The organism is Kitasatospora atroaurantiaca, from assembly GCF_007828955.1.
GTDB classification, from domain to species: domain Bacteria; phylum Actinomycetota; class Actinomycetes; order Streptomycetales; family Streptomycetaceae; genus Kitasatospora; species Kitasatospora atroaurantiaca.
In genome coordinates this window covers 7,374,402-7,431,892 of record NZ_VIVR01000001.1, presented here as the reverse complement: position 1 = coordinate 7,431,892, position 57,491 = coordinate 7,374,402, and the positions used below count along the sequence as shown (strand labels likewise).

44 protein-coding genes and 8 pseudogenes (2 of these 52 cut by a window edge) are annotated in these 57,491 nt (G+C 70.7%); 31 read left to right on the top strand and 21 right to left on the bottom strand.

Annotated elements, in window-relative coordinates:
• On the bottom strand, positions 1-1,243 hold the 5' portion of the coding sequence (locus FB465_RS33290; RefSeq protein WP_145796574.1) for an FMN-binding glutamate synthase family protein. It extends 302 nt beyond the left edge of the window; 1,243 of the gene's 1,545 nt are visible here — the first part of the coding sequence; its start codon is at positions 1,241-1,243; its stop codon lies beyond the left edge, outside the window.
• Positions 1,244-1,690: 447 nt separating this feature from the next.
• On the opposite strand from FB465_RS33290, the gene FB465_RS33285 reads away from it, so the two are divergent.
• Positions 1,691-2,596, top strand: coding sequence for an arginase family protein (locus FB465_RS33285; RefSeq protein ID WP_170290749.1), 906 nt, complete (start codon positions 1,691-1,693; stop codon positions 2,594-2,596).
• A 333-nt stretch (positions 2,597-2,929) separates the two neighbouring features.
• Here FB465_RS33285 and FB465_RS33280 read toward each other — a convergent pair.
• Positions 2,930-3,103 (bottom strand): annotated as a pseudogene (locus tag FB465_RS33280) (flavodoxin family protein); the annotation flags it as partial.
• On the opposite strand from FB465_RS33280, the pseudogene FB465_RS33275 reads away from it, so the two are divergent.
• A pseudogene (locus tag FB465_RS33275) lies at positions 3,095-4,350 on the top strand (hypothetical protein); the annotation flags it as partial. The pseudogenes FB465_RS33280 and FB465_RS33275 sit on opposite strands and share 9 nt — an antisense overlap.
• 194 nt (positions 4,351-4,544) lie before the next feature.
• Here the strand turns inward: FB465_RS33275 and FB465_RS33270 are convergent.
• Together FB465_RS33270 and FB465_RS33265 are read right to left on the bottom strand one after the other, a co-directional pair.
• Entirely contained in the window at positions 4,545-5,201 is a 657-nt protein-coding gene (locus tag FB465_RS33270; RefSeq protein WP_145796572.1) for a dihydrofolate reductase family protein, read from the bottom strand.
• Between the two features lie 357 nt (positions 5,202-5,558).
• Positions 5,559-5,828 carry a hypothetical protein gene (locus tag FB465_RS33265; RefSeq protein WP_145796571.1) on the bottom strand — a complete coding sequence of 90 codons (270 nt, stop codon included), beginning with the start codon at positions 5,826-5,828 and terminating at the stop codon, positions 5,559-5,561.
• 61 nt (positions 5,829-5,889) lie between these two features.
• Here FB465_RS33265 and FB465_RS33260 point away from each other — a divergent pair, with 61 nt between their 5' ends.
• From FB465_RS33260 to FB465_RS37270, 3 genes are all read left to right on the top strand, one after another.
• On the top strand, positions 5,890-6,282 hold the full coding sequence (locus FB465_RS33260) for a hypothetical protein (RefSeq protein WP_145796569.1): 393 nt from the start codon (positions 5,890-5,892) through the stop codon (positions 6,280-6,282).
• A gap of 245 nt (positions 6,283-6,527) precedes the next feature.
• Positions 6,528-7,532, top strand: a complete 1,005-nt coding sequence (locus tag FB465_RS33255; RefSeq protein ID WP_246193030.1) for a LacI family DNA-binding transcriptional regulator — start codon at positions 6,528-6,530, stop codon at positions 7,530-7,532.
• Positions 7,533-7,670: 138 nt separating this feature from the next.
• Positions 7,671-7,862, top strand: a complete 192-nt coding sequence (locus FB465_RS37270; RefSeq protein ID WP_246193029.1) for a zinc-binding dehydrogenase — start codon at positions 7,671-7,673, stop codon at positions 7,860-7,862.
• Between the two features lie 571 nt (positions 7,863-8,433).
• Here FB465_RS37270 and FB465_RS33245 read toward each other — a convergent pair.
• The 4 genes from FB465_RS33245 to FB465_RS33230 form a co-directional block, all read right to left on the bottom strand.
• The gene (locus FB465_RS33245) at positions 8,434-10,806 is read right to left on the bottom strand and encodes a beta-xylosidase/alpha-l-arabinosidase (RefSeq protein ID WP_425461230.1); all 2,373 of its coding nucleotides are present in this window, start codon (positions 10,804-10,806) and stop codon (positions 8,434-8,436) included.
• Complete coding sequence (locus FB465_RS33240) at positions 10,803-11,621, bottom strand: carbohydrate ABC transporter permease (protein WP_145796564.1); 819 nt, start codon at positions 11,619-11,621, stop codon at positions 10,803-10,805. Before FB465_RS33240 ends, FB465_RS33245 begins: the two co-directional genes overlap by 4 nt.
• A complete protein-coding gene (locus FB465_RS33235) occupies positions 11,621-12,436 on the bottom strand; it encodes a carbohydrate ABC transporter permease (RefSeq protein ID WP_246193377.1) in 816 nt (271 codons plus the stop codon). The genes FB465_RS33240 and FB465_RS33235 overlap by 1 nt, the downstream gene beginning before the upstream one ends.
• A gap of 131 nt (positions 12,437-12,567) precedes the next feature.
• A complete protein-coding gene (locus tag FB465_RS33230) occupies positions 12,568-13,818 on the bottom strand; it encodes an ABC transporter substrate-binding protein (RefSeq protein WP_425461271.1) in 1,251 nt (416 codons plus the stop codon).
• A gap of 306 nt (positions 13,819-14,124) precedes the next feature.
• Here FB465_RS33230 and FB465_RS33225 point away from each other — a divergent pair, with 306 nt between their 5' ends.
• The 7 genes and pseudogenes from FB465_RS33225 to FB465_RS33200 all read left to right on the top strand — a co-directional run bounded on the left by FB465_RS33225 (position 14,125) and on the right by FB465_RS33200 (position 23,768).
• Entirely contained in the window at positions 14,125-15,357 is a 1,233-nt protein-coding gene (locus FB465_RS33225; RefSeq protein WP_145796560.1) for an FAD-binding protein, read from the top strand.
• A gap of 396 nt (positions 15,358-15,753) precedes the next feature.
• On the top strand, positions 15,754-16,728 hold the full coding sequence (locus tag FB465_RS33220) for a glycoside hydrolase family 11 protein (protein ID WP_246193028.1): 975 nt from the start codon (positions 15,754-15,756) through the stop codon (positions 16,726-16,728).
• A 144-nt stretch (positions 16,729-16,872) separates the two neighbouring features.
• Positions 16,873-18,342: pseudogene (locus FB465_RS33215) on the top strand (glycoside hydrolase family 10 protein); the annotation flags it as partial.
• A 112-nt stretch (positions 18,343-18,454) separates the two neighbouring features.
• Positions 18,455-19,870: a non-reducing end alpha-L-arabinofuranosidase family hydrolase gene (locus FB465_RS33210; RefSeq protein ID WP_145796557.1), complete on the top strand. Its 1,416-nt coding sequence runs from the start codon at positions 18,455-18,457 to the stop codon at positions 19,868-19,870.
• Positions 19,871-20,227: 357 nt separating this feature from the next.
• Complete coding sequence (locus tag FB465_RS33205; RefSeq protein ID WP_145796555.1) at positions 20,228-22,705, top strand: glycoside hydrolase family 9 protein; 2,478 nt, start codon at positions 20,228-20,230, stop codon at positions 22,703-22,705.
• Between the two features lie 227 nt (positions 22,706-22,932).
• A pseudogene (locus tag FB465_RS38030) lies at positions 22,933-23,190 on the top strand (endo-1,4-beta-xylanase); the annotation flags it as partial.
• Positions 23,148-23,768: an endo-1,4-beta-xylanase gene (locus FB465_RS33200; protein ID WP_211785915.1), complete on the top strand. Its 621-nt coding sequence runs from the start codon at positions 23,148-23,150 to the stop codon at positions 23,766-23,768. The pseudogene FB465_RS38030 and the gene FB465_RS33200, both read left to right, overlap by 43 nt.
• Positions 23,769-23,812: 44 nt before the next feature.
• Here FB465_RS33200 and FB465_RS33195 read toward each other — a convergent pair whose 3' ends face one another.
• The 3 genes and pseudogenes from FB465_RS33195 to FB465_RS37265 all read right to left on the bottom strand — a co-directional run.
• A complete protein-coding gene (locus tag FB465_RS33195) occupies positions 23,813-25,165 on the bottom strand; it encodes an extracellular catalytic domain type 1 short-chain-length polyhydroxyalkanoate depolymerase (protein ID WP_145796553.1) in 1,353 nt (450 codons plus the stop codon).
• Between the two features lie 215 nt (positions 25,166-25,380).
• Positions 25,381-25,743 carry a DUF1304 domain-containing protein gene (locus tag FB465_RS33190; protein ID WP_145796551.1) on the bottom strand — a complete coding sequence of 121 codons (363 nt, stop codon included), beginning with the start codon at positions 25,741-25,743 and terminating at the stop codon, positions 25,381-25,383.
• A 155-nt stretch (positions 25,744-25,898) separates the two neighbouring features.
• Positions 25,899-26,213 (bottom strand): annotated as a pseudogene (locus tag FB465_RS37265) (LacI family DNA-binding transcriptional regulator); the annotation flags it as partial.
• 419 nt (positions 26,214-26,632) lie between these two features.
• Between FB465_RS37265 and FB465_RS33180 the strand changes: the two are divergent.
• The 3 genes and pseudogenes from FB465_RS33180 to FB465_RS33170 form a co-directional block, all read left to right on the top strand.
• A pseudogene (locus tag FB465_RS33180) lies at positions 26,633-27,301 on the top strand (extracellular solute-binding protein); the annotation flags it as partial.
• Positions 27,298-28,779, top strand: a pseudogene (locus FB465_RS33175) (GH1 family beta-glucosidase). The pseudogenes FB465_RS33180 and FB465_RS33175, both read left to right, overlap by 4 nt.
• Before the next feature lie 121 nt (positions 28,780-28,900).
• A complete protein-coding gene (locus FB465_RS33170) occupies positions 28,901-29,908 on the top strand; it encodes a LacI family DNA-binding transcriptional regulator (protein WP_211785913.1) in 1,008 nt (335 codons plus the stop codon).
• 83 nt (positions 29,909-29,991) lie between these two features.
• Here FB465_RS33170 and FB465_RS33165 read toward each other — a convergent pair whose 3' ends face one another.
• Entirely contained in the window at positions 29,992-30,678 is a 687-nt protein-coding gene (locus FB465_RS33165; RefSeq protein WP_281292394.1) for a FadR/GntR family transcriptional regulator, read from the bottom strand.
• Between the two features lie 130 nt (positions 30,679-30,808).
• On the opposite strand from FB465_RS33165, the gene FB465_RS33160 reads away from it, so the two are divergent.
• The 6 genes from FB465_RS33160 to FB465_RS33135 all read left to right on the top strand — a co-directional run bounded on the left by FB465_RS33160 (position 30,809) and on the right by FB465_RS33135 (position 39,246).
• Positions 30,809-32,176, top strand: a complete 1,368-nt coding sequence (locus FB465_RS33160) for an enolase C-terminal domain-like protein (protein WP_246193027.1) — start codon at positions 30,809-30,811, stop codon at positions 32,174-32,176.
• On the top strand, positions 32,173-32,976 hold the full coding sequence (locus tag FB465_RS33155; RefSeq protein ID WP_145796542.1) for an SDR family NAD(P)-dependent oxidoreductase: 804 nt from the start codon (positions 32,173-32,175) through the stop codon (positions 32,974-32,976). The genes FB465_RS33160 and FB465_RS33155 overlap by 4 nt, the downstream gene beginning before the upstream one ends.
• A gap of 52 nt (positions 32,977-33,028) precedes the next feature.
• The gene (locus tag FB465_RS33150; protein WP_145796541.1) at positions 33,029-34,060 is read left to right on the top strand and encodes a sugar ABC transporter substrate-binding protein; all 1,032 of its coding nucleotides are present in this window, start codon (positions 33,029-33,031) and stop codon (positions 34,058-34,060) included.
• Positions 34,061-34,082: 22 nt separating this feature from the next.
• The gene (locus tag FB465_RS33145; RefSeq protein WP_145796539.1) at positions 34,083-35,630 is read left to right on the top strand and encodes a sugar ABC transporter ATP-binding protein; all 1,548 of its coding nucleotides are present in this window, start codon (positions 34,083-34,085) and stop codon (positions 35,628-35,630) included.
• Entirely contained in the window at positions 35,623-36,675 is a 1,053-nt protein-coding gene (locus FB465_RS33140; RefSeq protein WP_145796537.1) for an ABC transporter permease, read from the top strand. The genes FB465_RS33145 and FB465_RS33140 overlap by 8 nt, the downstream gene beginning before the upstream one ends.
• A gap of 78 nt (positions 36,676-36,753) precedes the next feature.
• Complete coding sequence (locus FB465_RS33135) at positions 36,754-39,246, top strand: SpoIIE family protein phosphatase (RefSeq protein ID WP_425461229.1); 2,493 nt, start codon at positions 36,754-36,756, stop codon at positions 39,244-39,246.
• Between the two features lie 150 nt (positions 39,247-39,396).
• On the opposite strand, the pseudogene FB465_RS33130 reads toward FB465_RS33135, so the two are convergent.
• Positions 39,397-39,836: pseudogene (locus tag FB465_RS33130) on the bottom strand (flavodoxin family protein); the annotation flags it as partial.
• A gap of 559 nt (positions 39,837-40,395) precedes the next feature.
• Here FB465_RS33130 and FB465_RS33125 point away from each other — a divergent pair.
• From FB465_RS33125 to FB465_RS33115, 3 genes are all read left to right on the top strand, one after another.
• Positions 40,396-41,682 (top strand): MFS transporter, encoded by a 1,287-nt coding sequence (locus FB465_RS33125; RefSeq protein ID WP_246193026.1) that lies wholly within the window; start codon positions 40,396-40,398, stop codon positions 41,680-41,682.
• 261 nt (positions 41,683-41,943) lie between these two features.
• A complete protein-coding gene (locus FB465_RS33120; RefSeq protein WP_145791507.1) occupies positions 41,944-43,140 on the top strand; it encodes an IS110 family RNA-guided transposase in 1,197 nt (398 codons plus the stop codon).
• 175 nt (positions 43,141-43,315) lie between these two features.
• A complete protein-coding gene (locus FB465_RS33115; RefSeq protein WP_145796536.1) occupies positions 43,316-44,056 on the top strand; it encodes an alpha/beta hydrolase in 741 nt (246 codons plus the stop codon).
• A gap of 10 nt (positions 44,057-44,066) precedes the next feature.
• Here the strand turns inward: FB465_RS33115 and FB465_RS33110 are convergent, their stop codons facing one another.
• Together FB465_RS33110 and FB465_RS33105 are read right to left on the bottom strand one after the other, a co-directional pair.
• Entirely contained in the window at positions 44,067-44,339 is a 273-nt protein-coding gene (locus FB465_RS33110; protein WP_145796534.1) for a hypothetical protein, read from the bottom strand.
• 303 nt (positions 44,340-44,642) lie between these two features.
• On the bottom strand, positions 44,643-45,359 hold the full coding sequence (locus FB465_RS33105; protein WP_145796532.1) for a flavodoxin family protein: 717 nt from the start codon (positions 45,357-45,359) through the stop codon (positions 44,643-44,645).
• A gap of 594 nt (positions 45,360-45,953) precedes the next feature.
• Here FB465_RS33105 and FB465_RS33100 point away from each other — a divergent pair.
• Entirely contained in the window at positions 45,954-46,442 is a 489-nt protein-coding gene (locus FB465_RS33100; RefSeq protein ID WP_145796530.1) for a glutathione peroxidase, read from the top strand.
• Between the two features lie 103 nt (positions 46,443-46,545).
• On the opposite strand, the gene FB465_RS33095 is transcribed toward FB465_RS33100, so the two are convergent.
• On the bottom strand, positions 46,546-47,190 hold the full coding sequence (locus tag FB465_RS33095; protein ID WP_145796528.1) for an HNH endonuclease family protein: 645 nt from the start codon (positions 47,188-47,190) through the stop codon (positions 46,546-46,548).
• A 329-nt stretch (positions 47,191-47,519) separates the two neighbouring features.
• Here FB465_RS33095 and FB465_RS33090 point away from each other — a divergent pair, with 329 nt between their 5' ends.
• Positions 47,520-49,622: an amino acid adenylation domain-containing protein gene (locus FB465_RS33090; protein ID WP_170290748.1), complete on the top strand. Its 2,103-nt coding sequence runs from the start codon at positions 47,520-47,522 to the stop codon at positions 49,620-49,622.
• On the opposite strand, the gene FB465_RS33085 is transcribed toward FB465_RS33090, so the two are convergent.
• Positions 49,609-51,015, bottom strand: a complete 1,407-nt coding sequence (locus FB465_RS33085; protein ID WP_145796525.1) for an ATP-grasp domain-containing protein — start codon at positions 51,013-51,015, stop codon at positions 49,609-49,611. The two genes, FB465_RS33090 and FB465_RS33085, sit on opposite strands and share 14 nt — an antisense overlap.
• A gap of 72 nt (positions 51,016-51,087) precedes the next feature.
• A complete protein-coding gene (locus FB465_RS33080; protein WP_145796523.1) occupies positions 51,088-51,684 on the bottom strand; it encodes a TetR/AcrR family transcriptional regulator in 597 nt (198 codons plus the stop codon).
• Positions 51,685-51,788: 104 nt separating this feature from the next.
• Here FB465_RS33080 and FB465_RS33075 point away from each other — a divergent pair, with 104 nt between their 5' ends.
• The gene (locus FB465_RS33075; protein ID WP_145796521.1) at positions 51,789-52,880 is read left to right on the top strand and encodes an NAD(P)H-dependent flavin oxidoreductase; all 1,092 of its coding nucleotides are present in this window, start codon (positions 51,789-51,791) and stop codon (positions 52,878-52,880) included.
• Between the two features lie 87 nt (positions 52,881-52,967).
• Here FB465_RS33075 and FB465_RS33070 read toward each other — a convergent pair whose 3' ends face one another.
• On the bottom strand, positions 52,968-53,210 hold the full coding sequence (locus tag FB465_RS33070) for a hypothetical protein (RefSeq protein WP_170290747.1): 243 nt from the start codon (positions 53,208-53,210) through the stop codon (positions 52,968-52,970).
• A 136-nt stretch (positions 53,211-53,346) separates the two neighbouring features.
• On the opposite strand from FB465_RS33070, the gene FB465_RS33065 reads away from it, so the two are divergent.
• From FB465_RS33065 to FB465_RS33050, 4 genes are all read left to right on the top strand, one after another.
• Positions 53,347-53,886: a hypothetical protein gene (locus FB465_RS33065; protein ID WP_145796519.1), complete on the top strand. Its 540-nt coding sequence runs from the start codon at positions 53,347-53,349 to the stop codon at positions 53,884-53,886.
• A 159-nt stretch (positions 53,887-54,045) separates the two neighbouring features.
• Positions 54,046-54,438 (top strand): YkvA family protein, encoded by a 393-nt coding sequence (locus tag FB465_RS33060; RefSeq protein WP_145796518.1) that lies wholly within the window; start codon positions 54,046-54,048, stop codon positions 54,436-54,438.
• A 434-nt stretch (positions 54,439-54,872) separates the two neighbouring features.
• Entirely contained in the window at positions 54,873-55,718 is an 846-nt protein-coding gene (locus FB465_RS33055) for a CmcI family methyltransferase (protein ID WP_145796516.1), read from the top strand.
• Positions 55,715-56,719 carry a polysaccharide deacetylase family protein gene (locus FB465_RS33050; protein ID WP_246193025.1) on the top strand — a complete coding sequence of 335 codons (1,005 nt, stop codon included), beginning with the start codon at positions 55,715-55,717 and terminating at the stop codon, positions 56,717-56,719. The genes FB465_RS33055 and FB465_RS33050 overlap by 4 nt, the downstream gene beginning before the upstream one ends.
• Here the strand turns inward: FB465_RS33050 and FB465_RS33045 are convergent.
• Both FB465_RS33045 and FB465_RS33040 read right to left on the bottom strand, forming a co-directional pair.
• Positions 56,695-57,261, bottom strand: coding sequence for an arsenate reductase/protein-tyrosine-phosphatase family protein (locus tag FB465_RS33045; protein ID WP_145796515.1), 567 nt, complete (start codon positions 57,259-57,261; stop codon positions 56,695-56,697). The genes FB465_RS33050 and FB465_RS33045 overlap by 25 nt on opposite strands.
• Positions 57,258-57,491 carry the 3' portion of a polysaccharide biosynthesis tyrosine autokinase gene (locus FB465_RS33040; protein ID WP_170290746.1) on the bottom strand. The gene runs 2,565 nt beyond the window's last position, so only the last 234 of its 2,799 coding nucleotides appear in the window; its start codon lies off the right edge, out of view; its stop codon occupies positions 57,258-57,260. The genes FB465_RS33045 and FB465_RS33040 overlap by 4 nt, the downstream gene beginning before the upstream one ends.

The window sequence follows — 57,491 nt, the reverse complement described above, 5'->3', positions numbered from 1 at the left end:
CGATGCCGGTGGGGCACTTGTCGGTGTGGCACTTCTGCGCCTGGATGCATCCGATCGACAGCATCGCCTCACGGGCCACGTTGATCATGTCGGCACCCAGGGCGAAGGCGACCGCGGCGTTCTCGGGCAAGCCGAGCTTGCCGGAGCCGATGAAGGTCAGGTCGTCGGTCAGCCCCAGCTCCGCGAAGGTGCCGTAGACCCGGGAGAAGCCCATCCGGAAGGGCAGCGACACCGAGTCGGCGAAGATCCGCGGCGCTGCCCCGGTGCCGCCCTCGCCGCCGTCGACAGTCACGAAGTCGACTCCACGGTCACCACGCACCATCAGCGTGGCCAGCTCCTGCCAGAAGCCCATCTCTCCGACCGCACTCTTGACCCCGACCGGCAGACCGGTCTCGGTGGCGAGCAACTCGACGAAGTCGAGCATCGAGTCCACGTCGCTGAACGCGGTGTGCCGCGACGGGGAGGCGCAGTCCTTGCCGACCGGGATGCCCCGAATCCCGGCGATCTCCGAGGTCACCTTCGCGCCCGGCAGCATCCCGCCCAACCCGGGCTTGGCGCCCTGGGAGAGCTTGATCTCTATCGCCTTGACCGGAGCACTGGCGACGACGTCCTTGAGCCTGTCAAGGTTGAAACTGCCGTCCTCGTTGCGGCAGCCGAAGTACGCCGTACCGAGCTGAAGGACGAGGTCACCGCCGTTCCGGTGGTACGGCGAGAGGCCGCCCTCACCCGTGTTGTGCATCGTGCCGGCCAGCGCCGCCCCCTTGTTGAGCGCCGTGATGGCCGCGCCGGAGAGCGATCCGAAGCTCATCGCCGAGATGTTCACCACGCTCGTCGGCCGGAACGCCTTGGCGCGCCCGCGCGGCCCGCCCAGCACCTTGGCCGAGGGCAGCGGAGCCTGCGGATCGTGCGCGTCGGGCAGAGTGCCGGCGAACGTGCGCTGCTTCAGATAGGCGTGCCCCTGTACGTGCTCGACGTCGACCTCGGTCCCGAACCCGAAGTAGTTGTTCTCCTCCTTCGCCGACGCATAGATCCAAGTGCGCTGGTCACGACTGAACGGGCGCTCCTCCTCGTTGGAGGTCACGATGTACTGCCGCAGCTCCGGCCCGATCGTCTCCAACAGGTACCGGGCGTGCCCGATCACCGGGAAGTTCCGCAGCAGTGCGTGCCTCTTCTGCATGAGGTCGCGGGCAGCCAGAAGCGCCACCGCTGTTGCGGCGGCCGCGCCGATCTTCCGGGCTTGCATGGACGTTCCTCCTCGATGCACGGCTCCATCGCGATGCGGCGGAGTCGTTGTGTCCTGTTGGGTGTTGGACGGCGGGCACCCGGCCGGGTAGGCAGCAGCGTCCGTCGAAGAATCCGAAATGATGTTAAGAGGCCACGCGCACAGGACTGCGGTCAGGGGCTGGTCAAGGGTTCGGCTTCGCGCCAACGGGGGCGATGGTGCGGAACGCCCGTGCACAGCGACAGGCAGCCGGCTGCCCGGCCATGGGGAAGCCGTCGACGGGGACGACAAGCGAATGCCCCTGCCGACGGCGCGGCGGACTCGGGTGCCGACCGGCTACGCCGCATGGGGCGATGGACCGTTGCATCGGACGGTGCAGGCCGGGCCGGTGTTCCTGGCCGACTCCCCCTGCCGACCCGCGGGGCAGCCCCGCTCGCGCCCATCCGGGCGGACGGCGATGATGAGTGGATGCCACGGGATCTCGTTTTGGTGGGCGCGCCGACCAGCGCGGGCAGCTACGCACCCGGCCAGGAGGCCGCACCACGCGTGTTGCGCGAGCTGGGCCTGATCGATCGCCTGAGAGCGGCGGGCCGCCGGGTACGGGATGCAGGGGACGGGCCGCTGCACGTGTGGGCCCCAGACCCGCAGCACCCGCGGGCCCAGAACCTCGCGGCAGTGGTCCAGGCCGTCAAGGCGGTCGCCGACCACGTCGCCGGAGCGCTGGAGGAGGACGCGGACGTCCTGGTCATTGGCGGGAACTGCACCGTCGCACTGGGTGTGATGGCAGCTCTCACGGCAGGCGACCCGGACGCCGGCCTGCTCTACATCGACCGGCACTTCGATCTCAACACACCCGAGAGCACCTGCGATGGCGCCCTCGACTGGATGGGGCTCGCCCACGGACTGGACCTGCCCGGAGCCGCGGAGCCGCTGGCGGCCGCCTTCGCCCGCCGCCCGCTGCTCACCCCGGACCGGCTCCACCTCCTCGGCATCGACCCCGAGGCCGCCACCTCCTGGGAACGCGAGCAGGCAAGTCGACTGGGCCTGCGATGGGGCTCGCACATCGATCTCGCCACCACGCCGGGAACCGAGGTGGCACGGGCCCTCAGTACGCTCCCGGCCGGTCCCCTGGCCGTGCACCTCGATGTCGACGTCCTGGACTTCACCGACGCGCCTCTCGCCGAAAGCACGGACGGCCGCAACAGCGGCCCCACTCTCGACGCCGTGTCCGAGGCGCTGGACACCGCCTGCCGGGACCCGCGCTTCCGAGCACTCTCGATCTGCGAGCTCAACCCTTCCCGCGCCGCCGGACACCCCGCCGTCCTCCACCGGTTCATTGCGAGCCTTCAACACGCCCTGCGCGCAACCCCGTGAACTGCGTACCGGACCTCGGGTACCTCCTCCGAACCCTCGCCGCCCCTCCGGAGGGTGGCTGACCGTCAAGTCGGCGCCCTCGACATCGGCACCCGGGGCAAACCAGGTCGTCTGCCAGAGCGCCCTCTTCACCGTCGGTCCGGCAACGCACAGCCGCCTCAGCACCTGCTACTTCACCCTCCGGTTCCTGGCATCGCCCTCGGCTCCTTTACCGGCTCCTCGCCCGGGAGGACGGCGGCCGGCCCGCCGTAGCCGGCCTCGATGGGTCACCTTCACCAGGCGCCTCAGCGGGCGTCGCTTCAGCGCACCCGTCGGCTCAGGCCGTTTGTGTCCTCAGCGGTGTTCGGGGTTCTCGAAGTCGAAGCGGCAGCCGGCGTCCCATTCGGAACGCTGGTTGCCGTGGGCGGGGATGCCGCCGGCGTCCTTGAGCATCCTCGCCAGGTGGAGCTGGTTCCAAGTCATGAAGGTGGTGTTGCGGTTGGTGAGGTCGTTCTCCGGGCCGCCCGATTTCCTGCCACAACACTCAAGAGCGACCGGGAGCGCGAGGTTCGGGCGACCTCCGTGCTGCTGCCGGTCATGGCGCAGGTGCCGGAATTCGGCCGCAGGCTGACCGCCCCGTTCGGAGCACCGGCCGGGCGGATGGAGACGTTCACCGACGTCTCGCTCCCCCACGGCGAGTCCCCTGAGCGGCCCGACGGGGTCGTTCGGATCGAACGTGCCGGGTGGCTGTGGACGGCCTGGTGGAGAGCAAGACCAACGGCAATCCACTGAAGGCCGAACAGGTCCAGGATTACATGGACATCGCGGCCCGACGTGGATACGAGGCGGTGATCACGCTGTCCAACGACGTGGCCCTGGAGGGCAGCCCGCTCGTCCCGGTCAAGATCGATGGGCGCCGAAAGCACAAAGTGACGCTCTGGCACCTGTCGTGGGCCGAAGTCTCCTACCAGGCGGATGTGCTGATCCGTCACGAGGGCGTCGGCAACCCGGCCCACGCCTGGTTGCTGCAGGAACTCCTGCATTACCTCCAGCACGAGAACTCCGGCTGCCACGGCTTCCAGAACATGGGGCCAGCCTGGGTCCCGGTGCGAAACGGCATCGAGGACGAGACCCTTTGCCAGGGGGACGCGCGCGCCACCCAGGTCATCGAGAGCTGGGAGCGGCTGATTCGGCAGGTCTGCCTCCAGCTCGGAGGCGAACTGGGTACGAAGGTCCTGCCCGTTCAACGGGCGCGCCGCGGCGACGATCCGCAGGCGCGGCGCGCCGCACTCGCCGACCATCTGTGCGAGAGCGGCCGCCTGAGCGCTGAGATCAGGGTTGATGAGACCCTCGGAAACATCGCGATCGACGCCGACCTCCGCGTCTGAAAACTGCGGACCTCCATCGCGATCCCGGCTCCAGAGCAGGGATATCCGCTGAGCTGGGTCAAGCGCCTGGTCCGGCAACTCGCCGAGGCACCGGCGGACCTGCACATCGAGACCCTGACGGACGGCTCCGGCCTCGGCCCGCGGGGAACCTTGGAGAGGCTCCGCCCCGAGCCGGGCGACCTGCTGCCGAAGGATGCTTCCAAGATCACTGGCTTCCGGCTGTCCCTGTCCAAGAGCGTGGGAAGCACCCGCGGCAACGCCGAGTCCAGCTTCATCCGCAGTGTCGACGCCGTAGAGCGATTCCACCACGGTGTGGTCGCATGTCTCGATCATCGCTCGATCCGCCGACCGCAGTCGGCCGGCGTGGCGGCAGCCGCAGTGCGCTGACAGCAGCGGAGCGGGCGTGGCGGCCTTGCGGCAACGCCCGGTGCCTTTGAGGGCGCTGAGGCCTTCCCCGGCACACCCCGGTGCGGCAGCCGGTATCGGACGACCCTCCCAGCTCGAGGCCGCGGACTGGACGGCAGGACCTGCCGGCCACCGGCCACCGGCCCAGCCTCCGGAGCTCTCCCCGACCCGTCCGGTCATCCGCCTGACTCCGCCCGGCGCATGGTGATGTGCGTGACGCCGCTGGGGGTGGTCACGGACTCGATCCCGAAACGCTTATCAACACCTTCGAGGCCGTCCCACAGCCGCACGCCCCGGCCCAGGACCATGGGGACGACGACGATGTGCAGATGGTCGATCAGGTCCGCGGCCAGGAACTCCCGGACGGTGCTCGGCCCGCCGCCGATCCGCACGTCCAGGCCGCCCGCGGCCTCACGCGCCTGACGGAGCGCCTCCTCGGGCGTGGCGTCGATGAAGTGGAAGGTGGTACCCCCTTCCATCTCGACCGAGGGGCGAGGGTAGTGGGTCAGGACGAACACCGGCGTGTGGAACGGCGGATTGGGCCCCCACCACCCGGTCCACTCATGGTTCTCCCACGGGCCGCGCTGGGGCCCGAACTTGTTCCGCCCCATGATCTCCGCGCCGATGCCTGTAGCCCAGGTGTTCGCCACCGCGTCGTCGACCCCGGCGCCGCCCCCGCTCTCCCCGCGCATCTCATGGAAACTCCGCGTCTGGAAGAACCACTCGTGCAGTCGCCCGCCCGCATGCCCGAACGGCGCGTCGAGACTCTGCCCTTCACCGGTCGCGAAGCCGTCCAGGGATACCGAGAAGTTGTGCACTCTCACACGCGACATGACGCGCCCTCCTACTGCCTCGCACCCATGTGAACCGACAGACCCCACCCATCGAAGCCCTTCGCACCGATGCCGTCACGCACCATCACCCACTAGTGGTCATGTCAGGACCCATGGTGACCCCGCGGCCCGAGGCCGCTTCCGGCGTTCGAGCTGCGGCCGATCAGCATCAGCGCTGCGTCGGCCGGTGCCAGATCCTTCAACGGCGACGTGAGACGTTCGGCAGCCAGAGCGGGACACCTCCCAGGTGGGCTCGAACATCGCCCGTAGGTGCCGCTGGATGCGCTCGACCATCCACTCGCCGAAGCCGAAGACCCGCACCTCCATGCTGGGGCCGACGGCGGTGAGCGCCTCCTCTCAGGCCGCGGCGCGCAGTCCGTGCTCGACGCCCTTGCGCCACACCGCCGTGAAGCCGTTCGCCTGACGGTTGCGCAGGTACTGGTTGACCGCTCCGGGCACCAGCAGGACCGGCACGGCCCACCACACGTACTGCGCCAGCACCGCACAGGCGCCGGCCAGGCCGAGGAGCGAGGCGCGGCGGCGCAGGCGTCCCAGGGCGCCGTCGGCCGGGGTGCGCTCGGTCCAGTTGGCCGGTTGGGCGCGGGCGCGGCGGATCAGCTGCTGCACCTCCGGCGTCTCGAGCGCCTCGATCGTGGGGCCCGCCGTGGTGAGCCCCAGGACCCTCGCGGTGCGCCCCGTCGATGCGGAGGGCGGCGAGCTGCCCCAGCGGGGCCGTCAGCGCCTCGATCACGTGCCCGAGCAACAGGACGGAACCGAAGGCGACGAGGGGCGCGAGGGCGGCGTCGAACAGGTCCGCACCTGGACGGCTCTGCACCCTGGCCACCAGGGCCGCGGTGGCCAGCGCGGTGGCAGCCGGCAGCGCCGCCTGAACGAGAAGGAGCCCGACCAGGGCGGCCAGGAGCGGTGGTCGCGCGTCCTGCAGCGGGCGCAGCAGCAGGGTCAGGTGATCCACCCTCGACCGAACGGCACTGTCGAAGCGCTTCGACCCGAACATTCGGCAAATCTGTCAGGTCTTCTGATCTCATGTCAACTCATAATCCCTGCTTGTGAGTTACGTTGAAATTCATCGAATCAGCATCGAATATCCGATGACTCGAAGCTGGGCGAGCAGAACTCCCTTCACTTCGAATCTTTCGAGTAGCATTCCGACTACGATGGGTCGTAGGGCCGCCCTCGCCACCCCGTCGGGAGCCAGGGCGGGATCTGCTCCGGCCCGTCGGCGGTCTAGCATCCAGTCCGTACGGTGCGGTCGCATCCCTGCCGTACTGCCATCCACGCCCAGCAGGGGCATTGCAGGAGGACCTCGTGACCAGAGCGGCGACACTCGCCGAGATCGCGCAGGAGGCAGGGGTTTCCGCGCCGACTGTTTCGAAAGTCCTGAACGGGCGCGCCGATGTCGCTCCCGCCACCCGCGAGCGGGTGGAGGAGCTTCTCCAACGCCACGGCTACCGGCGGCGCGGAGGCCGCCAGGTGAGCCCCCTGCTGGAGCTGGTCTTCCACCAGCTGGAGAGCGCGTGGGCGATGGAGGTGATCCGCGGCGTCGAGAACGCGGTGCGCGAGGAGGGGTTGAGCATCGTGCTCTCCGAATCCGCCGGACGCCTCAGCCCCGGTCAGTCCTGGATGGACGGCGTGCTCGCCCGCCGCCCGACCGGCGTGGTGCTGGTGCTGTCCGATCTGGACCGCGCGCTGGGCGAGCAGCTGACCAGCCGGAACATCCCGTTCGTGGTGCTGGACCCGGCCGGCGACCCGGGCCGGGGGATACCCGCTGTCGGCACCACCAACTGGGACGGCGGTCTGGCCGCCACCCGGCACCTGCTCGACCTCGGCCACCGGCGGATCGGCCTGATCGGCGGCCCCGCCCGGATGATGTGCAGCCGCGCCAGGGCCGACGGCTACCGCGCGGCGCTCGACATGGCGGGCATCCCGTACGCGAGCGAGCTGGTCAAGGAGGGCGACTTCCAGCACGAGTCCGGACGGCGGCTCGGTATGGAGCTGCTGGGCTTGGCCGACCGGCCGACCGCCGTGTTCGCCGGGAACGACCTGCAGGCGTTCGGGCTGTACGAGGCCGCCCGCGAGCTGGGGCTGCGCATTCCGGAGGACCTCAGCGTGGTGGGCTTCGACGACCTCCCGCCGGCCCGCTGGGTGGGCCCACCCCTGACCACCGTCCGTCAGCCACTGACCGAGATGGCCGAGGTGGCGACCCGTCTGGTGATCGACCTGGCCCGCGGGGTGCAGCCCGGGACTGTACGAGTGGACCTCGCCACCACCCTGGTCGAGCGCGGCAGCACCGCCCCGCCGCGAAGGGGTTGACGGAGCCTCGGACTCCCCGACCGAGTGCGGAGCAATGCGGGTGCCGGGGAGCCGCCCCCGGCACAGCGTGGCGACGGCGCCCGCCCACCCGGTGGCGGTGCGCAAGGCTGCAACCCCGGCTCCCTGGGCGACCCCGGAGTGTCGCAGCACGGCAGCCACTGGATCTGGGCCCGCCCGCATGGGGCCAAGCTCGCCGAACCGGCGGCAGCGGCCGACCGCGGCGCGCTGACCGTGGAGGTCGCCCGGACCTTTCCCCTGGAGCAGACGGGCGAGGCCTTCGACGCAAGCCGCACCGCCCACACCCGCGGGAAGCTGGTCATCGTGCCGTGATGTCCTGGCCGCTCGTCGCACGGAGCGCACGCAGCGGGAGCCGGACCCAGCCTGAAGCCAGGCGCCGGAATCACGTTCCGGGGCGCACGGCTGCCCGGAAGAGCCCGTGGAGACGGCCGGCGAGCAGGACGCACCCACTGCCGTGGTCGTGGTCGACCCGGACAGCGTGGTGAGCGGTTGGAGCGAGGGGGCCGGCTGTTGCTGGGCCGGGCGGCGGCGGAGACCATCGGCCGCCCCGTGAGCGACCTCGCCCTCGGTCCCCCGCCCGGTTTCGCCGGGAGCGGCGGCACCGACCTCACCGGTTTGGTCGCCTTGCGCCACCGGGACGGCTCAACGGTGAACGCCGTGGTGACGGCGCATCCCCTGGACGGCGACGACGGCCGGCGGCTGGGCCGCATCCCCTCCTCGGCTGCGGACCGCAGTACGCACACGGGGCGGGGCGGGTGCCTCCGGAGCGGCGCCGGACCGAGCCCCGGCCGGGCGGGTGCTTCCCGAGGACCCACGTCCGGCCGTCGCCGTTGCACGGCCGGGTCACCACCGTGGTGCCGTCGGCCGTCCCGACTACGCGTCGTCAGGCGGAGTGGAAGTCCGCGTGCAGGCGCCGGGTGTGGTCCAGAACGCGGACCGGCCCGTCCAGCCGGACGGTGGCGGTGAGCCGGAGGTCGGTGCTGGAGGCGGCGAGGCGCAGCTCCAGCTCCCCCGGCTCCACGATGCGCCGGCCGTCGCGCCCGGTGAAGGACGCGAGGTCGGCCGGGACGCTGACCCGGACGCGGGTCTCCTCGCCCGCGTCGAGGGTGATCCGCCGGTAGCCGATCAGCCGCTGCACCGGCTGGACCACGCTGGCGACGGGGTCGTGCAGGTAGAGCTGGACGGTCTCGCTGCCGCTGCGGTCACCGGTGTTGCGCAGGGTGAACGCGAGGTCGACCGCCCCGTCGGTCGTGGCGTCGGCCCGCTCCACCGCCAGGTCGGTCCAGGCGAAGGTCGTGTAACCGATGCCGTGCCCGAATCCGAACGCAGGGGTGGGGTCGGTGCTGGACACCTCGCTGGGTCCGGCCAGGCGGGCGGCGAGGTAGGTGGAGGGCTGCACGCCCGGCCGGGCCGGGATGCTGACGGGCAGCCGGCCCGAGGGGTTGGTCCGGCCGCTGAGCACGGCGGCGACGGCCTCCGTCCCGGCCTCGCCGGGGAAGAAGGTCTGCACGAGGGCCGCCGCCTCGGTCACCGCGCGCCCCAGGGCGTAGGGCCGGCCGGCCAGTAGTACCGGGACGACCGGCTTGCCGGTGTCCAGCAGGGCGTCGAGCAACTGCCGCTGCACGCCGGGCAGTTCGAGGGTCTCGACATCGCAGCCCTCGCCGCTAGTACCGCGCCCGAACAGGCCGGCCCGGTCGCCGAGGGCGACGATCACGACGTCGGCCTGCCGGGCCGCCTCGACGGCCTCGGGGAAGCCGGACGTGTCGAGCCCGTCGACGCTCGCCCCGGTGGCGGTCCGGATCTCGCTGTAGGGGAACTCGGCCGCCAGCGCATGGCGCAGGGTGGGCAGTTCGATGCCGACCGGTACCTCGGGGTGCTGGCTGCCGACGTGCACGGGGAAGGCATAGCAGCCCAGCACCGAGGTCGGGGTGTCGGCGTTGGGGCCGATCAGCGCGATCCGGCGGGGGCCGCGCAGCGGCAGGGTACCGTCGTTGCGCAGCAGCACCACGGCCCGCTCGGCGATCTCCCGGGCCAGGGCGCGGTTCTCCGGGCGGTCCAGGTCGACCGAGCCGCGCAGCTCGCGCGGGTCGTCGAGGCGGCGGCCGGCGAGTGCCGCCGGGACGGCGTCCCAGTCCGGGTCCAGCAGGCCGAGCTGGGCCTTCTGCGCCAGGACCCGGCGCAGCGCCCGGTCCACCAGCGCCTCGGGCACGGTCCCGTCCTCGACGGCGCGCAGCAGCGGCTCCCCGAAGGTCTTGACCGTCGGCAGCTCCACGTCCACGCCGCTGGCCAGGGCGAGGGCGGCGGCCTCGGCCCAGTCACCGGCGACACCGTGCAGCACCTTGAGGAAGGCGATGCCGAAGTAGTCGGCCACCACCGTCCCCTCGAAGCCCCAGGTGTCGCGCAGCAGCCCGGTCAGCAGGGCCTCGTCGGCGGCCGAGGGGATGCCGTCGGTGTCGGTGTAGGCGTGCATGACCGAACGGGGCCGGGCTTCCCGGACCGCCATTTCGAAGGGCGGCAGGATCACGTCGGCGCGCTCGCGCCCGCCCATGCCGACGGGCGCGAGGTTGCGTCCGGCGCGCGAGGCGGAATAGCCGGCGAAGTGCTTGAGCGTGGCGACGATGCCCGCGGACTCCAGGCCCTGCACGTAAGCGGTGGCCACCGTGCCGACCAGGTAGGGGTCTTCGCCGATGGTCTCCTCCACCCGCCCCCAGCGGGCGTCGCGGACGACGTCGAGGACCGGGGCGAGGCCCTGGTGGACGCCGACCGCGCGCATGTCGCGGCCGATGGCCTCGGCCATCCGCCGGATCAGGCCCGGGTCGAAGGTGGCACCCCAGGAGAGCGGCACCGGGTAGGCGGTGGCGCCCCAGGCGGCGAAGCCGGCCAGGCACTCCTCGTGCGCGAGGGCGGGAATGCCGAACCGGTTGGCGGAGGCGATGCGCTGCTGGCTGCGGGCCAGCGAGAGCGCGCCCAGCGCCGGGTCGACCGGCACCGTGCCGAAGGACCGGGTGAGCTGGCCCAGCCCGGACGGGAGCAGCTCGTCGAGATCGGGCGGCTCCTCCATGTCGTGCTGGTGCGGGGCGACGTCGCCGCCTTCGTCGGAGGCGCCGACCCAGACGCCGACGAGCTGGGCCAGCTTCTCCGGCAGCGTCATCTCGGCGATCAGCGAGTCCGCGCGCTCCTCGGGGCTGAGCGCGCGGTCGCGCCAACGGGCGATCGGGGCAGCGGACGGGACGGCCTGGTACATGTTGCCGGTCACTTTCCTCCGACGCCCATGAGGCCCTGGACCAGGGCACGTCGGGCGAACAGGTAGACGATGAAGATGGGGAGCATCGACAGCACGACGGCGCTGAGCAGGCCGGGCACGTCGACGCCGTGCTCGGTCTGGAAGTTGTACAGGCCGAGGGTGATGACCTTGGTGCTCTCCGACTGGGTGAGGATCAGCGGGAACAGGAAGCCGTTCCACGCCTGCAGCGCGGCGAAGACCACGACGGACGACAGGCCGCCCTTGGACAGCGGCAGCACCAGCTGCCAGAACACCCGCCACGGGGTGGCGCCGTCCATGGCCATGGCCTCGTAGAGCTCGCCGGTGATGTCGCGCATGGCGCCGGTGAGGACCAGCGTGCACACCGGCAGGCAGAACGCCGCGGTGGGCAGGATGACGCCGAGCAGGTTGTCGTAGAGGCCGGCCTTGCTGATGACGTAGAACATCGGCACGATCACGGCCTGCGCCGGAATCGCCAGCCCCAGCAGGAACATCCGGAACACCGTGCCGATGGTCCTGCCCCGGGCGCGCACGATCGCGTAGGCGAGCGGTGGCACGACGAGCAGCACGATCGCGACCACGCTCACGGTGACGAGGAGCGTGTTCAGGAAGTCCTGGCCGAAACCGTTGGAGAAGTCGTCCAGGTAGTTCTGCAGGGTCAGCTGCGAGGGGAAGGTGAGCGGCCCCTGAGAGGAGTAGTTGGACCGGGTCCGGAACGTCGAGATCAGCAGGACGTACAGCGGGAAGCCGACCAGGGCCAGCCAGACCAGCGAGCCGAGCCCGGCGAGGTGGTTGGGACGCCGTCGCATCACAGTCCCTCCGTGGTGCTGCGCATCTTGTCGTAGCCGGACAGGCGCACGACGGCGAGCGAGATCAGGGTGGCGACCACCACGAGGACCAGGGCGATGGCCGAGCCCGCGCCGAAGTCGAAGCTCTTGAAGGCCTGTTGGTACATGTAGAAGGCACTGTTGGTGGTGTCGGTGCCGGGGCCGCCCTGGGTGAGGATGAGGACGGTGTCGAAGGTGGTGAGGCCGCCGACCAGCATCAGGATGACCGAGGTGATCATGGTGTTGCGCAGCTGCGGCAGGGTGATGTGGAAGAACTGCCGCACCTTGCCCGCGCCGTCGATCGACGCGGCCTGGTAGAGCACCTGCGGGATGGCCCGGGCGCCGCCCTGGTAGAGCAGGGCGTGCATGGGCGTCCACTGCCACAGGCCGACGAAGGTCAGCACCCCGACGGCGCTGCTCTGACTGCCCATCAGGTTGCCGTCACCGAACAGCCACTCCAGCTGGGAGGGCACGCCGAAGTTGGGGTCGAGGATGGCGCGCCAGACCACCGAGATCGCGGTCGCGGACAGCAGCAGCGGGATGAAGAAGATCGCGGACAGCACGGCGCGGTTGCGCTGGCGACCGGCCGCCCACACACCCAGCAGGATGCTCACCGGGGTCTGCACGACCACGCCGGCCACGGTCAGCACCAGGGTCAGCCAGACGCTCTGCGTCATCACCGGGTCGTGCAGCAGCTTGGTCCAGTTGGCGAGGCCGTTGAACCGGGGGGCGTCGACGCCGTTCCAGCTGGTGAAGGAGAGCACCGCCACCAGCACCAGCGGCAGAAACGCGAACATCAGGAAGAACACGGTCGCGGGCACTGCCCAGGCAAGGCCCGGGCGGGTCACCCCGACGCCGGTCCGGCCCCCCGCCCGCAGGCGGTGGCCGTACTCGGACACGAAGGAGGAAGCATTCATGGCGATTCGTCTCAGGAGGCGGGCAGGGCCTGCATGGCCTTGATGAAGCCGTCCACGTCGAGCTTGCCGTTGAAGAACTGCTGGACGGCGGTGTGGATCGGCGTGTTGGCGGCCGGCGGGTACGCCTGGTCCCAGGACAGCTGGAACGACGGGGCGGCCTTGACCAGGTTGTACTGGTACTTCGAGTAGTCGGGGTTGGCCGCGGTGCCGAGGAACTGCTCGGTGTTGGTGGTGGTCGGCAGGTTGCCGATCGCCAGTTGCGCCTTCACGAACTCGTCGGAGTACATGAGCTTCAGGAAGGCGGCCGCCGCATCGGGGTGCTTGGTCTTCTTGAGCACCGAGTAGAAGTTGTTGGTGTTGCCGACCACGTCGGCCGGGTCGCCCTTGCCGCCCGCGATGCCGGGGAAGTTGCTGTACCCGAGGTCGCTCTTGGCGAAGTCGGGACTGGCGTCCTGCTGGGTGGCGTACTCCCAGGAGCCCATCAGCTCGAAGGCCGCCTTGCCCTTGGCCAGCAGGGCCGGGGAACCGCCGTCGGTGAACTTGACGGAGTCGAAGTTCGAGCCGAACGCGCCGGCGTCGACCAGTTGCTTGAGCATGCCCAGGGCCTTCTTGGCGTCCGCGCTCTCCCAGGCGCTCTTGTCGCCGGCCAGCGCCTTCCGGAACAGCTCGGGGCCCGCCACGCGGTCGAAGACGTACTCGTACCACATCAGGGTCGGCCACTGGTCGCCGCCGCCGAGGGCGAACGGGGTGATGCCCTTGGCCTTGAGCACCTGGACGGCGCCCAGCAGGTCGTCCCAGGTCTTCGGGACGCTCAGGCCGGCGGCGGCCAGCACCTTCTTGTTGTCGAACAGCAGTACGGGCTGGGTGCCGCGCATCGGGATGCCGTAGGACTTGCCGTCGATCACCGCGGTGTTGAACACCGAGGGCAGGAAGTTGCTCTTCAGCCCCGGGTCCGCGGCGATCATGTCGTCCAGCGGGAGCAGCAGGTCGGACTTCACGTAGGGCTGGATGCTGCCGCCACCCCAGTTGAAGAAGACGTCCGGCGCCTGGGGGGTGTTGATGATGGTGTTGAGCTTGGCCTGGTAGTCCGCGCCGGGAATGGTGTCCAGGACGGCCTTGACCTTCGAGGTCTTGTTGAAGGTCTCGACCAGCTGCTTCTCGACCTTGTTGCTGGCGTCCCCGTAGACCAGCACGTGGATCGTGCCGGAGTCCCCGCTGGCGGAGGAGGAGCCGCTGCTGCTGCAGGCGGTCATCCCCACCATGGCCACGGTCAAGCCGAGCGCAACAGCGAAAGAGCGTCTCTTCATCAGAACTCCCCTGAAAGTTTCGATCTGACTGTCGAAATCCCTGATGGCCGGACGCTAGGTTGCAGGCATGTTGCGGGTCAACCCCTGGCGCCGAGGGTTACGGAAGCGTGATCCGCCACAGTGCGCTCAAGGATGCATCCCACCGCCGCGCTCCCGAAACTTTCGACCAGTCGACTCGCCCCTTGTCGCGCCGACCTCGGAACACTAATTTGTTGCTCGGCATGATGAATAGGGCCTCCCCCAAACCCCGGGCGTGAACCGATGACGACCACCGGCCCGTTGACCAACTGGGCGGGCAGCCTCGCCTTCGGCGCGCGAGCCGTCCACCGACCCCGCGCCGTGGACGAGTTGCAGGAGCTGGTCCGCCGCAGCGACCGCGTCCGGGCCCTGGGCAGCGGCCACTCCTTCAGCACGGTCGGCGACACCAAGGGCGACCTGGTTCTCCTGGACGGCCTGCCCACCCGGATCGACATCGCTCCGGACGCCCGAACGGTCACCGTCTCCGCCGCCACCCGCTACGCGGAGCTGGCGGTCGCCCTCCAGGCGGCGGGCCTGGCGCTGGAGAATCTGGCCTCACTGCCGCACATCTCCGTCGCCGGCGCCACCGCGACCGGCACGCACGGCTCGGGCGACGGCCTCCGGTCGCTCTCGGCCGCCGTTCGCTCGCTGGACGTCGTCGGCGCCGACGGCGAGTTGAGCACGGTCACCCACCCGGGTGCGGTGGTGCACCTGGGTGGCCTCGGCATCGTCACCGCGCTCACCCTGGACGTGGTCCCCGCCTTCGACGTACGGCAGTACGTCCATGTCGGCCTCGCGCTCGCCGACTACCCGGCCCACCTGGACGAGATCCATGCCGCCGGCTACAGCGTCAGCATGTTCACCGACTGGGGGTCGGGCACGGGCCGGGTCTGGGTCAAGCAGGTCGGCGACGGCCCGACCGCGGCCGTCCCCGGCGCGCGGCCGGCCGACGGCCCGGAGCACCCGGTACCGGGCATGCCCACCGTCAACTGCACGCCGCAGCTGGGAGTTCCGGGCCCCTGGTACGAGCGGCTGCCGCACTTCCGCCCCGAGTTCACCCCCAGCAGCGGCGCGGAGCTCCAGTCCGAGTTCCTGCTCCCCCGCGCGGCGGCCTCGGCGGCTGTAGCGGAACTGCGCGCGCTCGGGGCACAGTTGGCACCCGTACTGCACATCTCCGAGGTGCGCACGGTCGCCGCGGACGAACTGTGGCTGAGCCCGTCCTACGGCCGCGCATCCCTGGCGTTCCACTTCACCTGGAAGCCCGACCTCGCCGCGGTCGCCCCGGTGCTCGCCACGGTGGAACGGGCCCTGCTGCCCCTGGGCGGCCGTCCCCACTGGGGGAAGCTGACGCTCTCGGGGCAGGCCGCGAGCAGCTACGAACGGTTGCCGGACTTCCTGGCCCTGCGTCGGGCACTGGACCCGGCCGGGAAGTTCGGTAACCGCTTCACCGATGCGCTGGCCGGCACCGAGGGATGAGACGGCCGCTGCGGCGGCAAAACTTTCGACGGGTTACTGGTTGTAAGTTTCAGACTTTTGACGAAGTGCCAGCCGGGATCTTGGGTTTGCATCGGGCGTCAGCCACCTGACCAGCGCCTTCCTGAGCGGGGGCGAGCTCGATGACCTGCGAATCTATCGGTAACCCGGTCGAAAGTGTTGACAGCCTGTCGGGACCGGGCCAACACTGGCGCCGTCGACAAGTCCGAGCGGCCCTGGATCCGGGTCGCATTCGCCAACCTGCTGTGGACGCAGCGAGGTTGATGACAAGTCGATTCGTGCACCGCCGCGCGACACCCGTCCGGCCGACCACCCGCACGGTCACCGGTGGCGCGGGGCTGCACCCACCCCCACCCATCGGCAGGACGGATCAATCTCGTGAACTCCCCCCACCCCAAGAGCCGCAGGACCAGCCGCGTCCGGCGGATCGCCGGCAAGGCGCGCGTCCTCGCGCCGGCCCTGGCGGCCGTCCTGATCTTGCCCGGCACCACCGACGCCGCGACCATCGCCACGAACCAGACCGGTACCGACGGCGGGTACTTCTACTCGTTCTGGACCGAGGGCAGCGGTGCGGCCTCGATGTCCCTGAACGGCGGCGGCAACTACGGCACCTCCTGGACCAATGCCGGCAACTTCGTCGCCGGCAAGGGCTGGAGCACCGGATCGCGCAACCCGGTGACCTACTCGGGCACGTGGAGCACCAACGGCAACGCCTATCTGTCGCTCTACGGCTGGAGCACCAACCCGCTCGTCGAGTACTACATCGTCGAGAACTACGGCTCCTACAAGCCCACCGGCACGTACAAGGGCACCGTCACCAGTGACGGCGGCACCTACGACATCTACGAGACGACGCGCTACAACGCCCCCTCCATCGAGGGCATCAAGACCTTCAACCAGTACTGGAGCGTCCGCCAGACCAAGCGGACCGGCGGCACCATCACCGTCGGGAACCACTTCGACGCGTGGGCCAGGTACGGCATGAACCTCGGCACCATGAACTACGAGATCCTGGCCACCGAGGGCTACCAGAGCAGCGGCAGCTCGAACATCACGCTGGGCTCCTCCACCGGCGGCGGCACCGGCGGCGGCTGCACCGCAACGCTCTCCGCCGGCGCCTCGTGGAGCGACCGCTACAACCTGAACGTCTCGGTCGCCGGATCGAACTCCTGGAAGGTGACCGTGAAGATCCCCTCCCCGGAGAAGATCGGCTCGACCTGGAACGTCAACACGTCCTACCCCGACGCCCAGACCCTCGTCGCCACCCCCAACGGCTCGGGCAACAACTGGGGCATGACCGTCATGAAGAACGGCAGCACCACCTGGCCGACGGTCTCCTGCAGCACGAGTTGACCCAGCTCTGAACTGTTAGCGCTAACAGACGGTACGGACAGCCAGGCCGATCCCCCATCGGTCGAACCGTCCAGTGGCGTGAGCAGCGCGTCATCCGACAGCACAGCGAAGGGCATCCCCCACCCACGAGGAGAACGATCCGTCATGCCATGGCTCACCAAGAAGCCCCTTCTCCGCAAGGCCCTCACGGCCGCCGCCTGCATGGCCGTCAGCTCGGTCACGGCCGTCACCGCGAGCCCCGCGGCCCATGCCGCCGGGGCGACCACGCTCGGCGCGGCGGCGGCCGACAGCGGCCGCTACTTCGGTACGGCAGCGGCCGCGGGCAGGCTCGGGGACTCGACGTACTCCACCATCCTCGACCGGGAGTTCAACATGATCACCCCGGAGAACGAGATGAAGTGGGACGCGATCGAGCCCTCCCGCGGGTCGTTCAACTTCGCGGCCGCCGACTCGATCGTCAGCCACGCCTCCGCACACGGCCGGCGCATGCGCGGCCACACCCTCGTCTGGCACTCCCAACTGCCCAACTGGGTCGGCTCCATCACCGACGCCAACACCCTGCGCGGTGTGATGAACAACCACATCACCCAGGAGATGACCCACTACAAGGGCAAGATCTACGCCTGGGACGTGGTCAACGAGGCCTTCGCCGACGACGGCAGCGGCCAACACCGCAGCTCGGTGTTCCAGAACGTCCTGGGCAACGGCTTCATCGAGGAGGCCTTCCGCACCGCCCGCAACACCGACTCCTCGGCCAAGCTCTGCTACAACGACTACAACATCGAGAACTGGACCGACGCCAAGACACAGGGCGTCTACACCATGGTCAAGGACTTCAAGTCCCGCGGCGTGCCCATCGACTGCGTCGGCTTCCAGAGCCACTTCGGCACCGGCGGCCCGCCGGCCGGCTTCCAGACCACCCTGTCCAACTTCGCCGCCCTCGGCGTCGACGTCCAGATCACCGAACTCGACATCGCCCAGGCATCCCCCAGCGCCTACACCAACACCGTCAAGGCCTGCCTCAACGTCGCCCGCTGCACCGGCATCACCGTGTGGGGCATCCGCGACAGCGACTCCTGGCGCACCGGCGAGAACCCGCTGCTGTTCGACAACAACGGCAACAAGAAACCCGCCTACAACGCCGTCCTCACCACACTCGGCGGCACCAGCGGCGGCACACCGGAGGGCGGCATCAACTCCGGCAGCATCTACACGCTCACCGACACAGCCGCCGGACGCGTCCTCGACGAACCCGCAGGGCAGAACGGCAACGGCACCCCGCTCCAGGTGTGGGACGCCAGCGGCGCCACCAACCAGCAATGGCGGGCAGACCGGAACGGCGACGGCACCTACACCCTCACCAACATCGCCAGCGGCCGGGCCCTCGACGAACCGGGCGGCCAGACGGGCAACGGGACACGGATACAGGTCTGGGACTCCAACGGCGGCGCCAACCAGCACTGGAAGGCCACCCAGAACAGCGACGGCACCTACACCCTCACCAACGTCGCAAGCGGCCGAGCGCTCGAGCTCCCCGGCGGTCAGACCGCAAACGGCACTCCCGTCCAGATCTGGGACGCGAACGGCGGTGCCAACCAGCACTGGACCTTCCGTTGAGTTGAGCCGCCGGCCACCATCGCAGCGCGGCGCTCAGGGCCACCAAGAAATGTTAGCGCTAACAGAGCTGCGTTCAGTAGCTCCATCCATTCCTAAGAGAGAGGTCCCCATGCGCAGACGAACTTCCAGCCGCAGGCGGCTGTCCGCAGTACTCATTGCCGTCGTCGCGGCCGTGGCGGCGCTGGCGACGATGCTCGTCGCCAACCCCGCTCAGGCGGCCACCACCGGCGCCTTGCGCGGTGCGGGTTCCGGTCGCTGTCTCGACGTGCAGAACGCCAGCCAGACCGACGGCGCGTCCCTGCAGATCTACGACTGCTCGAACGGGACCAACCAGCAGTGGACGCTGACGTCCGCCAACCAGCTGACCGTGTACGGCAACAAGTGCCTGGACGTTCCGAACCACGCCACCACAGCCGGCACCCGGGTACAGATCTGGACCTGCAGCGGCGGGGCGAACCAGCAGTGGCGGGTGAACTCCGACGGCACGATCGTCGGAGTCGAGTCCGGACTGTGCCTGGACGTCACGGGCGCCGCCACGGCGAACGGCACGGCGGTGGAGCTCTGGACGTGCAACGGCCACAGCAATCAGCAGTGGACCGGACTGTCCGGTGGCGGCGGCACGTGCGCGCTCCCCTCTGCGTACCGGTGGTCCTCGACGGGTTCGTTGGCGCAGCCGGCGAACGGGTGGGCGTCGGTGAAGGACTTCACCGACGTGGTGTACAACGGCAAGCACCTGGTCTACGCGTCGAACGTGTCGGGATCGTCGTACGGCTCGATGATGTTCAGCCCGTTCACGAACTGGTCGGACATGGCGTCGGCCGGGCAGAGCGGGATGAGCCAGGCCGCGGTGGCGCCCACGCTGTTCTACTTCGCGCCCAAGAACATCTGGGTGCTGGCGTACCAGTGGGGTGCCTGGCCGTTCATCTACCGCACGTCGAGCGACCCGACCAACCCCAACGGCTGGTCCGCGCCGCAGCCGCTGTTCACCGGCAGCATCCCGAACTCCGGCACCGGCCCCATCGACCAGACCCTGATCGCCGACGGCCAGAACATGTACCTGTTCTTCGCCGGCGACAACGGCAGCATCTACCGGGCCAGCATGCCGATCGGGAACTTCCCCGGCAGCTTCGGCTCCTCCTACACGACGGTCATGAGCGACACGGCGAACAACCTGTTCGAGGCGCCGCAGGTCTACAAGGTCAAGGGCCAGAACCAGTACCTCATGATCGTTGAGGCGCAGGGCTCCGGCGGACGCTACTTCCGCTCGTTCACCGCCCTCAGCCTGAGCGGTTCGTGGACCGCGCAGGCCGGCAGCGAGAGCAGCCCGTTCGCGGGCAAGGCCAACAGCGGTGCCACCTGGACCAACGACATCAGCCACGGCGACCTGGTCCGCAACAACCCCGACCAGACCATGACCATCGACCCCTGCAACCTCCAGTTCCTCTACCAGGGCAAGTCCCCCACCGCCAGCGGCCCCTACGACCAACTGCCGTGGCGGCCGGGTGTTCTCACCCTGCAGCACTGACCCATCCGCTCCACCGTGATCGCGTGGAACCCCAGCCGTCCGTCAGCTGGGTTCCACGCGCTTGTGGACCGGCTGACCGACCCCTCGAAGACGCGCCCTGGAACTCCTGGTGCCAAACTCGGCGGCACCGCCCACCCCGTCACTCGCGTCCCGATCGCACCCGAGCTGGCCGTCCTGCCGGGGCCGGTGGAACCGTGACCCCGGAACCACTCACGCCTGAGGCTGCGTCACCTGCTACTCGTTTACCGCATCTTGACGCACCGGTTGTACGGCTGGCTTCATTGGAACTGTGGGAGCGCTCCCATTTGCCTTTGGGGCTCCCATCATCCCCTCCCCCACGAAGGAAGGCTCCCACCCATGCCTCCCGTCCTCTCCGGCCGCGGGCTGCCCCGGCGCGCCGCCGCCGTGCTGACCGGCCTGGCCCTGGCCGCCGGCGGGCTGACCGCCACAGCGTTCGCCCCGGCCACCGCCACCGCTGCCACGGCCACCACAGCCGCCGACTTCCCCGTCCGGGTGAACCAGCTGGGCTACCTCCCCGACGGCCCCAAGCGGGCCACCGTGGTCAGCTCCGCGAGCGCTCCGCTCACCTGGCAGCTGCGCGACGCCTCCGGCGCGCAGGTCGCCGCCGGCACCACCACCGTGCACGGCGCCGACCAGGCATCCGGCCAATCGACGCACCTGGTCGACTTCAGCGCGTACAGGGGCACCGGCTCCGGCTTCACCCTGGTCGTGGACGGCCGGGCGACCCACCCGTTCGACATCTCGGCCGCGCTCTACGACGGGCTGCGCGCGGACAGCATGTCGTTCTTCTACCAGCAGCGCAGCGGCATCGCGATCGACGCGGCCCTGGCCGGCAGCGCGTACGCCCGCCCCGCCGGCCACCTCGGGGTGGCCCCGAACAAGGGCGACACCAGTGTGCCCTGCCAGGCCGGGGCGTGCGACTACCGGCTCGACGTACGCGGCGGCTGGTACGACGCCGGCGACCAGGGCAAGTACGTGGTCAACGGCGGCATCGCGACCTGGGAGCTGGTCAACTCCTTCGAGCGGGCCCGCCGCTCGGGCGGCGATGCGGCGCTCGGCGACTCGACGCTGAAGGTGCCCGAGCGCGGCAACGGGGTGCCGGACGTGCTGGACGAGGCCCGCTGGGAGCTGGAGTTCATGCTGCGCATGCAGGTCCCGGCGGACAAGCCGCTCGCCGGGATGGCCTTCCACAAGATGCACGACGCCCAGTGGACCGCTCTGCCGACCCGCCCCGAACTCGACGACCAGCAGCGCGAGTTGCACAAGCCCTCGACCGCCGCCACGCTCAACCTGGCCGCCACCGCCGCCCAGTGCGCCCGCGTGTACGCGCCGTACGACGCCGCGTTCGCCGCCCGCTGCCTGGACGCGGCCCGCCGCGCCTGGGCTGCGGCCAAGGCCAACCCGAACCTCCTCGCCCCGGCTACCGACAACACCGGCGGCGGCGCGTACGAGGACGCCGAGGTCTCCGACGAGTTCTACTGGGCGGCGGCCGAACTCCTCGCCACCACCCGCGAGTCGCAGTACCGGGACGCGGTCATCTCCTCGCCGCACCACACCAAGCCGGTCGACGCGTTCTGGTGGGGCGGCACCGCGACGCTCGGCCGCATCACCCTGGCCACCGTGCCCGGCGTGGCCCTGCCGGCCGACGACGTGACGCGGCTGCGCGGCCTGCTGACCTCGGCCGCCGACGCCTACCTGTCCACCATCGCCGGCCAGGGCTACGCGGTGCCGATCGCCGCCGACGGCTACGTGTGGGGCTCCAACAGTGCGGTGGCCAACAACGCGATGGTGCTGGGCGTCGCCTACGAGCTGACCGGCGCCCAGCGCTACCGGACCGGCGCGCTGGAGACGATGGACTACCTGCTGGGCCGAAACGCCCTGGACCGCTCGTACGTGTCCGGCTACGGCGAGCGCGCCTCCGAGAACGAGCACCACCGTTTCTGGGCGCACCAGAACGACGCCTCGCTGCCGCACCCGCCCGCCGGCTCGTTCGCGGGCGGCCCGGATGCCGGCCTGGAGGACCCGGTGGCGAAGGCCCAACTGGCTGGCTGCGCACCGGCGGCCTGCTATGTCGACGACATCGGCTCGTACTCGACCAACGAGGTGGCGATCAACTGGAACGCCTCGCTGGCCTGGCTGGCCGCGTTCGCCGCCGAGCGGCGGACCGCGCCCTCGACGCCCGCAGTGCAGGTGACACCGGCGGCGATAACCGTCCCCGAGGGCGGCTCCGCGACGGTGGCGGTGCGGCTCTCGGCCGCCCCCGTCCAGAACGTCACGGTGACGGTCACCCGCACCTCGGGCGACACCGACCTGTCGGCGACCACCCCCTCGCTGCTCTTCACCCCGGCCAACTGGGCCACGGCACAGCAGATTTCACTGTCGGCGGCGCAGGACGCCGACACCGCGGCGGGCAGCGCGGTGTTCACAGTCGGCGGCCCGGGCGTTCAGGCGGCGACCTTCACGGCGACCGAAGCGGACGACGACACGGTGCCGCCACCGGCGTCCTGCTCGGTGGCGTACAAGGTCGACAACGCGTGGAGCAACGGATTCACCGCGACGGTGACCGTGAAGAACACCGGCACCTCCACCGTCTCCGGCTGGACGCTCGGCTGGAGCTTCTCCGGTGACCAGCGGATCTCCAACGCCTGGAACGCGACGGTGGCCCAGTCCGGCGCCGCCGTGACCGCGCGCGACGCCGGCTGGAACGGCACCCTGGCCCCCGGGGCGAGTGCGAGCCTCGGGTTCCAGGCGACGCACTCCGGCACCAACCCGGTGCCGGCCCGGTTCACCTTGAACGGCGCCGACTGCGCCTGATCACCACCCCGATCCGCTGCCCGCCGCACCGTCACGGTGCGGCGGGCAGCGCGGCCGGCCGACCGGCTTCAACTCCCGATGCCTGCAGCACCATTGGCTACGGCAGATTCCCGGGGCTAGCTTCAGATAGTTCGATAAATATTTCGAAACTTTCGAGCATCCCGTCTTCCCATGACCCCCAGGAGTTCGCTGTGAAGCTGCGCCGTCAGCTCGCGGCCGCCGCCGGTATGGCCGCCGTCCTCATGCTCGTTCCGTCCGCGGTCGCGACGGCCGCCGGAGACGGTGTCCGGCCGGTGCCGAGCGACTCCCTGCGTACCCTGGGCTCGCAGCAGAACCTGCGCATCGGTACCGCCGTCGACATGGCCCGGCTGGGGACCGATCAGGCGTACACCGAGATCGCCGCCGACCAGTTCTCCGTCATCACCCCGGAGAACGCCATGAAGTGGGAGGCGGCGGAGCCCAGCCGGGGCAGCTACGACTGGGCGCCCGCGGACCAGTTGGTGCGGTTCTCCCAGCAGCACGGACAGGCGGTCCGCGGCCACACGACTACAACATCGCCGGCCAGGACGGCACCAACGCGAAGTACACGGCGGTCCACGACTACGTCGAGAAGCTGCGCGCGCAGGGGGTACCCATCGACGGCATCGGCGAGCAGGGGCACCTCGACACCCAGTACGGCTTCGACGCCCAGCGCTTCCAGGCCGACCTGCAGGGCTACGGCGACCTGGGGCTGAGGGTCGCCGTCACCGAGGCGGACGTGCGCACCTCCGTGAACAACGCGACGGACCAGGTCCCCACCAGTCAACTCGCCGAGTTCGCCCAGCCGTACGAGTTCTCCGAGATGCTCAAGGGCTGTCAGCTCGTCCGGCAGTGCATCTCGTTCACGGCCTGGGGCGTGTACGACGGTGACTCCTGGATCCCGGGCACGTTCGGCGGCGAGGGCTACGGCCTGCTCTACGACGTGAACATGCGGCCGAAGCCTGCCTACTTCGCCCTGCGGCAGGACCTGGCCGTGGCCGCGGACTCCGCGCACCATGGCGGCCGGGGCTCCGGGAGGAAGTGACCCCCGGCCGGCCCGCAGGGGCGCGCCCCTGCGGGCCGGTGGTGTCACCCCAGTGCCCACTGCTGGTTCGTGCCGCCGCTGCAGGTCCACAGCTGGACCGGGGTGCCGTCGGCGGTGGCCAGACCGCTCACGTCCAGGCAGAGCCCCGACTGCACCCCGGTGACGGTGCCGTTCGGGTTCAGCTGCCACTGCTGGTTGGCCTGGCCGTTGCAGGACCAGACGATCGCCTTGGTGCCGGGGCTGGTGCCGTGCGCGTTGGCGTCCAGGCACAGCGTGCTGCCGCCCACGGTCACGGTCAGCTGGTTCGACGAGGTGTGGGTCCAGGTCTGGTTCGCACCGCCGTTGCAGGCGTAGATCTGCTGCTGCGTGCCCAGCGTCGTGTTGTTCGCATCGGTCAGACACTTGCCCGCGGCCACCGCGTGCAGTGCACCGGTCGTACCGCTGCCGGAGGATCCCGCGTCCAGGCCCATGAAGTGGATGGCCGAGGCGGCCATCGCAGTGCCCTGTACCGGCAGTTCGTGCCCGGCGCCGGCGATGCTGTACGCCTCGACCTGGGTGGTGCCGGCGCTGTTGTTGTACCGGGTGCGGGTCCAGTTGGCCGCGGGTGTGTCCGTGGCCGACGGGGTCTGGCTCACGCCGAGGACGTCGGTCCACTGCTTGATCTCTTCACCGAGGTTGTTGTGGCTCAGGATCGTGTCGGCGGTTCCGTGCCACAGCTGCACTCGCGGCCGCGGACCGGTGTAGCCGGGATCGCCCGTGCCCCGCACCAGGCCGCCCCACTGCTGGGGGGTCATGGAGACCTGGCCCTGGGCGCAGGCGGAATTCCAGCCGCGTGCGGAGCCGGTGTAGAAGCAGTGGTAGGGCACTCCCATGAACGCCGCGCCCGCCTTGAACACATCGGGGTAGTCGGCGAGCATCACGTTCGTCATCATCCCGCCCGACGACTCCCCGGTCACGTACACGGCGTTGGCGTTGCCGCCGTAGTGCTGCTCCGTGTAGGTGATCATCGACATGAGCCCGACCGGGTCACTGCCGCCGTTGCGGGTCAACGCCTGGCCGGAGGAGACGTCCCAGCAGCTTCCGTTGGGGTTCGTCGAGGGATAGATGACGAGGAACCCGTACCGGTCGGCCAGCGACGCGAAGTCGGTGCTCGAGTACAGGTAGGGCCCCGACCCCTGGCAGCCGTGCAGGGCCAGCAGGATCGGGGGGTTGGCCTTGACGCTGTTCGGCACGTACAGGTTCATGACCAGACCGGTCGGATTGGTGCCGAAGTTCGTGATCTGCGTCAGTGAGGCGGCGGCGGCCCGGGGGGCGGCCTGCAGGCTCAGGCCGGCCGCGAGGCCGACCGCGGCGGCCAGGCCCAGGAGGCGGGATATGAGGGAGCGGGATCGAAACACGGTATCTCTCCGTCCGGGATTGCACGAGCTTTCCGAAATATTCCGGTGATTCCACCGAAACATGCCGATCCTCGTGTCGATCAATCTCAGCCGTCAACGCCCCCGCCGCAGGGGGTCCAGCGGGTTCCGCACCCACTGCACCCACCTGCGGATTCGTCTCCGGTCAGGCCGCCGGTCCCGCCGTACGCGGTGAAAGTTTCATCCCGGACCGCCGCTCAGTGGGCCAGGAGCACCAGGGCGAGCACGATGAGGGCGGGCACGGTCTGCACGAAGAGGATCTTGCGGGACGAGCTCACGGCGCCGTACAGGCCGGCGACGGCGACGCAGGAGACGAAGAAGAGCCGCACCTGGAATCCGACCGGGTCGCCGGCGAGGGCGCCCCAGAAGAGGCCGGCCGCCAGGAAGCCGTTGTACAGGCCCTGGTTGGCGGCCATCGCCTTGGTCGAGACCGCGAACTCCCCCGTCGTGCCGAAGGAGGCCCGTGCCCGCGGCGTGGACCACAGGAACATCTCCAGGACCAGGATGTAGACGTGCAGGAGGGCGAGGGCGACGACCGCGATCACGGCCGCAGTGGACATCGCGGAAATACTACGCAACGGACGGTCCGGCCGAAATTCCTCTCCGGCGAGCGGCAACCTCTGCCGCCGCAGCGGCAACTGACGGGTGACCCGAAGGCAGAGCACGCCCACGGGTCGTCAGATCCCACTGCCGTCCGCTGCCGCGCTCCGCCGATCTCGGTCTCGGCGAGTTCGCTGGAGACACCGGTGATGATGTCGGAGAAGTACGGCTCGGAGCGCAGCCTTGCGACGCTCTCGGGGATGACCAGGGCGACCGAGTCCGTCCGCGAGGTGACCAGGGACCGGGCCGCCTGGTTGGGGACGTAGCCCAGCTCGGCGATGGCCTGCTCGACGGCCGCCCTGGCCTTGGCGCTCACGTTCGGCGAGCCGTTGACCACCCGGGACACTGTGCCCAGGCCCACCCCGGCCCGCGCGGCCACCGCCTCCAGGGTCGGTCGGAGGACGGGCGGCTGCTGTCCGGCTCGACTCATGATCGGTCTCCCGGAGGGTAGTGGGCTGCGACGGCCGCTCCGAGGGATGTCGGACACGTTCCGGTAACGGAGCCGACTCGCACCCTTGACACTCCCCCGTACGACGCAGCAATCCTCCCACAGCGTGGGAGCGCTCCCACATTCTCACCCCGCTCCGGACCACAGCCGGCCGCCCAACGCGGCACATCCACGAACCACCCTGGACGAGGAGACATTCGGCCATGCGGAACTCCGGCACCACCCCGGGCAGAAACGCCCTGACCACAGCATCGATCCTCGCCCTGAGCGCCCTGCTGGGTCAGCGGCTGCAGCAGCTCGGGATCCAGCACGGCCGGCGACGGCGCCTCCGGCGGCAAGAACACGCTGACCGCCGGTGACTTCGGCGCCTTCGGCTACAAGGAGGCGGCCTCTTCAACGCCTACCAGCAGGCCCACCCCAACGTCACCATCGTCGAGCACAGCGTCCAGCAGGAGGGCGACTACTACCCCGCGCTCCAGACCCATCTGGCCTCAGGCAATGGTCTGGACGACATCCAGGCGACCGAGGTCGGCCGGATCGCCCAGGTGGTGAAGAAGCAGGCGGACAAGTTCACCGACCTCGGCAAGGCGGACGGTGTCAGCCAGAGCGACTTCCCGCCCTGGCAGTGGCAGCAAGCCACCACCTCGGACGGACACACCATCGCTCTGGGCACCGACATCGGCCCTATGGCGGTCTGCTACCGCAAGGACCTCTTCCAGCAGGCCGGGCTGCCCAGCGACCGCGACCTGGTCGACAAGCTCTGGCCAGGCGACTGCGCCAAGTTCGTCGAGGTCGGCAAGCAGTACCAGGCCAAGGCGCCCGCCGGCACCTTCTTCACCGACTCCGCCAGTGGCCTCTTCAGCGCCGGGGTCTCCTCCAGCGCCACCCAGTACGCCGACAGCAGCGGACAGTTCGCCTACAAGGACAGCACCTCGGTCAAGTCCGCCTGGGCCCTGGCGGTCAGCGCCGCCCAGGCCGGTGTCAGCGCCGGGCTCAAGCAGTTCGACACGCCTTGGAACCAGGGCTCGCCAACTCCAAGTTCGCCGCCATCGCCTGTCCCTCCTGGATGACGGCCGTCGTCTCCGGCAAGTCGGGGGACGCCAACAAGGGCAGGTGGGACATCGCCGCACCGCCGGCGGCCGGCAACTGGGGCGGCTCGTTCCTCGCCCTGCCCAGCCGCACCGCCGCCTCCGCCTTCCCCGCCGGCTTCGTCTGGGGTGCCGCGACGGCGGCCTACCGGATCGAGGGCTCCGTCGACATCGGCGGCCGAACGCCCTCGATCTGGGATACCTTCAGTCGCACCCCCGGCCGGACGGCCGGCGGCGACACCGGGGACCTCGCCACCGACCACTTCCGACGCTACCGCGAGGACGTCCGGCTGATGGCCGATCTCGGCCTGGGCGCCTACCGGTTCTCGGTCTCCTGGCCCCGGGTGCAGCCGACCGGGCGCGGCCCGGCGGTGGAACGGGGCGTGGACTCTACCGCCGACTGACCGACGAGTTGGTGGAGCAGGGCATCGCGCCCGGTCACGCTCTACCACTGGGACCTGCCGCAGGAGTTGGAGGACCTGGGCAGCTGGCCCGCCCGGGACACCGCCGCCCGCTTCGCGGAGTACTCCGCGCTGGTGGCGGAGGCCCTCGGCGATCGGGCCGCGACCTGGATCACCCTCAACGAGCCCAGGTGCTCGGCCTTCCTGGGCTACGGCTCCGGCGTGCACGCCCCGGGCCGCACCGACTGGGCCGACGCCCTGCGGGCCGCCCACCACCTCAACCTCGGCCACGGCCGCGCGGTCGAGGCGCTGCGCGCCGCGCTGCCGGCCGACGCCCGGATCGGCGCCTCGCTCAACCTGCACGCCGTCCGGCCGCTCAGCGAGTCGCCCGCAGACCGCGAGGCCGCCCGGCGGATCGACGCGGTGGGCAACCGCATCTTCACCGGCCCCATCCTGGAGGGGAGTTACCCGGACGACCTGCTCGCCGAGACCGCCCGGCCCATCGACCTGCTGGGCGTCAACTACTACACCCCCACCGTGGTCTCCGCCCTGCCGCCGGGCCACACTGCGGCGGCCGGCACCTCGCGCGACGACGGCCACGGCCAGGGGGCGCAGTCCCCCTGGCCGGGCAGCGACGACGTGCTGTTCCACCGGGCGCCGGGCGAGGTGACCGCGATGGGCCGGCCGATCGACCCGACCGGCCTGACCGGCCTGCTGCTCTCCGTCCACCGCGACCACCCCGGCCTGCCGCTGCTGGTCACCGAGAACGGCGCGGCCTTCGAGGACCGGCTGACGCCGGACGGCGCCGTCCACGATCCCGAACGGATCGCCTACCTGCACGGACACCTGACCGCTATCCAGGCTGCGATCACCGCCGGGGCGGACGTGCGAGGCTACTTCCTCCGGTCGCTGATGGACAACTTCGAGTGGGCGTACGGCTACGCCAAGCGCTTCGGCGCCTACCACGTGGACTACGCGACCCAGCGGCGGACCGCGAAGGACAGCGCCCACTGGTACGCGGAGGTGATCCGGCGCAACGCGCTGCCCGAGGTGGGGTGAGCGGTTCGCGTCAGATGTCTTGACGCTGATCGCCGGGCGGCCCAAGCTTGCGGGTGGCCTGATGCGGGTGACGGCCGACGCGCAGTCTCTTCCTGTCATGGACCGATCCAGGACGGCCCGCATGCCGCAGTCGACCCGCAGTTCCGAATCCGCCCCCACCCTGGCCGAGGTCGCCCGCCGGGCCGGCGTCTCCACGGCGACCGCCTCCCGGGTGCTGAACCGCTCCGCCCGGGTCTCCGCCGAGTTGGCCGCCCGGGTGGAGAGCGCGGCGCACGATCTGGCGTACGTACGGCGCCGGGCCCCCAGCACCCGGGACACCGGGGTGGTGGCCGTCGTGGTCTTCGCCGACCCGCTCCAGTACCACGTGGACGCCTTCCACGTCCGGCTGCTCTCCGGCCTACGGCGAGCACTGCCCGGCGCGGACCGCGAGTTGGCGGTCTTCACGGTGCCCAGGCGCTCGCGCCGGGCGCCGCTGGTGCGCTACCTGTGCGGCGGCCACGCCGACGGTGTCCTGCTGGTCGGCCCGTGGGGGGACATCGCGCTCGCCCGGCTGCTGCACGCTGCCGGGGTGCCCGTGGTGTCCCTGGGCCGCCCGCCGGAGCCGGGCGCGGTGGCCTTCGTGGACGCCGACAACCTCACCGGTGCCCGGGACGCGGTGCAGCGGCTGTGCGCGTCCGGCCACCGGTCGGTCGCGACCGTCGCCGGGCCGCCCGACACCGCCGTCGGCGCGGACCGGTTGGCCGGCTACCACCAGGTGGTGCGCCAGGCCCGCCCGACCGTGCGGCCCGCCGTGGCGTACGGGGACTTCAGCAGCGCCTCCGGCGAGCACGCGATGCACCGGCTCCTCGACCAACGCCCCGATCTCGACGCGGTGTTCGTCGCCTCCGACCAGATGGCTGCCGGGGCGCTCCGGGCGCTGCGGCGGCGTGGTCTCCGGGTGCCCGAGGACGTGGCGGTGATCGGCTTCGACGACGCACCGGTCGCGGCCCGCTCCCGCCCGGGGCTGACCACGGTGCGGCAGCCGGTCGAGGAACTCGGGTCGCGTGCCCTGGAACTGCTGCTGCAGAACCCGGTACGCGGCGAGTCGGTCGTGCTCCCCACCCGGCTGGTCCCCCGCGCCTCGGGCTGAACCCATCAGGCCTTGCCCTGCAGTCGCCAGATCTGCTCGCGTAGGACACCGCGAACAGGTCTCGGCCGGTCAGCCCGTGCCCGTCACCGGGCGCCGCTGAGCCAACGGGTGACACTGGAGATATGGACGGTCGCCCAGGCTCGTGCGGTCTCCGCGTCGTGGAACTCCAGGGCCTCCAGGATGGAGCGGTGCTCGGCCGCTGTCCGCTTCAGGGCCTCCTCCTGGGTGATGCGGCGCCAGATCCGGGCCCGAACCGTCGGACCGGAGATCGTCTCCAACAGGGAGCACAACAGCGGAATACCCGAGGCCGCAGCGATCTTGCCGTGGATCTCCAGATCGTTGGCCACCAGCTCCTCGATGCTGGGCTCCTCGCCCAGACCGTCGAGAAGGGCGCGCAGGTCCGCCAACTCCTCGTCACCGATGCACTGGGCGGCGAGAGCGGTCGCCGTCGGCTCCAGGATCCCGCGGACCTGGAACGCCTGCATCACCGTGTCGTCCTGGTGGAAGTCCAGGATGAAGGTGACGGCTTCCAGGAGGAGTTCCGGCTCCAGGCTGCTCACATACGTGCCGTCGCCCTGACGGACATCAAGGATGTTCAGCAGCGACAGGGCCCGCACTACCTCGCGCAACGAGTTGCGCGACAAACCGAGTTCAGCCGCCAGATCGGCCTCTTTGGGCAGCCGGTCCCCAGGCCGCAGGGCCCGGGAGACGATCATCTCCTTGATCTTTCCGATGGCCTCATCGGTGACCGCCGCAGCTTGCCTCCTGATAGATCCGACGTCCCCCGAGTATGCGACCGCCGCGCATTTCGGAGTCACCCGCAAGAAATCTTCTATGGTGGGAAAAAGGAACAAATCAGGACACCGGACGACAGGTGCGTGGTCAGGAATGAGCCGGCAGGTGACGCAGACGAAGACGCGGAGGGCAACCCCGGCGCGGATCACAGCCGTCGACACCTACGACATCCGCTTCCCGACCTCGCATCGGCTCGAGGGCTCGGACGCGATGCACTCCGACCCGGACTACTCCGCGGCGTATGTGATCATCCGCACCGATGCGGCGAACAGCCCGGAAGGACACGGGTTCTGTTTCACCATCGGCCGCGGCAACGAGGTCGAGGTTGCGGCGATCGACGCGCTCCGCCCTCTCGTGATCGGCCGATCTCTGGACGAGATCTTCGACGACCTCGGCGGCTTCTACGGCATCCTGGTCGGCGACAGCCAGCTGCGCTGGCTGGGACCCGAGAAGGGCGTCATTCACATGGCCGTCGCGGCTGTGGTGAACGCGGTCTGGGACCTGCACGCCAAGCGCGAGGGCAAGCCGCTCTGGAAACTACTCTCCGACCTCACGCCCGAGCAGATCGTGGCGCTCCTCGACTTCCGGTACCTCACCGACGCGCTGACCCCTGACGAGGCCCTGGACATCCTGCGCCGTGCCCTGCCCGGCAAGGCCGAGCGCGAGTCCCGGCTCCACGCCGACGGCTACCCCGCCTACACCACCTCCCCCGGCTGGCTCGGCTACTCCGACGACAGGCTCGCAGCGCTGGCCGGCGGGGCCGTCGCCGACGGCTTCACCCAGATCAAGATCAAGGTCGGCGGTGAGCTCGCCGACGACATCCGGCGCTGCCGGATCACCCGCCAGGTGATCGGCCCGGATTTCCGGATGGCCCTGGACGCCAACCAGCGCTGGGACGTGGCGGAGGCCATCGAATGGACAGGCCGTCTTGCCGAGTTCGCCCCGTACTGGATCGAGGAGCCGACCAGCCCGGACGACATCCTCGGGCACGCTGCGATCCGCCGGGCGGTGGCCCCGGTGAAGGTGGCGACCGGGGAGCACGCCGCCAACCGGGTGATCTTCAAACAGCTGCTGCAGGCGGGTGCGATCGACATCCTCCAGCTGGACGCCTGCCGGGTCGGCGGGGTCAACGAGAACCTGGCGATCCTACTGCTCGCCGCGAAGTTCGGCATTCCGGTGTGCCCGCACGCGGGCGGCCTGGGGCTCTGCGAGCTCGTCCAGCACCTGGCGATGTTCGACTACCTCGCGGTCTCCGGCACGCTCCAGGACCGGACCCTGGAGTACGTGGACCATCTCCACGAGCACTTCGCCGATCCGGTGGTGATCAGGAAGGGGCGGTACGCGGCCCCCACCGTGCCCGGGTTCGGCGCGACCATGCGTCCCGAGTCGCGGCGCGCGTACACCTACCCCCACGGTTCCGCCTGGGACCGTGCCCCCGCGGGAGACGTCCACCCGGGGGAGGCGTCCGAATGAACGCGCGTCGCGCGCTCGAGTTCCAGGGGCTGTCGGCGATCGTCACCGGCGGGGCGTCGGGCATCGGCCTGGCCGTCGCCGAAACCCTGGCCGCGAGCGGTGCCGGCATCGCCGTCCTGGATCTGTCCCCGGAGCAGGCACCCGGGCACCTGCACGCGATCCAGGCCGACGTCGCGGATACCGCAGCGGTGGCCGACGCCACGGCCCAGGCGGTCGAATACCTCGGAGGTCTGGACGTCCTGGTCAACAACGCGGGCATCGGGGCCCAGGGCACCGTCGAGGACAACTCGGAAGAGGAGTGGCATCACGTCCTGGACGTCAATGTGCTCGGAATCGTCCGCACCACCCGGGCGGCCCTGCCCCACCTGCGCCGGTCTGCCCACCCGGCGATCGTCAACGTCTGCTCGGTCACCGCGACGACCGGGCTGCCCCAGCGGGCGCTGTACTCCGCCAGTAAGGGAGCCGTACTCGCGCTGACCCTGGCGATGGCGGCCGACCACCTGTACGAGGGCATCCGCGTCAACTGCGTCAATCCCGGAACCGTCGACACCCCTTGGGTGGGCCGGCTGATCGCGGCGGCCGACGATCCCGGAGCCGAGCGGCGCGCGCTCGAGGCCCGTCAGCCGAGCGGCCGACTGGTGACCGCCCAGCAGGTGGCCAGTGCCGTCGCCTACCTCGCCGGGCCGTCGGCCGGGGCGACCACCGGCACAGCTCTGGCCGTGGACGGCGGGATATCCGGCCTGCTGGTACGACCCTCCGCAAGCCTTCGACCGGAGGCGCCTGCGCACCGCGAACCGTGAATGCGGTACCCATCACCCGCACCTTGTCAGCACATGTCGGGAGCAGAGCACCATGAAGCGCATCGCCACCGCCGCAACGGTCCTCGCTCTCGCCTGCGGCGGCGCCGCAGGCTGCGGCGGCGGCAGCACCACCGGCGGAGGCGCAACCTCCTCCGGGCAGGTCGGCGTGGTAGTGCCGTTTCTGACCTCGCCGTTCTGGCAGGCGTACAACACCGCCGTCCCGCAGCAGGCCGCCGCCCAAGGCGTCGACACCCTCGCGACGGTCAATTCCAACTCCGATCCGAGCAAGCAGCTCTCCGACATCCAGAACCTGCTCACCCAGGACGTCAAGGGACTCGTGGTCGCACCGCTCGACTCCGCGGCGATCGTGGCCGGGTTGAAGGCCGCCGACCGCAGCCACGTGCCGGTGGTCGCGGTCGACGTGGCGCCCGACAGCGGGAAGGTCGCCATGGTGGTTCGCGCGGACAACCGCGCATACGGCGAGAAGGCGTGCAGGTACCTCGGTGACGCCGTGAAGAGCGGCAAGGTGGTACAGATCCAGGGCGACCTGGCCTCGGTCAACGGCCGGGACCGCTCGGATGCGTTCAACGAGTGCATGGCGAAGAACCACCCGGGCATCAAGGTGCTGGACCTCCCCGCGAACTGGCAGTCCGACAAGGCGGCGGCCGGCCTGGAGGCGCTGTACACGGCCAACCCGGACATCAAGGGCATCTACATGCAGGCCGGCGGCGTCTATCTGGCGCCCACGCTGCAGACCCTCAGCCGTCACAACGCCCTGGTCCCGGCCGGGGATCCCAGGCACATCGTCATCGCCTCCAACGACGGCGTCCCTCAGGAGCTCGACGCGATCCGCAAGGGCGAGATCGACGCCACCGTCTCGCAGCCGGCCGACCTCTACGCCCAGTACGGCATCTCCTACATCAAGAAGGCGATGGCGGGCGAGAGCTTCAAGCCGGGCCCGACGGACCACGGCAGCACCATCGTCACGCTGCCCGGCGGAATCCTCGAGGACCAGCTCCCCGCACCGCTGGTGACCAGGCAGAACGTCGACGACCCGGCTCTTTGGGGCAACCGCTCCCAGTAGTGCCCGCCCCCGAGGAGAGCAGATGGACCTGTCGGCCACTCCCCCGCCCTCGGACCGGGCAGCGCCCGGCCGCCCCCTCGTCGAGGCCCACGGGATCACCAAGCGTTTCGGGCCCACGGTGGCACTGGACGACGTGCGGATCACCATCCGGGCCGGCGAGTCGCACGCCCTCGTCGGCCGCAACGGCGCCGGCAAGTCCACCCTGGTGTCCGTCCTGGCCGGACTCCTCCGGCCGAACAGCGGAACGGTCCGCTTCGACGGCGCGCCCGCGCCTTCCCTCGCCGACCGGGGCGCCTGGCACCGCCGCGTCGCCTGCGTCCACCAGAAGCCCACGATCTTCGGCGATCTGACCGTGGCGGAGAACCTGTTCCTGGGCCGGTACCCCACCACCTTCGGCCCGGTGATCAGCTGGCGGCGGATGCGCCGGGCCGCCCGCCAGGTGCTGGACGAGTGGCACGTGCCGGTGGACGTGAACGTGCTCGCCGGCCGGCTCAGCGTCGAGGACACCCAGCTGGTGGAGATCGCCCGGTCGCTCTCGCGCGGCGTCCGGTTCATCGCCCTGGACGAGCCGACCGCCCGGCTGGACAGCAGCGCCATCGACCGCCTCTTCAGCCATATGCGGCGGCTCGACCGGGCAGGGGTGACCTTCCTGTACATCTCGCACCACCTGGAGGAGATCTACGAGGTCTGCCAGGTCGTCACCGTCCTGCGCGACGCCCGGTGGATCACAACCGCGCCAGTGGGCGAACTGCCCAGGGCCAGGCTGATCGCGGAGATCACCGGCGAGCCGGCCGCCGCGGCGGCGGCAGGCTCCGTCGGGCGTCCGTCGAAGGCGGACGCGCCCTTGGCGGTGGAGGTGGACCGGCTCAGCGGCCCGTCCTTCCGCGAGGTCAGCCTCACCGTCCGGGCCGGTGAAGCGGTGGGCCTGGCCGGACTCGCCGGCTCCGGCAGCCACCAGCTCGCCGAGGCCCTGGCCGGGCTGCACCGGCCGACCGGCGGCCGGATCCGCATCCTGGGCCGTCCGTTGGAGCCGGGCAGCGCCTGGGCGGCGCTGCGCGCCGGCGTCGGATTCGTACCACGCGACCGGCATTACGAGGGGCTCGTCCCCGATCTGTCGGTGGCCGAGAACGCCTCCATGACCATCACCGACCGGCTCGGCCCCCTGGGAATGATCACCCCGAAGGCCCGGGACGCCTTCGCCCGCCGGACGATCGCCGACCTCGACATCAAAGCCACCGGGCCAGCGCAGCCGGTCACCAGGCTGTCCGGCGGCAATCAGCAGAAGGTGGTCCTGGCACGGGCGCTGGCCACCGACCCGAAGGTGCTGGTCCTCATCAACCCGACGGCCGGCATCGACGTGAAGTCCAGGCGCGCCCTGCTCTCGGTCGTCGACCGGGCACTGACCGAAGGACGCGCGGTCCTCATCGCCTCCGACCAGCTGGAGGAGCTGCGGGTCTGCGACCGCGTCCTGGTGATGTTCAAGGGAACTCTGACCACCGAACATGCCGCCGGCTGGACCGACCACGAGATGGTCGCCTCCATCGAAGGGGTCACCCTCAGCCATGAATGACGTGCCCTCGCGCCCGGCCGGGGACGGAGCCTCATCCGACCGCTCGGCGGCCGCCACCAGGACCGTCCTCGGTCCCCTCCGCCGGCTCGCCCTCGGCAGGGTCCGGGATCTGGCGCTGCTTCCCGCGGTGATCCTGCTGCTGGTCATCGGCGCACTCAGCAACGACAACTTCATTCACCGGGACAACCTGGTGAACATCCTGGGGGCCTCCTCGGCCCTCGGCCTGCTGGTGCTCGCCGAGGCCATGATCCTGATCAGCGGCAAGATGGACCTGTCGTTGGAGTCCATCGCCGGCCTCGCCCCCGCCCTCGGTTTCATGCTCGTCATCCCGGCCGCCTCGGCCGGCCTCGGCACTGAACTTCCCACCTGGGTGGGCCTGCTGGTCATCCCCCTCGCCGGTGCGGCTATCGGCGGCGTCAACGGCCTGCTGATCGTCAAGCTCCGGCTCAACGCTTTCATCGTCACTCTCGCGATGAACATCGTGCTGCGCGGAATCCTGGTCGGCATGGTCTCGGGGAAGACGCTCTTCGACGCCCCGAACGCCTTCTTCACCCTCGGGTCCAGCGACTGGCTGGGCGTTCCCGTCTCCGTGTGGCTGACCGGGCTCTGCTTCGCCGTCGCCGGATGGTTTCTGCGCTACCACCGGCTGGGCCGGGCGCTGTACGCGATCGGCGGCAACGCGCCGGCGGCGCGGGCGGCGGGCATCCGGGTCGAGCGGGTTGCCTGGAGCGTCCTGGTCATCGGAGGGGCTCTCTCCGCCGTGGCGGGCCTGGTCATCGCCGGACGCGTCGGCGCGGTCAACGCCAACCAGGCCCAAGGCACGATCTTCACGGTCTTCGCAGCCGCCGTGATCGGAGGCATCAGCCTGAACGGCGGCAAGGGCTCCCTCCTCGGCGCTCTGCTCGGGGTCCTGCTGCTGGGCATGCTGGAGAACCTGCTCACCCTCGCCCAGGTGTCGTCGTTCTGGATCCAGGCGATCTACGGCGGCATCATCCTGGTCGCGCTGCTGGTCACCAGGCTCACCACCGGCGAGGCACAGGACTAGGGCCGCACCAGGCGGGCCCGGACGTGCCTGGCGGGCCCGCAACCCGAGGCATCACAATGGGGTGAGGAGTGGATTGTCATGCGCCTTACGCCAGCCGTAGGCGGGCCGACCGCGAGGTCCACCGACGGGGATGTCACGCCGAGCGGAGTGCACGGGCCGTTCGACATGGCGAATACCGCAACAGCAGTGATCGACGCGGCGGGCACGGTCATCGGTTGGACGGCGTCCGCGGAGGAGCTTCTCGGCTATTCCGCCGCCGAGGTGGTCAACCACTCCGCCGCACTGCTGCTGGCAACACCGGAGGACATGGCGAAAGTTGCGGGCGTCGCCGAGCAGTGCTGTGCGGGGAGCGGTTGGGGCGGTCTGGTCGCGGTCAGGCACCGCGACGGCCGACGTATCGAGGTCGGCCTGCGGGTCTCGTCGCTGTTCGACCTGGACGGGCACGACTGCGTGCTCGTCTCCGCAGTCGACCTGGCGCAGACGCCGTCCTGGGCGGTGACCGGCTCCGTACTCGAAGGGTTCCTGACGCGTTCGCCGATCGGCATGGCGGTGCTCAGCCCGGATCTGCGGTACGTCTGGATGAACGACACCCTGGAACGCTATGGCGGGATCCCTCGCGACCAGCGGCTCGGACACCGGATGAGGGACTCGCTGCCCGGCCTGAACACCGATGCGCTCGAGGCGCAGATGCACAAGGTGCTGGAGACGGGCGAACCGGTGATCGACTACGAGTACCAGGGGTGGACCTGGGCGGATCCGCACCGGCAGCACTCGTACTCGACCTCGTTCTTCCGGCTCACCGACCGGGACGGCAACGTGCTCGGCGTGTGCTACATGGGCATGGACGTCACCGACCGGTGGAAGGCGCGAGAGCGCCTGGCCCTGCTCAACGAGGCCGGCGCGCGTATCGGAAGCACCCTGGACATCATGCGCACCGCCCAGGAGCTGGCCGACTTCGCCGTGCCGCGCCTCGCCGACTTCACCGCCGTCGACCTGCTGGAGTCGGTTCTGCACGGTGACGAGCCGGCTCCGGGTCCGCTCGCTGCCAGGCCCGCGATGCGGCGTGCCGGGCTGCAGTCGGTCCGCGAAGGCTGTCCCGAGGCGGTCGCCGCGCTCGGAGAACCTGTCAACGTCGTGCCACCCCACGACGGCAACTACCTGATCGAGGGCGAGGCATTCCTGGCCCCGGCCCTGGATCCGTCCGACAGTATGTGGGCGATCGAGCATCCTGCCAGAGCGGCGAAGATCCGCGAGTTCGGCTTTCACTCACTCATGACCGTGCCGCTGCGAGCGCGCGGTGTCGTCCTCGGTCTGGCCACCTTCGCCCGCTCGCAGAACCCGGTTCCCTTCGAGCCGGACGATCTGCTCCTCGCCGAGGAGTTCGTCGCGCGGGCCGCGGTGTACGTGGACAACGCACGCCGGTACACCCGCGAGCACACCGCCTCCCTCGCTCTCCAGCGCAGCCTGCTGCCGCACACGCTCAGCGGCGGGACGGCCCTGGAGGTGGCATCGCGCTACCTCCCGGCGGACGTACGGGACGGAGTGGGCGGGGACTGGTTCGACGTGATCCCGCTGTCCGGCGCCCGGGTCGCCCTGGTCGTCGGCGACGTGGTCGGGCACGGCATGAATGCCGCGGCCACGATGGGGCGGTTGCGCACCGCCGTGCACACGCTCGCCGACATGGATCTGCACCCCGATGAGCTGCTGGCCCGCCTCGACGACCTGGTGATCCGCCTCACGGAGGAAGAACCCGACGACGAGGCCGTCTCCCAGGCCGTCCTGGGCGCCACCTGCCTTTACGCCGTCTACGATCCGGTCACGCGGCGGTGCGCCATGGCCAGGGCCGGGCACCCCCCGCCCGCGGTGGTCGCATCGGACGGCACCGTCACCTTCCTCGACCTGCCTGCCGGTCCGCCGCTCGGTCTGGGAGGACTGCCCTTCGAGTCCGCCGAACTGGAGCTGCCCGAGGGAAGCCTGATCGCCCTCTACACCGATGGGCTCGTCGAGGCATTCGACCACGACATCGAGGAGGGGCTGACCCGCTTGAGCATCGCCCTCGCACAGCCGGGCCTGCCGCTGGACACCCTGTGCGGGGCGGTGGTCGACACCGTGCTGACCGGTCCACCGTCCGATGACGTCGCCCTGCTGATCGCGCGCACGCGTGCCCTGGGTGCCCATCAGGTCGCCTCCTGGGATGTGCCGTCCGATCCGGCCGTCGTCGCGAACACCCGGTCTCTGGCCGTCCAACAGCTCGTCCGGTGGGGCCTGGTCGACCTGGCGATGACGACGGAACTCATCGTCAGCGAACTGGTCACCAACGCCATCCGTTACGGCGGCGGTCCGATCCGTCTGCGTCTGATCCGGCACGCCGTACTGGTCTGCGAGGTGTCCGACGCCAGCAGCACCTCACCGCGGCTGCGCCACGCCCGCACCACCGACGAGGGCGGTCGCGGCCTGTTCCTGGTCGCCCAACTCACCCGCCGCTGGGGCCACCGCTACACCACCGACGGCAAACTCATCTGGGCGGAACAGGATCTTCCGGCTTCCACCGCGGCGGCGACCACGGCCTGACGGGGCGACAGCGGTGCGCCGGGTCGCGCCGGGCCAGCCGCTCGGCGGCCCCGCCCGGGCAGTCTGCGAGCAGAGCGACTATCCCTGAGCCGGCGGATGACCCGGGCCTCGGGCAGCAAGTCGCCCGGCCTTCGACGCCTGCCGTGCGTCTCATCTGTGTTCAGGGTTCTCAAAGTCGAAGCGGCAGCGCGGCGACCCACTCGGAGCGCTGGTTGCCGTGGGCGGGGATGCCACCGGCGTCCTTGAGCAGGCGGGCCAGGTGGAGCTGGTTCCAGGTCATGAAGGTGGTGTTGCGGTTGGTGAAGTCGTTCTCGGGCCACCCGAGCCGGGGTCGAGATAGGACGGCCCCGGGCCCGCCCCCCCACCCAGCCGGCGTCCGCCTGCGGCGGGATCACGTACCCCAGGTGCTGCAGGCTGTACAGCACGTTCATCGCGCAGTGCTTGGCGCCGTCCTCGTTGCCGGTGATCAGACAGCCGCCGACACGGCCGTAATAGGCGTACTGACCTTCGGAGTTGAGGATCGACGAGCAGGCATAGAGCCGCTCGATGACCTGCTTCATCACCGAGGAGTTGTCCCCCAACCAGATCGGCGGGACACTCTGGCACCCTATCTGACCAGCGGAGAAGCGAAAAGGCGCCGGCGCCCTGCTACCGCGCACCGAGAACCAGGGATCACCCTGACGACCATTTCGCTCAGGTCGCTGGGTCGAGGAAGATGACGAAGGAGGTGGTGACCTCGGGGTACGTCCCCCGCGCATCCGCAGGGGTCGGGAATCTGGGCTGGGACCTCACCCTCCTCGGCCCGCTTCCAGTGCCCGTCGCCGACCTCGTACGGATCGCTGCCGCCGCATACCTCGCCGACCGACGGGCTTACTGCGCCACCACGTTCAGCCGAAGCTTGGAGCTCACAGTCCACACGCACGACCCGGTCCCGTGGAACAGCCGACCAGGCGAGCTACTCAGTGAACTCCTTACCTGGCTCACCGGGGACGCCTGGACAACCGAAGGCCACTGCTTCCGAGGAATCTCGACATAAAGTATCTTGATGTCGAGATTCATGTCGAGAGCGGATCGGGGCTTGCCATGCGGCGGAGCGGGAACGGACTGGTTGCACAATTGCGGCGGCCGCCGGGCGGGCGGAACGGGCGGATGATGCTGCTCTCCCAGTTCGTCGACCGGACCGGCACTGGCGTCTGGTCGGCCGCCTCGGTGCTGTACTTCACCTTCGTCCGCGGCCTCGACGCCCGCCAACTCGGCCTGCTGCTCGGCATCGGCGCGGTGGCCGGGATCGCCGGCTCCCCGCTGGCCGGCCGGGCGGCCGAACGGCTCCCGGTCCGCGACCTGCTGATCACCTGCCACCTGCTGCGCCTCGGAACCATGGCGGTGCTGCTGGTGGTGGACCGGTTCGCCGTGCTCCTGGTCGTGGTGGCCCTCACCTGCCTCGGCGAACGGGCGGCCAAGACACTGGAGATGCTCTTCGCCACCCGCGTCGCGGGCGAGCACCGGGGTGCCTACCAGGCGCTGTTCCGCAGCGTTGCCAACGCCGGCTACGCGCTCGGCGCCGGCCTCGCGGCGCTCGGGCTGGCGGTCGGCACCGCCGACGCGTACCGCACGCTGATCGTCGCCAACGGCCTCTCCTTCGTCCTGGCCGCCGCGCTCGTCCGCCGCACCGACGAGCCGGCCGGGCACGGCCTGGTGGTGGCCCGGCAGCCGGACGGCACCGGGGCGGAGCCGGACGGCGCGGCGGTGGCCGCGCCCAGCCCCTGGCGCGACCGCGGCTACCTGCTGTTCGTCCTGCTCGACATCCCGCTCAACCTGGACGACTCGGTCCTCAACGTGGGCCTGCCGCTGTGGCTGGTCCATCGCACCGGGGCGCCGCCCGCCCTGGTCCCCGCCTTCCTGGTGCTCAACACCGTCCTCGTGGTGGTGCTCCAACTGCGTGTCTCCGCCTGGGCCGAGGGGCCGCGCGGAGCCGTCAAGGCACTGCGCTGGTACGGGCTGACGCTGCTCACGGCCTGCCTGCTGCTGGCCGCCGCGACCGGCGGCGGCGCCCTGGCGGCCTCCGCGGCGCTGCTGGCCGCCGCCGTCCTGGTCACCATGGCCGAACTGCTGCGCTCGGTCAGCTCCTGGGAGCTGGCGGTGAGCCTGGCACCGCCGCGCGCCCGCGCCTCCTACCTGGGAGCCGCCGGGATGGCGCAGTCGGTGCAGAAGTCGCTCGGCCCGCTGCTTCTGACCGGGGTGGTGATGACCGCGGGACCGCTGGGCTGGGTCGCGCTCGGCGGGGCGGCGACCGGCCTCGGCGCGCTTCAGCGGCGGGCGAGCCTGCTCCGGTTGGCCGCCGCGCCTGGCCGGCCCGCCGCGCCGGAGGTGGAGGCGGCCCATCCCGTGCAGGAGGTGGCTCAGCCGGTGGGGCAGAGCACAAAGTCGCGCTGGTGACCGGGAAGGAACCATGCGCGCAACTCAGGCGGCTCTACCTTCTGAGCTGGGTTGATCGAGCCACTCGTAAGGTTGGGTCGCCCAGGGGTGCTGGGTGTGGCTATCAGGCGGCTGCCGTCTCGTGGCATACGACGCTTCGCCGCCCAGCACCCCACGACGACTCGGCCGCCGATTAGGAAGTGCGAGCAAGTCGCTGAGTAGAGCAATGCCGGCGAGGTCGTCCGTGGTACGAACAGAACGAACACGCACGTCAGGAGCACGATGAGCCGGATATGGGCGGGGATCGACAGCGGCAAAGGCCACCACCACGGCCTGGCCCTGGACACCGAGGGCAAGACCCTGATGTCGCGGCGGGTCGCCAACGACGAGCCCGAGCTGCTGCAGCTGATCGGCGACGTCCTCGCCCTGGCCGGCGGCGACCAGGTGACCTGGGCGATCGACATGACCGGCGGGGAACCCGCCCTGCTGCTGAGCCTGCTCGTCGCCCACGGCCAGGAGGTCCTGTACATCCCCGGCCGCCTGGTGAACCGCGCGTCCGACGGCTACCGCGGGGAAGGCAAGACCGACGCCCGCGACGCCTACGTGATCGCCGACCAGGCCAGGATGCGCCGCGATCTGCAGCCCATCCGTCCCGGCGACGAGGCCGCGATCGAGCTCAAGCTGCTGACCGGCCGCCGTGCCGACCTGGTCGAGGACCGCACCCGCGCCGTCAACCGTCTGCGCGGCACCCTGCTGAGCATGTTCCCGTCCCTGGAGCGGGCCCTGGATGTGACCAACCTCGGTCCGCTCAAGCTGCTGACCGAGCATCAGACGCCGGCCGCGATCCGCCGCGTCGGCGTCGCGCGGCTGACCAAGTGGCTGGCCAACCGTAAGGTCCGCAATGCCAGAGCCCTGGCCGAAGCGGCCGTCGAGGCCGCCCAGCGCCAGCACACCTCCGTCCCCGGGGAGAAGACCATCGCCAGGCTGGTCCACACTCTGGCCGAGGGGGTGATGGCCCTCAACGAGCAGATCACCGAGATGGACAAGCTCATCGAGGGCCGGTTTCGCGAGCACGAACTCGCCGAGATAGTCGAGAGCGTCCCCGGCATCGGCGCCGTGCTCGGCGCCGAGTTCCTGGCCGGAGTCGGCGGCAGCCTGGATGGCTTCGCCTCGCCGGACGCTTTGGCGGCCTTCGCCGGTGTCGCCCCGGCGCCACGCGACTCGGGCAAGGTCAGTGGCAACCTGCATCGGCCGACCGTCTACCACCGCAGGCTCCAACGGGTCTTCTATACCTCGGCGTTGGTGAGCATCCGCTGTGATCCGAACTCGCGGGTGTTCTACGACCGGAAGCGCGCCGAGGGGAAGAAGCATGTCCAGGCCGTGATGGCCCTGGCCCGCCGACGGGTCAATGTCCTGTGGGCGCTGATCCGTGACCGACGGTGCTACCACATCACACCCCCAGTGACCGAGACGGCTTGACAACGACATTAGGAAGCGTCGATCACCGCGAGGCGATGGAGCGTGGCTCTGCGGTTGCGTCGCTCGCCGTAGCCGCATTGTTCCGGCACGCAGAGGCGCTCGCCGCCAAGGCCTCACGGTCGGGCGATAGGTCGTCCGGGAGCGCCGTTCAAGAGCACTCCCGAAAGGCACGACCATGCAATTCACTTCTGAACAGCGCCTCGACGACGGCGTCCTCGAACGCGAATTCACCCTCGGCGAGATCCCCGGCATCCTGTGGACGCCCGCATCCTCATCCGCACCGGCACCGCTGATCCTGATCGGCCACCCTCCGCTCGGACTGCACAAGATGTACCCCCGGCTGGCGGGGCGGGCCCGGTACTACGCGGCGGAGTACGGCTTCGCCGCGGCCACCATCGAGCTCCCCGGGAGCGGTGACCGTCCCCGTTGGGCCGCCGCCGAGCAGGCCCGCGCCGGCCTGCGCCGGGCGATGGAGGCCGACGAGCCGGTCAGCGACGAGATCGTCGACGCCCTCATCCTCCCGCTGGTCGACAAGGCGGTCCCGGAATGGCAGGCCACCCTGGACGCCCTCCTTTCGCTGCCCGAGATCGGCGGCCCGGTCGGGTACGAGGGGGGAGTGATCTCCATCGGCATCCGGCTGGCGGTGGTCGAGCCGCGCATCTCGGCCGCCGGACTCTTCGCCGGGAGTCTCGTGCCCGCCGCCATGTTCGAGGAGGCCCGCCAGGTCACCATTCCGCTGCAGGTCCTGCTGCAGTGGGACGACGAAGGGAACAACCGGCAGGCGGCGGCCCTGGACCTGTTCGACGCCTTCGGCACCAAGGAGAAGACGCTGCACGCCAATATGGGCGGACACACCGGCACCCCGTGGTTCGAGCTCGACGCCGGGGCCCGGTTCTTCGCCCGGCACCTGAAGTGAGACCGGGCCGTCAGGCCAGCAGCAGACGGTAGGCGGAGTCGGCCAGGATGCCGCTCATCGAGGACAAGTCCCGGCCCTCCTCGATGGCGGTGGCCGGCAGATGCACGACCGCCCCGATCGCGGCGGTACCGGCCATCGGCGGAACCGGCCGGTCGGGGCGGCGCTCGGCCACCAGCGCCTCCATCGGTTGGGCCCACGCCGTGAGGAACTCGGCCGGTACCTTGCGGATCGCCGGGATTCCCCTTACGGAACACCTCGGCAGGTCGATCGTCGGCGCTGTCATTGAGCGAGCACGCTGTCGGCCGACCACACCCCATCACGATCCGTCCGGCCGTCTCGTCTGCCGACCGTCTGCGAACCAAGCGCAACCTGGAGCACCACGCCAAATTCCACACCGAACGCTGGTCACAGGCCGTGGCGATGACCACGCAGGGCTACTTGGGAAGTCTCATCGCAGCTTGCCGGGTGGAGGGCCTCCTTCCCCGCGTCCGCCCCAGCCGATGCCCTTGTCTTTTTCGGGCCTCGTCGCGGTGGCGGGTGTCGCCTGAGAACGCCGGCGGGCGGGCAGCTACAGGCTGCACTGCGGTCAACGGTGTTCGGGGTTCTCGAAGTCGAAGCGGCAGCCGGCGTCCCACTCGGAGCGCTGGTTGCCGTGGGCGGGGATGCCACCGGCGTCCTTGAGCAGGCGGGCCAGGTGGAGCTGGTTCCAGGTCATGAAGGTGGTGTTGCGGTTGGTGAAGTCGTTCTCCGGGCCGCCCGAGCCGGGGTCGAGGTAGGACGGCCCCGGGCCGGCGGCGCCGACCCAGCCGGCGTCGGCCTGCGGGGGGATGGTGTAACCGAGGTGCTGGAGGCTGTAGATCACGTTCATCGCGCAGTGCTTGGCGCCGTCCTCGTTGCCGGTGATCAGACAGCCGCCGACACGGCCGTAATAGGCGTACTGACCTTCGGAGTTGAGGATCGACGAGCAGGCATAGAGCCGCTCGATGACCTGCTTCATCACCGAGGAGTTGTCCCCCAACCACACAGGTCCCGCCAGCGTAAGGATGTCGGCTGCCATCACCTTCGAGTAGATGACGGGCCACTCGTCCGTCTCCCACCCGTGCTCGGTCATGTCCGGCCACACACCGGTCGCGATGTCGATATCCACTGCTCTCAGGACTTCTACCTGGACGCCCTGGCGCTCCATGATGCCGGTGCTGATGTCGATCAGACCCTGTGTGTGGCTGCGCTCCGGCGAACGCTTGAGCGTGCAGTTGATGACCAGCGCGTGCAGGTCGTCGTAGGTCGCAGTCGTGTCTGCCATGGAGGTATCCCGTTCAGGACGCTGTGCGCGGTGAGTGCCGCCCGCCCGGGATGATGAACCGGATCCCTCTCCCGCTGCGAGCACCCGTCCTCCTCGGCAGGGGCTGGACGGGGAGGCCGTCATCCCACTCCACCAGGACAGGCTCCCGACCGCTCCCGGGACTGGGCCACATGCCTGATCCGTCCCGTCCGGCGCCGCGCCTACTACGCGGACGAGGCAGCCCGGCCCACCATTCCGCCGCTGTCACCATGATCGGCGGGCTGATCTTCACCCGATACCCGAACCCGCCGCCCACCTCCGCCCGCCCGACGACCGCCGACGTACGCCGGACCCTCGGCCCGCCCCTGCGGGCGGCACCGTACGGCCGTGTCTCGCGTGGCCCGGCCGACAGTGGCAGAAGGGTGAGATCATCAGGGCACGAACCGCTCGTTACCGCGCCGACCGGCAGGCCCGGGGCGGCGCAGCGCGGCCGCGGGGGCAGCGGGGCCGGAGGGGCAGCGGGGCCGGAGGGGCAGCGGGGGCAGCGCCGGGAACATCGGGGGCGTGCGTAGGGTTGTGCGCTTCGGTGACATCCGCCCCCCGAAGGGAACCCCCGTGAGCCTGTACGACATCCCGCTGCGCACCCTGTCCGGCGAGCCCGCCTCACTCGCCGACTACAAGGGCAAGGCCCTGCTCCTGGTCAACGTGGCCTCGAAATGTGGGCTGACCCCGCAGTACGCGGGCCTGGAGCGCCTGCAGCAGCGCTACGCCGACCGTGGCTTCAGCGTCCTCGGCTTCCCGTGCAACCAGTTCCTGGGCCAGGAGCCGGGCAGTGCCGAGGAGATCCAGACCTTCTGCTCCACCACCTACGGCGTCTCCTTCCCGCTCTTCGAGAAGATCGACGTCAACGGCGACGACCGGCACCCGCTCTACGCCGAGCTGACCAAGGCGGCCGACGCCGAGGGCGAGGCCGGCGATGTGACGTGGAACTTCGAGAAGTTCCTGATCTCGCCGGACGGCACCGTCGCGGCCCGGATCCGCCCGCAGATCGAGCCGGAGGCGGACGAGGTCATCGCGGCCATCGAGGCCCAGCTGCCCGCGTGACGCGCGAGGCCGGGCGGATCGCCTGAGGCGCATCGGCCGCTCCCCGGGGTACTGACCCTCCCCGGGGAGCGGCCGAATCGTTTCACCAGCCGTCGAGCAGGGTTCAGCAGCCGTTGAGCAGCGAGGTGAGCGCGGCCTTCTCCGTGCTGTCCACGCTCAGGCCGTAGTAGTACTTCACCTGCACCCAGGCGCGCGTGTAGGTGCACTGGTACGAGGCCTGCGGCAGCCAGTCGGCCGGGTCCTGGTCGCCCTTGGAACGGTTGGAGCTCGCGGAGACCGCGATCAGCTGCGGCCGGGTCACGTCGTTGGCGAAGGCCTTGCGCTGGTCGGTCGTCCACGCCCAGGCGCCCGAGCGCCAGGCCTCGGCGAGCGGGACGAGGTGGTCGATGTCGAAGGTGGAGGCGTCGGTCGTGGTCACGCTGTCGTACTGGGAGTACCAACTGCCGCTGGTGGCCGTGCAGGCGGAATTGACGACCACGTTGGTGCCGTCGCGCTTGATGACCGTCTCGCGGGTGTTGCAGGTGCCGGAGATGGTGATCCAGGTGGGGAACAGCGTCCGGTCGTAGGTGGAGGTGTGCGACTCGGCCGCGACGGTGAGGGAGGCCAGGTAGGTCTTCGCGGTGGCGGTGGAGACCGGGGTCGGCAGGGCCGCCTGGGCGGTGCCTGCGCTGGTCAGCAGGGCGCCGGCGGCGAGCAGGGTGGCGCCGAGACCGGCGGCGGCACGGCGGAACAGACGTATCTCGGGCATGCGGAACTCCAGGGTGCGGGGCAACCGGACAGGCGCCGGGCAGGAGGCCCGAGCGGGCAACCAGCATGCCGCGCTGGAGGTTTACGCGGGTAGACCCCTGCGGTTAACTTTTGACGCCTTTTCAACAATCGGCCGGAACCGACCATGAGGAGCGCCAGGATCGGCGCCGGATGCGAGCGCGGCCGCATGGGCGATGCTTCGGTCCCGAACCGGTGACAGCTCTGCAACTACCTTGCTCCCGAGCCGGATCACCCCCGCGACGGACCGGCACACTGTCAGTGGGGGCGGGCATGATCTGGACCGTGCCGCCGCGAGGGAGGGGACGCCCGATGAGCAGCGAGATCGAATCGATCGCCGAGGCGAAGGCCATCCATCAGCTCTTCGGGGAGCAGGCGCACCGAGCGCCCGAGGCACCGGCCGTGGTGTGCGGCGAGGCCCGCCTCACGTACGGCGAACTCGACGCCGGGGCCAGCCGATTGGCCCGCCATCTCGCCGAGCTCGGGCTGGGCCGGGGCGGGCTGGCGGCGGTCGCCCTCGGACGGGGCCCGGAGCTGCTGACGGCCGTGCTCGCGGTCCTCAAGACGGGTGCCGCGTACGTACCGCTGGAGCCGAGCGGTCCCGATATGACCATCCGTCATATTCTCTCGGAGGCCGACCCGCTGGTGGTCATTACCCAGGAGGTCCACCGGGTCAGGCTGGCCGACGCCACCGGGCGCGCCGTGCTCTGTCTGGACACGGCCGCCGAGGCGATCGCCGCGCAGCCGTCCGGTCCGGGCCCGCTCGGCGTCGAGGTCCAACCGACCGACCTCGCCTGCGTCTTCTACACCTCGGGGTCGACGGGCAAGCCCAAGGGCGCGCTGATCGAGCACCGCAATCTGCTGCACGCGTACCGGGGTTGGCAGTCCGTCTACCAGCTCTCCCCCGCCGACCGCTTCCTGCAGACGGCGACGCTGGAATTCGACGTCTTCTCCGCCGACTGGATCCGCGCCCTGTGCACCGGCGGCACGCTGGTGATGGCAGAGCGGAACTTCACCCTGGACCACACGGCCGAGGTCTCCGAGCTGCACGATCTGGTGCTCCGCGAGGGCATCACGGTGATGGAGACCAACGTCCACACGCTGCGCCGGCTGTTCGCCCATATCCAGCCGCGCGGGCTGGAGTTGGGCACCGTCCGACTGCTGTCGGTGGGCGCCGAGAAGTGGTACCTCGACGAGCAGTTGCGACTGCAGCGCTACCTCGGCCCCGGGGTGCGCCACATCAACGTGTACGGAGTCGCGGAGGCGACCGTCGACAGCACGTACTTCGACACCACCACTCTGGCCGACGCGCCCGAGCACGCCGAGCGGATCTCGCTGATCGGGCAGCCCTTTCCCGGGACTCGGGTCCACCTGCTCGACCAGGCCGGCAGGCCGGTGCCGACGGGTGAACCGGGCGAGATCTGTCTGGCCGGCCCCGGTCTCGGCCGGGGGTATCTGCACCGCCCCGAGCTGACCGCCGAGCGCTTCCGGCCCACCGAGGTGGACGAGGACGGGCGGATCTACCGCACGGGGGACATCGGGCGGCTGCGGCCGGACGGGCTGCTCGAATACATCGGCCGGTCCTCCCCCGCCGGTCCTCCTGACGCCAAGGAGGTCGCGGCGATGGCCGAGGTCGAGGCGGTCCTGCGCGGTCACCCGTCCGTCCAGGAGAGCGCGGTCGCCAAGGTCGAGACAGCTCCGGGCCGGACCCGGCTGGTGGCCTATGCGGTCGCGGCCGAAGGCGGGACGGCCGATCCCTGGACGCTGCGCTCGTACCTGTCCGAGCAGCTGCCGGAGAGCCTGGTGCCTGAGGCGGTGGTCCCCCTGCAGGCGCTCCCCCGCACCCGCGCGGGCAAGCTGGACCGTCCCGGTCTGCCGCTGCCCGCCCCGCGCGGCCACGGCGAGTCGTTCTCGGGCAAGGCCGCCAGGCCCGGCGGCGCAGAGGCGGGCGGCTACCGGGCCGGGTCCGGTGGCTCGGAGGTTCCGCGGGGGACGCTGTGGGCAGTGCTGACGATCACCTTCGGCGTCCTCGCCTCGGCCCTCACGGAGGTGTTCTGGCGCGGCTCCACGGAGGTCTCCGCGGTGCCGTCGCCATGGGCGGGACTGCTCCGGCTGCTGTACATCTGCGAGTGGCTGAGCTTCGGCGCGGGCATGGCCTTCCTGTTCCTGGGGCGGCGGATCCTCGACCGGCACGCCCGCCCCACCGGTCTGACGAGCCGTACGCTCCTCGCGGTGGCCTGGCTGCTCGGGGCCTGGTGGCCGCAGGACAACTGGTACCGCGTCAGCCGACACGCCGACTGGCCCCGGCAGGTGGCGCTGGTCTACGGCTTCAACGTCACGCTGATCATCGCGGCGGTGGTGGTGGTCCGCTTCCTGGCCTGGCAGCCGCCCCGCTCGGCGGTCACGGAGGGCTGACGGGCTCGGCCGGTGCTCCGAGGCCGTCGAACGCGTCGCCCAGCGCCAGATTGGCGGCCCGGACCAGGGCCTCCGCCGCGGTCAGTGCCTCGGCGGCCGTCAACGCCCGGGTGGATTCCGGGACGTCCGCCGTGCGGGCGCAGAGCGCGATGCCCACCGACGGCCGCGGGTCGAAGCTCGCGGTCGGGATGGTCGGCAGAAGCGTGACGCCGAGCGCGGCGCACCGCCCCGCCGTCCGTTGCAGGTGCTCGAGCAGCGTCTGCTGCGGCAGCCGGGCGCCCAGCGGCAGGTGGTCGAGGGTGCGGACGAGGTGGCCGGGGCCGCCGCGCACCGCGTCGAGGCGGGCCTGCAGCATGAACGCCACGGCAGGGCCGGTGAGACGGAGGTTGGTCTCGGTCGGGGCGAGCCTGCCCGCGCGATCGGTCACGAAGTCGATGTCGTACCAGCCCCGGTACCCCGCGTCGGCCAGCGCCTGGCCGACCTCGCACCCGAAGCGGGCGGCGGTGGCGGCGAGCGGGTCCGGCACGGTGCCCGGGCCGACGGTGGCGCCCTGATAGCTGGTCCCCTCGACGTGCATCACCGCCACTCCGACGGGGTGCACGGTGCCGTCGTCGGCGATGACGGCGTCAAAGGTGAGATTGCGCAGCCGGCCCTGGCCGTCGATGTACTCCTCGATCAGCAGACCGGCCCCGGCGGGCATCACCTGTTCGGCCGTCAGCTGCCGCAGCAGAGCCCCGGCTCCGCCCGCGGCCGCGACCTCGTCGGGTGTCAGGACGGCCGTGCCGAAGCCGCCGACACCGTGGTGTGCCTTGAGCACCGTGGTCTCGCCCCGGGCCGCCCGGTCGGCGAGCACCCGGGCGAGGCGGCGCGGCGAGTCGGCCTGCTGCTGGGCGGGGATCCTGACCCCGGGGTGACCGGCTCCGATGCGCTCGAACAGCGCGTGCGACTCGGCCTTGGACTCGAAGCGGTGGACGGCCCGCAGGATCTCGCCCGGCCCGTCCGTACGGCCCCAGGCCTTGACGGGCAGCCCGGCTCCGGCGATCCTCTCGCGCAGCGCGGGCCGTGCCGCGAGCGCCTCGGCCACGGTCGAGTGGGTGGCGATGCCGCTGTGCGTCTCCACCGGATCCCACTCCAACTCCCGTTCCAGGGTGGTGATCCAGGATGAGTCCACCTGGTGCGGCAGCACCAGCACGGCCGGGTGCGGGGTGTAGAAGGCGGCCAGGCAGGAGTAGTGGTGGCCCTGCCGCCGCGCCTCGGGGGGCTGCGGGAGAGCGGTGCGGCGCATGGTCCGTACACCGGGCAGGAACTGGGCGTTGAAGTCGGCCACGTTTCCGATCTGGACGGCCCGCCGGCCACCCGTCCAGGCCTCCTGCCACGGTGCTGCTGCTCGCATCGTCCGAGCGTACGATCCCCGTCGCCGGGCCGGGGCCTCTTCGCTCGGTCCGGCTGGGTACCGGAAGGCCGGTCAGCAGCCGATCAGCAGGCGCACGGTGGCCCAGAGGTCGTCCAGCACGGCGGGGTTGTTGCCGAGTTTGGCGAGCATGACGATGCCCTCCAGTTGGGCGAGCACCGCCCGCGCCGTGACCCGCCCGGCCCGGTCCGCCGCGACGGCGCCCTCGGCGGCCGCCTCGGCGAGCACCAGCTGCACCATGGCGATCTGCTCATCGAAGATCTCCGCCAGGCGCGACTGGACGACCCACTCCTGATTGCTCAGCTCAAGTGCCAGGTTGCCGAACAGACAGCCGTGCACGGCGTCGGTCTCCCGCTTGGCCCGGCGCTGCGCCTCGGCCTGGTCGTCCAGGAGTCGGCGCAGCCGGGCGAGCGGCGGCGTGTCGGCGGCTGAGAGGACGTGGTTCCAGTGCGTGCGCTGGGTAGTCCAGTGCGAGTCGACGGCCGCCAGGGTGAGCGCCTGTTTGGAGTCGAAGAAGTGGTAGAAGCTGCCCTTGCGGACATCGGCCCGGGCGCAGATCTCGGCCACGCCGACGGCCGAGTAGCCCCGGGTCCCCAGGAGCTCGCAGGTGGCCTCGAGAAGTCGTTCGCGGGCGGTGCTGGTGCGTCCCATGCGCAGAGTATACGAGCGGTCAACTATCCGATCCTGGCGTTTTAGTTGACCGGTCGTCTAGAGTCGGTCGGGCCAGCTGTTGTCGAAGCAGGGAGAGCATCGCGATGAGCACACGTTCCGCAGGCCGGTTAAGCGCACTGCTGGGCCTCGACCACCCCGTCGTGCAGGGGCCGTTCGGCGGCGGCCTCTCCTCCGTGGCCCTTGCCGCCGCCGTCTCGGAGGCCGGCGGGCTCGGCTCGTACGGCGCACACCACCTCGCCGCCGAGGCCATTCCGGGGCTGGTCAAGGAGCTCCGCGCCGCCACCGGCCGGTCTTTCGCCGTGAACCTCTGGGTGCCGCTGCCCGGCGAGGCCGAACTCCGCCCCGGTCAGGACGAGTTGGCCGGCCACCTGGAACGGCTTCGGCCCGCGTACGAGGAGCTCGGCCTTGAGCTGCCCGAACCCACGGCCTTCACCGACCGGCCCGACTTCGACGATCAGCTCGACGCGCTGCTCGAGGCCGCTCCCCCGGCGATCAGCTTCGTGATGGGCATTCCGCCCCGCCGGGTGTTCACCGAGGCCCGCCGACGCGAGATCGTCCTGATCGGGACCGCGACCACGGTCGCCGAGGCCGAGGCCCTGGAGGCCGCCGGATTCGACGTCGTGGTGGCCTCCGGCAGCGACGCCGGCGGACATCGGGGTGCCTTCCTGAAGCCCGTACACGAATCGCTGGTCGGCACCTTCGCCCTGGTGCCGCAGGTGGCCGACGCGGTCTCCGTGCCGGTCGTCGCCGCGGGCGGGATCGCCGACGGGCGCGGCATCGCGGCCGCCCTGCTGCTCGGGGCGGAGGCCGTGCAGATCGGCACGGCCTTCCTGGCCACCGAGGAGTCCGGCGCCACCGAGCCCCACAGGCAGGCCCTGCTGGGGCCGGAGGCCCGGACCACCGTCCTGACCAGGCTGTTCTCCGGGCGGCATGCCCGAGGTATTCCGAACCGCTTCGTTCGCGAGTACGCGGAGTTCGAGGACCAGGTGCCGCCGTACCCCGTCCAGAACGCCCTGATGCAACCGACCCGAGCGGCCGCGGCCGCCCAGGGACGGGCGGACCACCTCAATCTGTGGTCCGGGCAGGCCGCTCCGCTCGCCCTCGGCGGACCGGCCCACGTGTACCTGGACACGGTACTGACCGAGGCCGGGCTGCTGCTCGGGCGGCGGCTCTGAGGTCCTGACGACGGTCTGACGGGTCACTGGCCGATCTGAGGTCCTGACGACGGTCTGACGGGTCACTGGCCGACACCCGACGGCCCGTCAGGCCTCGCCGGGATGCCAGGCGGGCCACTCCCAGGGGCGGTCGGCCCAATGCACCCGGACGGGGTCGTGCGGGTCGAGGTCGGGGAAGAGCTGCTTGATCCGGGGCTCGAACTCCTCGGGGGCGAGCGGCTCCCAGCCCGCGCCCTTGAAGTGCACCAGACGGTAGCGGCTGTCGGTGCGGAACTCGGCGACCTCGACCAGGGGCTTCTCGGCGGCGTTGCTGTCCGTGTTGGTGTCCATGCCCTCAGCATGTGTCGGTCACCGGCTCCACGCACGCCACGACGGCCATGCGGAGGCGTTCCGCGGTGCCGTCGTGGCTCGTTGAGCACGGCGGCCCGCCCGCCTGTGCGGGCCCGGAGCGTGCGGGAGGACGAACGTGGACGAGCAGTGGCAGGCCCCGTGGCAGTACGGGTGGGAGCAGCAGCCGCCCCCGCCCCCGCCCTGGGAGCCGCCGGTGGCACCGCCGCCCCCACCGCGCCGCCGGACCCGCCGGGGGGCCGTCGCGGCGACGATTCTGGGCGGGGCGCTGTTGCTGGGCGGGCTGCTGGCCACCTGCGACGCGTCCACCGAGCCCACGGGCGCACTGGTCGTCGAGCCCGCACCGGCCGAGAGCCCTACCTCCGCGAGCCCGGAGCCGTCGTTGTCCCCGTCACCGTCACCGTCGCCCTCGCCGAGCGCCTCGGCCTCCGCCGAGCCGGACGCGCCGGGGAGCCCGGCGCCGATGCCACGCGAGAGCAGTCGGCCGCGGCCGGCGAAGTCGCACCGTACGCCGCCTGCCGCCGCTCCGCAGCAGCAGCCGGGTGCCTCGCCCGACGTGATCTCCTCCCTGAAGGTGTGCGCCGAGGCCGAACGCCTCGGGGAGTGGCCGCCCGGATCGGACCAGGCGAGGATCTGCCGCAGCCTGTACGGCGAGTAACGGCAAGTGGGGCTCCCCGGCTCCCCCGGGCCGCGGAAAGGGAGCCCCACCACGGGTCAGGCGTCGCGTACCGTGGCGGGGTGACCGCGGCGGCCCTGAGGCATGTGCAACCTGTACTGCCCCGACGGAGCCGCAGCGGGTCGAGAGAGGACGGCCGCCATGACCAAGCCCGTACCCGCCGAGCGGCCCGGACGCCGCCTGCGCGGACTCGACCGGGCCGCCGTCAGCAGGTCCGCGTGGGGTCTCTACCGCGAGACCCGCCGCCCCGGCGCGCCCGGCCTCGGCGCCAGGGTGGTCGCGCTGCCCCGCCTGCTGCGCGACGTCCTGCGCCACCGGTACCCCGGCGTGAAGCGAGGGAAGCTGGCCGCCCTGCTGGTGCTGGCCATGCTCTACGTGCTCAGCCCGATCGACGCCGTCCCGGACGTCATCCCCGTCCTCGGCTGGACGGACGACACTGCGGTGCTGCTGTGGTTCCTGACCGGCCTCACCCGGGAGTCCGGCCGCTACGTCCAGTGGTCACGCGCCGAGGCCGAGGCCGACCCGGGGCGCTGATCGCCACCGGCCCCGCCCCCGCGTCGGCACTGGCGCAGGACTGCACGTGCCGCCAGGACCGCCGGGCTGCGGGGCCGGAGCCACTGCTCGTCGTGGCGATCCACCGCAGGTGACGACCGGCCTCCGGGACGGGATGCGCTTGCGGGCGCTCAGGGCCCGAGAACAGTCCCGTCCGGCCGAGTGTCAGCCCGTACTCGGCCTGGACTTCGATGATTTGACGTTCGGTCATCTTGCGATGGGCCTCGTCCAGCGCCGCCGTGTCGATGGCGTTCTGCACCACCGTCACCCGCTACCGGGAGAACCCTTGGTCCGCCGTGCCAGGTGGCGTGTCGCCCGGGGACTTTCATTCCATACTGGCTAAATTGCCATAAACATCGCGAACAGGACGTCAGAAATCCAGCGTTCGCGCGGGAGAAGACACGTTAGGAGCAGTCATGCAGCACAATCCGCTGACCCGGCGAATTGCCGCCAGTCCGCTCGCTCCCCTTGCCACCTTCCCCATCCGCCTCGCGGACGTGACCCGGCACAATGCCCAGTCGGTGAAGAAGTCCGCCGCCTGGCTGGTCCGCTCAAGGGAGCACGTCCACTACACCTACGACCTCGAACCGCACAATCTCGAACACCTGGCTTGGTTCGTCGCGACCGTGACGGGAAGCAGGGTGGACGCCGTCCGCGGCTATCTGGCCGAGGCCCAGGAGGACGCCGAGCTGCGCCGGGTCCTCGGCGCCGGACTGGCCCGCAGCGACCGCCGTGCCACCACCGACCCGGTCATCCGCTACGGCCGGCGGATCGGCTGGTACGCCATGGTGCGTGCGCTCAAGCCCCGGTTCGTGGTCGAGACCGGCACCAACCGCGGCATGGGCAGCGTGGTGATCGCCGCCGCCCTGCTGCGGAACGGGACCGGCCGGCTGGCGACGGCGGACATCGACGACCGGTCGGGCGAGCTGATCATTCCTCCGTACGACAAGGTGGTCGACCACGTGGTGAGCGACTCGCTGGAGTTCCTGGCCGGCCCGGCCGTCCGCCAGGATCCGATCGATCTCCTCTTCGCGGACACCGGCCACACCGCGGAGCACGAGCGTGCCGAACTCGCCGCCGCCACACCTCTGCTGTCCCCGGGCGCGGTGGTACTGGCCACCAAGGCCTACTGCTGGCCCGAGCTGTCCCGCTGGGCCGAGGAGCAGGGGCGGGAATTCCTGTTCTTCAACGAGCAGCCGCGCGACCACTGGTACCCGGGGGTCGGCATCGGCGCATCCTTCCCCGCCCTGGTCCGGGCGTGAACCCGGCCATCAGGGCGAGGCTGGCCGGGTGGTACGCGCGCTGTGACGCCTGGGAGGGCGCCGACTCGGTGCTGCGCCGATCCCCCGCCCAGGCCTGGTTCCACCGCCGGTCCGGCGACCGGCTCGCGGTCCTCGGCTACCACGGGGTCGAGGACGCGACGGCGTTCGAGGCTCACCTCGACCGCCTGCAGCGGTCCTCGGTCCCCGTCTCGCTGCAGCAGGTCGAGGAGGCGGCGCACGGCGGCCGCCCGCTGCCGCCGTACAGCGTGCTCGTCACCTTCGACGACGGAGACCGCAGCGTGCACTCCCACGCTCTCCCGCTGTTGGCGGCCCGCGGCATTCCGGCGGTCTGCTTCGTGATTCCCGGGCTCGTCGGCACCGACTCGCCGTTCTGGTGGGACGAGGTCGAGCATCTTGTGCGCCACGGCGGCCGCACTCACCGGGTTCCCCCCGCCGCGCCCGAGATCACCGTCCATACCGTCAAGCTGCTCTCCGAACGCGAACGGCAGCTCGCCCTGGCCGAGTTGAGGGAGAGCGCCGCCGTTCCCGCCCCGCGGAGGCATCAGCTCACCACCCCGGAGCTGCGGGAGCTAGAGGCGGGTGGTGTCGTCATCGGCAACCACACCCTGACCCACCCATGCCTGGACCGCTGCGACGACGAGCAGGTCAGGACCGAGGTTCTGCAGGCCCACGAGCGGCTGACCCAGCTGCTCGGCCATCCGCCGACGTCCTTCGCCTATCCCAACGGCAATACCGACGACCGGGCCCACCGCCTCCTCGCGCGGGCAGGCTACCGCTCCGGCTTCCTCTACAACCACCGACTGGCCTCGCCGGGCGCCCGGCATCCGCTGCGGATCGACCGGCTGGCGGTGTCCACCCGCACGAGCCCCGACCGGCTGGAGACCATTCTCTCCGGCCTGCACCCGGCCCTGTTCAGGGCCGCGCGCCGGGCGGCCAGGACCGTCGCGCGAGCGGGTCAGCTGGTCAGCAGCCGGTCATGACGGGCCGTCAGCGCTGCCGCCGCCCGGCGCAGCGCCCGGTCGATCCGTACGGCACAGGCGCGCAGATCCTCCAGCGGCCGGCCGTCCGGGTCCTCGATGTCGTCGGCCTCCGCCGCCACCGCCGGGGCCCTGCCGCGTGAGGCGGCGGCTCGCGCCACCGCGGCGCGGGGGCCGCCGTCGAGGTCCTCGGTGCCCGCGAGGCGGACGAACTCCTCCAGCGTGAAGCAGCGCCGCAGCGCCACCGGGTGCAGCCGCACGGCGGCCTCACGGTGTTCGCGGGCGAGCCCCAGCACCAGGTCCGCCGAGGCGACCAGCTCGGCGCTCAGCCGCCTGGCCGCGAACTCGCCTGCTTCGCCGCCCAGTTCCTCCACCAGGTCCACCGTCCGGGGGCTCATCGGAGCCCCCGGACGCGCCTGTGTCCCCGCGCTGCCGATCCGGAAGCCGATACCGGCCTCGCCCAGGTGCACCGGGAGCAGCCGCTCGGCGATCGGCGAGCGGTACATGTTCCCGGTGCAGACGAACAGCACCCCGAATCCGGTCACTTGGTGAGTCCGAGCTGGGTGGCGAGTTCGCTGTCCTCGCCCGACTTCTGGGACGGCGTCAGTGCGATCTCCGAGGCTCCGGCCGTCTCGCCGTAGCCGTACCCGTAGCCGTAGCCGTAGCCCTCGTTGTGCAGCTTGGCCATGCTCAGCACGGCGCCGAGTACCGGCGCGCCCACCGAGCGCAGGGCGGCGACCGCCGCCTGCGCCCGCTCGCTCGGGGTGTGCCCGGC

Excerpts from the sequence above, each read along its gene's own strand:
- FB465_RS33150 (WP_145796541.1), top strand. The coding sequence starts at position 33,029 with ATGAAGCGCATCGCCACCGCCGCAACGGTCCTCGCTCTCGCCTGCGGC.
- FB465_RS33240 (WP_145796564.1), bottom strand. The coding sequence starts at position 11,621 with ATGCGACGGCGTCCCAACCACCTCGCCGGGCTCGGCTCGCTGGTCTGG.
- FB465_RS33110 (WP_145796534.1), bottom strand. The coding sequence starts at position 44,339 with ATGACAGCGCCGACGATCGACCTGCCGAGGTGTTCCGTAAGGGGAATC.
- FB465_RS33070 (WP_170290747.1), bottom strand. The coding sequence starts at position 53,210 with ATGGACACCAACACGGACAGCAACGCCGCCGAGAAGCCCCTGGTCGAG.
- FB465_RS33075 (WP_145796521.1), top strand. The coding sequence starts at position 51,789 with ATGAGCACACGTTCCGCAGGCCGGTTAAGCGCACTGCTGGGCCTCGAC.
- FB465_RS33170 (WP_211785913.1), top strand. The coding sequence starts at position 28,901 with ATGCCGCAGTCGACCCGCAGTTCCGAATCCGCCCCCACCCTGGCCGAG.
- FB465_RS33085 (WP_145796525.1), bottom strand. The coding sequence starts at position 51,015 with ATGCGAGCAGCAGCACCGTGGCAGGAGGCCTGGACGGGTGGCCGGCGG.
- FB465_RS33140 (WP_145796537.1), top strand. The coding sequence starts at position 35,623 with ATGAATGACGTGCCCTCGCGCCCGGCCGGGGACGGAGCCTCATCCGAC.
- FB465_RS33155 (WP_145796542.1), top strand. The coding sequence starts at position 32,173 with ATGAACGCGCGTCGCGCGCTCGAGTTCCAGGGGCTGTCGGCGATCGTC.
- FB465_RS33190 (WP_145796551.1), bottom strand. The coding sequence starts at position 25,743 with ATGTCCACTGCGGCCGTGATCGCGGTCGTCGCCCTCGCCCTCCTGCAC.
- FB465_RS33115 (WP_145796536.1), top strand. The coding sequence starts at position 43,316 with ATGCAATTCACTTCTGAACAGCGCCTCGACGACGGCGTCCTCGAACGC.
- FB465_RS33230 (WP_425461271.1), bottom strand. The coding sequence starts at position 13,818 with ATGGTGGGGATGACCGCCTGCAGCAGCAGCGGCTCCTCCTCCGCCAGC.
- FB465_RS33105 (WP_145796532.1), bottom strand. The coding sequence starts at position 45,359 with ATGGCAGACACGACTGCGACCTACGACGACCTGCACGCGCTGGTCATC.
- FB465_RS33205 (WP_145796555.1), top strand. The coding sequence starts at position 20,228 with ATGCCTCCCGTCCTCTCCGGCCGCGGGCTGCCCCGGCGCGCCGCCGCC.
- FB465_RS33145 (WP_145796539.1), top strand. The coding sequence starts at position 34,083 with ATGGACCTGTCGGCCACTCCCCCGCCCTCGGACCGGGCAGCGCCCGGC.
- FB465_RS33120 (WP_145791507.1), top strand. The coding sequence starts at position 41,944 with ATGAGCCGGATATGGGCGGGGATCGACAGCGGCAAAGGCCACCACCAC.
- FB465_RS33285 (WP_170290749.1), top strand. The coding sequence starts at position 1,691 with ATGCCACGGGATCTCGTTTTGGTGGGCGCGCCGACCAGCGCGGGCAGC.
- FB465_RS33090 (WP_170290748.1), top strand. The coding sequence starts at position 47,520 with ATGAGCAGCGAGATCGAATCGATCGCCGAGGCGAAGGCCATCCATCAG.
- FB465_RS33060 (WP_145796518.1), top strand. The coding sequence starts at position 54,046 with ATGACCAAGCCCGTACCCGCCGAGCGGCCCGGACGCCGCCTGCGCGGA.
- FB465_RS33270 (WP_145796572.1), bottom strand. The coding sequence starts at position 5,201 with ATGTCGCGTGTGAGAGTGCACAACTTCTCGGTATCCCTGGACGGCTTC.
- FB465_RS33225 (WP_145796560.1), top strand. The coding sequence starts at position 14,125 with ATGACGACCACCGGCCCGTTGACCAACTGGGCGGGCAGCCTCGCCTTC.
- FB465_RS33235 (WP_246193377.1), bottom strand. The coding sequence starts at position 12,436 with ATGTTCGCGTTTCTGCCGCTGGTGCTGGTGGCGGTGCTCTCCTTCACC.
- FB465_RS33055 (WP_145796516.1), top strand. The coding sequence starts at position 54,873 with ATGCAGCACAATCCGCTGACCCGGCGAATTGCCGCCAGTCCGCTCGCT.
- FB465_RS33135 (WP_425461229.1), top strand. The coding sequence starts at position 36,754 with ATGCGCCTTACGCCAGCCGTAGGCGGGCCGACCGCGAGGTCCACCGAC.
- FB465_RS33095 (WP_145796528.1), bottom strand. The coding sequence starts at position 47,190 with ATGCCCGAGATACGTCTGTTCCGCCGTGCCGCCGCCGGTCTCGGCGCC.
- FB465_RS33080 (WP_145796523.1), bottom strand. The coding sequence starts at position 51,684 with ATGGGACGCACCAGCACCGCCCGCGAACGACTTCTCGAGGCCACCTGC.
- FB465_RS33210 (WP_145796557.1), top strand. The coding sequence starts at position 18,455 with ATGCGCAGACGAACTTCCAGCCGCAGGCGGCTGTCCGCAGTACTCATT.
- FB465_RS33125 (WP_246193026.1), top strand. The coding sequence starts at position 40,396 with ATGATGCTGCTCTCCCAGTTCGTCGACCGGACCGGCACTGGCGTCTGG.